Annotated in this window: 53 protein-coding genes and 1 tRNA gene (1 of these 54 cut by a window edge); 25 read left to right on the top strand and 29 right to left on the bottom strand. The window is 63.9% G+C overall.

Annotated features, from left to right (window positions below; translation table 11 throughout):
- The 3 genes from ABS769_RS02140 to ABS769_RS02130 all read right to left on the bottom strand — a co-directional run.
- Positions 1–1,571, bottom strand: partial view of a hypothetical protein gene (locus ABS769_RS02140; RefSeq protein WP_350498049.1) — the 5' portion only. It extends 754 nt beyond the left edge of the window; 1,571 of the gene's 2,325 nt are visible here — the first part of the coding sequence; it begins with the start codon at positions 1,569–1,571; its stop codon lies beyond the left edge, outside the window.
- 24 nt (positions 1,572–1,595) lie between these two features.
- Positions 1,596–3,467: an ATP-binding protein gene (locus ABS769_RS02135; protein WP_317060224.1), complete on the bottom strand. Its 1,872-nt coding sequence runs from the start codon at positions 3,465–3,467 to the stop codon at positions 1,596–1,598.
- Between the two features lie 217 nt (positions 3,468–3,684).
- A complete protein-coding gene (locus ABS769_RS02130; RefSeq protein WP_317060264.1) occupies positions 3,685–5,040 on the bottom strand; it encodes a helix-turn-helix transcriptional regulator in 1,356 nt (451 codons plus the stop codon).
- A gap of 922 nt (positions 5,041–5,962) precedes the next feature.
- Here ABS769_RS02130 and ABS769_RS02125 point away from each other — a divergent pair.
- Positions 5,963–6,748 (top strand): winged helix-turn-helix domain-containing protein, encoded by a 786-nt coding sequence (locus ABS769_RS02125; RefSeq protein ID WP_023903139.1) that lies wholly within the window; start codon positions 5,963–5,965, stop codon positions 6,746–6,748.
- A gap of 121 nt (positions 6,749–6,869) precedes the next feature.
- On the opposite strand, the gene ABS769_RS02120 is transcribed toward ABS769_RS02125, so the two are convergent.
- The 13 genes from ABS769_RS02120 to murJ all read right to left on the bottom strand — a co-directional run bounded on the left by ABS769_RS02120 (position 6,870) and on the right by murJ (position 23,685).
- Entirely contained in the window at positions 6,870–7,256 is a 387-nt protein-coding gene (locus tag ABS769_RS02120) for a DUF805 domain-containing protein (RefSeq protein ID WP_006450581.1), read from the bottom strand.
- A 462-nt stretch (positions 7,257–7,718) separates the two neighbouring features.
- Positions 7,719–9,110: a DNA repair protein RadA gene (gene radA, locus ABS769_RS02115; protein WP_023903137.1), complete on the bottom strand. Its 1,392-nt coding sequence runs from the start codon at positions 9,108–9,110 to the stop codon at positions 7,719–7,721.
- A gap of 391 nt (positions 9,111–9,501) precedes the next feature.
- Positions 9,502–11,382 carry a M61 family metallopeptidase gene (locus ABS769_RS02110; RefSeq protein ID WP_317060225.1) on the bottom strand — a complete coding sequence of 627 codons (1,881 nt, stop codon included), beginning with the start codon at positions 11,380–11,382 and terminating at the stop codon, positions 9,502–9,504.
- 171 nt (positions 11,383–11,553) lie between these two features.
- Complete coding sequence (gene cyoD, locus ABS769_RS02105; RefSeq protein ID WP_006450195.1) at positions 11,554–11,889, bottom strand: cytochrome o ubiquinol oxidase subunit IV; 336 nt, start codon at positions 11,887–11,889, stop codon at positions 11,554–11,556.
- On the bottom strand, positions 11,889–12,518 hold the full coding sequence (gene cyoC, locus ABS769_RS02100) for a cytochrome o ubiquinol oxidase subunit III (RefSeq protein WP_006450194.1): 630 nt from the start codon (positions 12,516–12,518) through the stop codon (positions 11,889–11,891). The genes cyoD and cyoC overlap by 1 nt, the downstream gene beginning before the upstream one ends.
- A complete protein-coding gene (gene cyoB, locus ABS769_RS02095; RefSeq protein WP_317060228.1) occupies positions 12,515–14,515 on the bottom strand; it encodes a cytochrome o ubiquinol oxidase subunit I in 2,001 nt (666 codons plus the stop codon). Before cyoB ends, cyoC begins: the two co-directional genes overlap by 4 nt.
- Positions 14,515–15,465: a ubiquinol oxidase subunit II gene (cyoA, locus tag ABS769_RS02090; RefSeq protein ID WP_104550311.1), complete on the bottom strand. Its 951-nt coding sequence runs from the start codon at positions 15,463–15,465 to the stop codon at positions 14,515–14,517. Before cyoA ends, cyoB begins: the two co-directional genes overlap by 1 nt.
- Positions 15,466–15,828: 363 nt before the next feature.
- Positions 15,829–15,904: transfer RNA gene (locus ABS769_RS02085), tRNA-Thr, on the bottom strand.
- Between the two features lie 230 nt (positions 15,905–16,134).
- The gene (gene ispH / locus ABS769_RS02080) at positions 16,135–17,085 is read right to left on the bottom strand and encodes a 4-hydroxy-3-methylbut-2-enyl diphosphate reductase (RefSeq protein ID WP_043908441.1); all 951 of its coding nucleotides are present in this window, start codon (positions 17,083–17,085) and stop codon (positions 16,135–16,137) included.
- A 79-nt stretch (positions 17,086–17,164) separates the two neighbouring features.
- Complete coding sequence (gene lspA / locus ABS769_RS02075) at positions 17,165–17,677, bottom strand: signal peptidase II (RefSeq protein WP_043889026.1); 513 nt, start codon at positions 17,675–17,677, stop codon at positions 17,165–17,167.
- 335 nt (positions 17,678–18,012) lie between these two features.
- Entirely contained in the window at positions 18,013–20,844 is a 2,832-nt protein-coding gene (gene ileS / locus ABS769_RS02070; protein ID WP_317060232.1) for an isoleucine--tRNA ligase, read from the bottom strand.
- Positions 20,845–20,850: 6 nt separating this feature from the next.
- Positions 20,851–21,885, bottom strand: coding sequence for a bifunctional riboflavin kinase/FAD synthetase (locus ABS769_RS02065; protein ID WP_317060234.1), 1,035 nt, complete (start codon positions 21,883–21,885; stop codon positions 20,851–20,853).
- A 207-nt stretch (positions 21,886–22,092) separates the two neighbouring features.
- Positions 22,093–23,685: a murein biosynthesis integral membrane protein MurJ gene (gene murJ / locus ABS769_RS02060; protein WP_317060265.1), complete on the bottom strand. Its 1,593-nt coding sequence runs from the start codon at positions 23,683–23,685 to the stop codon at positions 22,093–22,095.
- 116 nt (positions 23,686–23,801) lie between these two features.
- Between murJ and rpsT the strand changes: the two genes are divergently transcribed.
- A complete protein-coding gene (rpsT, locus tag ABS769_RS02055; RefSeq protein ID WP_002807888.1) occupies positions 23,802–24,071 on the top strand; it encodes a 30S ribosomal protein S20 in 270 nt (89 codons plus the stop codon).
- 91 nt (positions 24,072–24,162) lie between these two features.
- Here the strand turns inward: rpsT and obgE are convergent, their stop codons facing one another.
- From obgE to rplU, 3 genes are all read right to left on the bottom strand, one after another.
- Entirely contained in the window at positions 24,163–25,215 is a 1,053-nt protein-coding gene (gene obgE, locus ABS769_RS02050; protein WP_006449999.1) for a GTPase ObgE, read from the bottom strand.
- A 232-nt stretch (positions 25,216–25,447) separates the two neighbouring features.
- Positions 25,448–25,708 (bottom strand): 50S ribosomal protein L27, encoded by a 261-nt coding sequence (gene rpmA / locus ABS769_RS02045; RefSeq protein ID WP_006450000.1) that lies wholly within the window; start codon positions 25,706–25,708, stop codon positions 25,448–25,450.
- 12 nt (positions 25,709–25,720) lie between these two features.
- Positions 25,721–26,041: a 50S ribosomal protein L21 gene (gene rplU, locus ABS769_RS02040; protein ID WP_006450001.1), complete on the bottom strand. Its 321-nt coding sequence runs from the start codon at positions 26,039–26,041 to the stop codon at positions 25,721–25,723.
- Positions 26,042–26,367: 326 nt separating this feature from the next.
- On the opposite strand from rplU, the gene uvrA reads away from it, so the two are divergent.
- Positions 26,368–29,334: an excinuclease ABC subunit UvrA gene (gene uvrA / locus ABS769_RS02035; RefSeq protein WP_317060237.1), complete on the top strand. Its 2,967-nt coding sequence runs from the start codon at positions 26,368–26,370 to the stop codon at positions 29,332–29,334.
- Positions 29,334–29,741, top strand: a complete 408-nt coding sequence (locus ABS769_RS02030; protein WP_317060238.1) for an acyl-CoA thioesterase — start codon at positions 29,334–29,336, stop codon at positions 29,739–29,741. Before uvrA ends, ABS769_RS02030 begins: the two co-directional genes overlap by 1 nt.
- Positions 29,742–30,054: 313 nt before the next feature.
- Here ABS769_RS02030 and ABS769_RS02025 read toward each other — a convergent pair whose 3' ends face one another.
- Positions 30,055–30,483, bottom strand: coding sequence for a copper chaperone PCu(A)C (locus tag ABS769_RS02025; RefSeq protein WP_317060268.1), 429 nt, complete (start codon positions 30,481–30,483; stop codon positions 30,055–30,057).
- A gap of 65 nt (positions 30,484–30,548) precedes the next feature.
- On the opposite strand from ABS769_RS02025, the gene ABS769_RS02020 reads away from it, so the two are divergent.
- The 5 genes from ABS769_RS02020 to ABS769_RS02000 all read left to right on the top strand — a co-directional run bounded on the left by ABS769_RS02020 (position 30,549) and on the right by ABS769_RS02000 (position 35,155).
- Positions 30,549–31,319, top strand: coding sequence for an enoyl-CoA hydratase/isomerase family protein (locus ABS769_RS02020; RefSeq protein WP_317060240.1), 771 nt, complete (start codon positions 30,549–30,551; stop codon positions 31,317–31,319).
- A gap of 73 nt (positions 31,320–31,392) precedes the next feature.
- A complete protein-coding gene (gene tesB / locus ABS769_RS02015; protein WP_317060242.1) occupies positions 31,393–32,298 on the top strand; it encodes an acyl-CoA thioesterase II in 906 nt (301 codons plus the stop codon).
- Positions 32,299–32,455: 157 nt separating this feature from the next.
- Positions 32,456–32,959, top strand: coding sequence for a putative signal transducing protein (locus tag ABS769_RS02010; RefSeq protein WP_317060243.1), 504 nt, complete (start codon positions 32,456–32,458; stop codon positions 32,957–32,959).
- A gap of 96 nt (positions 32,960–33,055) precedes the next feature.
- Positions 33,056–34,249, top strand: coding sequence for an RNA polymerase sigma factor (locus ABS769_RS02005; RefSeq protein ID WP_317060244.1), 1,194 nt, complete (start codon positions 33,056–33,058; stop codon positions 34,247–34,249).
- A gap of 447 nt (positions 34,250–34,696) precedes the next feature.
- Positions 34,697–35,155, top strand: a complete 459-nt coding sequence (locus ABS769_RS02000; protein WP_183086879.1) for a hypothetical protein — start codon at positions 34,697–34,699, stop codon at positions 35,153–35,155.
- 353 nt (positions 35,156–35,508) lie between these two features.
- Here ABS769_RS02000 and ABS769_RS01995 read toward each other — a convergent pair whose 3' ends face one another.
- Positions 35,509–36,255 (bottom strand): EF-hand domain-containing protein, encoded by a 747-nt coding sequence (locus ABS769_RS01995; RefSeq protein ID WP_430544123.1) that lies wholly within the window; start codon positions 36,253–36,255, stop codon positions 35,509–35,511.
- On the opposite strand from ABS769_RS01995, the gene ABS769_RS01990 reads away from it, so the two are divergent.
- Together ABS769_RS01990 and ABS769_RS01985 are read left to right on the top strand one after the other, a co-directional pair.
- The gene (locus tag ABS769_RS01990) at positions 36,146–37,060 is read left to right on the top strand and encodes an arginyltransferase (protein WP_317060270.1); all 915 of its coding nucleotides are present in this window, start codon (positions 36,146–36,148) and stop codon (positions 37,058–37,060) included. The two genes, ABS769_RS01995 and ABS769_RS01990, sit on opposite strands and share 110 nt — an antisense overlap.
- A gap of 52 nt (positions 37,061–37,112) precedes the next feature.
- Positions 37,113–38,345 (top strand): endonuclease/exonuclease/phosphatase family protein, encoded by a 1,233-nt coding sequence (locus ABS769_RS01985; RefSeq protein WP_317060247.1) that lies wholly within the window; start codon positions 37,113–37,115, stop codon positions 38,343–38,345.
- A 271-nt stretch (positions 38,346–38,616) separates the two neighbouring features.
- On the opposite strand, the gene purT is transcribed toward ABS769_RS01985, so the two are convergent.
- A complete protein-coding gene (gene purT / locus ABS769_RS01980; RefSeq protein ID WP_317060248.1) occupies positions 38,617–39,819 on the bottom strand; it encodes a formate-dependent phosphoribosylglycinamide formyltransferase in 1,203 nt (400 codons plus the stop codon).
- Positions 39,820–39,946: 127 nt separating this feature from the next.
- Between purT and ABS769_RS01975 the strand changes: the two genes are divergently transcribed.
- From ABS769_RS01975 to ABS769_RS01955, 5 genes are all read left to right on the top strand, one after another.
- The gene (locus ABS769_RS01975; RefSeq protein WP_006450013.1) at positions 39,947–40,816 is read left to right on the top strand and encodes an SPFH domain-containing protein; all 870 of its coding nucleotides are present in this window, start codon (positions 39,947–39,949) and stop codon (positions 40,814–40,816) included.
- A 9-nt stretch (positions 40,817–40,825) separates the two neighbouring features.
- Positions 40,826–41,110, top strand: coding sequence for a hypothetical protein (locus ABS769_RS01970; protein WP_006450014.1), 285 nt, complete (start codon positions 40,826–40,828; stop codon positions 41,108–41,110).
- Positions 41,107–41,286: a hypothetical protein gene (locus tag ABS769_RS01965; RefSeq protein WP_006450015.1), complete on the top strand. Its 180-nt coding sequence runs from the start codon at positions 41,107–41,109 to the stop codon at positions 41,284–41,286. The genes ABS769_RS01970 and ABS769_RS01965 overlap by 4 nt, the downstream gene beginning before the upstream one ends.
- On the top strand, positions 41,283–41,462 hold the full coding sequence (locus ABS769_RS01960; protein WP_023903110.1) for a DUF4177 domain-containing protein: 180 nt from the start codon (positions 41,283–41,285) through the stop codon (positions 41,460–41,462). Before ABS769_RS01965 ends, ABS769_RS01960 begins: the two co-directional genes overlap by 4 nt.
- A gap of 172 nt (positions 41,463–41,634) precedes the next feature.
- Complete coding sequence (locus ABS769_RS01955; RefSeq protein ID WP_317060250.1) at positions 41,635–42,435, top strand: M15 family metallopeptidase; 801 nt, start codon at positions 41,635–41,637, stop codon at positions 42,433–42,435.
- Between the two features lie 75 nt (positions 42,436–42,510).
- Here the strand turns inward: ABS769_RS01955 and ABS769_RS01950 are convergent, their stop codons facing one another.
- From ABS769_RS01950 to ABS769_RS01930, 5 genes are all read right to left on the bottom strand, one after another.
- A complete protein-coding gene (locus tag ABS769_RS01950) occupies positions 42,511–43,185 on the bottom strand; it encodes a DNA-3-methyladenine glycosylase family protein (RefSeq protein ID WP_317060251.1) in 675 nt (224 codons plus the stop codon).
- A gap of 2 nt (positions 43,186–43,187) precedes the next feature.
- A complete protein-coding gene (locus ABS769_RS01945) occupies positions 43,188–43,574 on the bottom strand; it encodes a DUF423 domain-containing protein (protein ID WP_317060253.1) in 387 nt (128 codons plus the stop codon).
- Between the two features lie 81 nt (positions 43,575–43,655).
- Positions 43,656–44,831 (bottom strand): SRPBCC family protein, encoded by a 1,176-nt coding sequence (locus ABS769_RS01940; RefSeq protein ID WP_074056929.1) that lies wholly within the window; start codon positions 44,829–44,831, stop codon positions 43,656–43,658.
- Between the two features lie 397 nt (positions 44,832–45,228).
- Entirely contained in the window at positions 45,229–45,870 is a 642-nt protein-coding gene (locus tag ABS769_RS01935; protein ID WP_006450021.1) for a response regulator, read from the bottom strand.
- Positions 45,871–47,067, bottom strand: coding sequence for a sensor histidine kinase (locus ABS769_RS01930; RefSeq protein WP_006450022.1), 1,197 nt, complete (start codon positions 47,065–47,067; stop codon positions 45,871–45,873). It lies immediately after the preceding gene.
- A 219-nt stretch (positions 47,068–47,286) separates the two neighbouring features.
- Between ABS769_RS01930 and ABS769_RS01925 the strand changes: the two genes are divergently transcribed.
- The 5 genes from ABS769_RS01925 (at position 47,287) to ABS769_RS01905 (ending at position 50,379) form a co-directional block, all read left to right on the top strand.
- Positions 47,287–47,886 (top strand): GNAT family N-acetyltransferase, encoded by a 600-nt coding sequence (locus ABS769_RS01925; RefSeq protein ID WP_006450023.1) that lies wholly within the window; start codon positions 47,287–47,289, stop codon positions 47,884–47,886.
- Between the two features lie 3 nt (positions 47,887–47,889).
- Complete coding sequence (gene minC / locus ABS769_RS01920) at positions 47,890–48,636, top strand: septum site-determining protein MinC (RefSeq protein ID WP_168957960.1); 747 nt, start codon at positions 47,890–47,892, stop codon at positions 48,634–48,636.
- A gap of 36 nt (positions 48,637–48,672) precedes the next feature.
- On the top strand, positions 48,673–49,482 hold the full coding sequence (gene minD / locus ABS769_RS01915; protein WP_006450025.1) for a septum site-determining protein MinD: 810 nt from the start codon (positions 48,673–48,675) through the stop codon (positions 49,480–49,482).
- A gap of 2 nt (positions 49,483–49,484) precedes the next feature.
- The gene (gene minE, locus ABS769_RS01910; protein WP_005994583.1) at positions 49,485–49,742 is read left to right on the top strand and encodes a cell division topological specificity factor MinE; all 258 of its coding nucleotides are present in this window, start codon (positions 49,485–49,487) and stop codon (positions 49,740–49,742) included.
- A gap of 133 nt (positions 49,743–49,875) precedes the next feature.
- Complete coding sequence (locus ABS769_RS01905) at positions 49,876–50,379, top strand: hypothetical protein (protein WP_317060258.1); 504 nt, start codon at positions 49,876–49,878, stop codon at positions 50,377–50,379.
- A 170-nt stretch (positions 50,380–50,549) separates the two neighbouring features.
- Here the strand turns inward: ABS769_RS01905 and ABS769_RS01900 are convergent, their stop codons facing one another.
- Both ABS769_RS01900 and ABS769_RS01895 read right to left on the bottom strand, forming a co-directional pair.
- Positions 50,550–51,848 (bottom strand): sensor histidine kinase, encoded by a 1,299-nt coding sequence (locus tag ABS769_RS01900; RefSeq protein WP_074056926.1) that lies wholly within the window; start codon positions 51,846–51,848, stop codon positions 50,550–50,552.
- On the bottom strand, positions 51,841–52,557 hold the full coding sequence (locus tag ABS769_RS01895) for a response regulator transcription factor (RefSeq protein ID WP_317060260.1): 717 nt from the start codon (positions 52,555–52,557) through the stop codon (positions 51,841–51,843). The genes ABS769_RS01900 and ABS769_RS01895 overlap by 8 nt, the downstream gene beginning before the upstream one ends.
- Before the next feature lie 136 nt (positions 52,558–52,693).
- Between ABS769_RS01895 and ABS769_RS01890 the strand changes: the two genes are divergently transcribed.
- From ABS769_RS01890 to ABS769_RS01875, 4 genes are all read left to right on the top strand, one after another.
- The gene (locus tag ABS769_RS01890) at positions 52,694–54,427 is read left to right on the top strand and encodes an ArnT family glycosyltransferase (RefSeq protein WP_317060272.1); all 1,734 of its coding nucleotides are present in this window, start codon (positions 52,694–52,696) and stop codon (positions 54,425–54,427) included.
- Between the two features lie 98 nt (positions 54,428–54,525).
- On the top strand, positions 54,526–55,290 hold the full coding sequence (locus ABS769_RS01885) for a phosphatase PAP2 family protein (RefSeq protein ID WP_317060273.1): 765 nt from the start codon (positions 54,526–54,528) through the stop codon (positions 55,288–55,290).
- Positions 55,287–56,942, top strand: a complete 1,656-nt coding sequence (locus ABS769_RS01880) for a phosphoethanolamine transferase (protein WP_317060262.1) — start codon at positions 55,287–55,289, stop codon at positions 56,940–56,942. The genes ABS769_RS01885 and ABS769_RS01880 overlap by 4 nt, the downstream gene beginning before the upstream one ends.
- 141 nt (positions 56,943–57,083) lie before the next feature.
- A partial coding sequence (locus ABS769_RS01875) for a transposase (protein WP_350498048.1) occupies positions 57,084–57,376 on the top strand: 293 nt, incomplete at its 3' end.

Below are 57,376 nucleotides of genomic sequence, written 5' to 3'. Positions count from 1 at the left end.
GCCGCTTCGGCAAACCGCCCGGTGTTGAGATACATGCGCCCCAGCAAACCGCGTGCGCCATGCGAGCCGGGCGACAGTTCCAGCAACGCGGTACAGGCCTGTTCCAGCGCCGGCCAATCGGCCAGCCGCTGGGCCAGCTGCGCTTCGCACCACAGCGCCGCCACCGGCACCAGCGGGCGATACAGCTGCGCCAGCCGACGCATGCCGGCGTCGTCGCCACGGCCCAGCAGCAGATTCATCAGCCGGAAGGTCGGGCTGGTCTCGCGTTCGGCATGCCGCTGCACGAATGCCCACAGCAGCGCGATCGCCTCATCGTCGGCCGCGCACGCGCTCAATGCCGACGCAGTGGTGTCCACCAACTCGGCATCGTCGGGGCGCTCGGCTACTGCCTGCAGCAACCATTGCGCTTCGCGCTCGGGGTTGCGCACCACGTCTTCGGCTTGCGCCTCCAGCCATTCCAGCAGCTGCGCGGCAGGCACCGGCGGCGCCTCCCCCGCCGGTGCGGTCTCGATGCGCAGGGCCAAACGGTCCAGCAATTGCGTGGCGCCACGGTCCTGCCGCAACTTGGGCACATGCGCACGCGCAAGCGCCAGATGCCGGCGCGCGGTCCACACCGCACCGCGTTGCAACGCCAGCTCGATCGCCATCTCGGCCGCGTCGATCAGGATGCGATGCGCACCGACCTGCGCGTAATGATCCAGCATCACCTGCAAGCGGCTGCCCAGATCCCAGGTGTTGCGCTCCGGCGTGCGCGATACCAGCACCACCACCGCACGCAACCAGTGCATGCGATAGCGCGGCGCAACCTCGCGCCACGGCAGAAATGCCTCCAGCGCTTCATCGTCGCGATGCAACAGCGCCAATGCGCGCGCCTTTTGCAAACGCCGCGGCTGGCTGCAGTTGGCCCACTCTGCACCTTCGCGTGCGGCCTCGCGTTCGCGCTGTTCGATCAGCGCCAGTGCTTCTTCTGCACGGCCGAGCGAGAGCAGGATCGAGATGCGCATGTCCGGCACGCCGTCGTAGATCTGCCCGCCATGCGCAAGAATGGTCTGCGACTGCTCTTCCAGATAATGCAGTGCCGCCTCGCCGCGCCCATCGTCGAGCAATGCGTCGGCCTTCTCGCAGCTCAGGCACTGGTAGCACGACCAACTCGGGTCGATGCGGCCCAGCGTTTCCTCGCACACTTCGATGCGCTCCTCCACCCAGCCCGGCCCGTCGATATTGGCGTAGCACGCGGCCAGATCCTGGGTCACGCACACCGATTGCGGGCACTCCACCGCATCGGCGCGATGCGCGCGCTCGAACAGCGTCACCGCATCGCTCAGCGCACGCTCGCCTTCGCACAGGTTGCCGACCCGGTTGCGCATTTCCCAATGCCCGACGAACACCTCCAGCCACGGATTGGCCAGCGTCTTGCCCAGCGCACGCGCCTCGGGCAAGAGCGCTTCGGCGCGTTCGATCTGCAGGTCGCAGATATGGTCGGTCAGGCGCGTCAGCAGTTGCGCATTCTGCGGCTGACCGGCTTCGCCCAGATCGTCCTGCAGCTTTTCAACCCAGTTCCAGATTTCCATCCTGTTGCTCCTTCGATGCGGCGCTCAGCGCGCCAGCAGTTGGGTCACGGCCTCGGCAAGATCGCCGAAAGCCCGGTTCAAATCCGATCCGCCCGACGCGCTGGCACCCGGCTGCGGCTGGGTGCGCCCCTGCGCCGACACGATCACCTTGAGCGAGCGCAGCAGCCGCGCCGCCACCGCTGCCTGCGGATTGCCGGCGCGCTGCGCCGCCAGCAATGCCTGCAGCGCCGGGTTGTCGAGATTGAGATACAGCCGCTGGGTCTGACGTGCTTCGATCCCCGCAGTGAACTGCCGGGCCAGCCGCAACGCAGCGGTGGACACGCGCTTGTCGTTTTCGTCCTGCTCCAGGCGGCGTTTCAGTTCGGCCTCACGGTCGGGCACCACCACCAACGGCAATGCTTCGGGGCTGAAACGCGCCGGCACCAATGCTTCGCCATCGCCCAGATGCTGTTCCAGCCAGGCCAGTTCGTCGGCCGGCACGCTGTGGTCCAGTTGGAACAACTGCCGGTTGCCCTGCTCGGTGCCCAGCTCGACCAGCCGCACGCCCTTGGCCTGCGCCCAGCGACGCAGAAACGGCACCACCGCATAGCGATTTCCGTAGGCCACCGGCACGCCCATCGCGCGGAACAGCATCTCTTCGAAACCGCTATCGCTATCCAGGATCACATGCACTGCGCCACGCGCCGGCAACTGCTGCGCCGGCAGATCGCCTTGCGAGGTCGGCACCCGCACGTGTTCCATCAGCAACTCGAACAAGCGCTCGTCGCACAAGGCCGCGCCCAGCAAGGCCTCATTGTGGCGCAGCAGAATGCGCCGCCAGGCTTCCGGCTGCTGACGTGCCACATCGGCCAGACCTTGCACCAAGGCTTCGGACAGCGCGTGTTGCACTGCCGTGTAGGTGGAATCGCGCTGCAGATCTTCGCGGCTGGCAGTGGGCGTCAAGCGATTGGATTCGATCACCCCACCGATGAAGCCCGCCCACGGCGGCAGCAGCTCGCGCGCGTTGTCGTCCAGCAACATGCCGCGCAGGAACACCGACAGATTGCGGTTGTCGCTGGTGCCGTAGGTCGCCCCGTCCTGCACCCACAGCAAGCCGACCGCATCGCTGCCCTCCTCCGTGCGCACCGGCATGCAGCACAGCGGTTCGAAGTTGCGCTCGAAGCGCGCGGCGAATTCGCGTTGACGGCGCCAGGCCTGCACCGGATGCAAGGGCACCGCATCGTGCATGCGCCATGGCGGCGGCTCGGGGTTGATCGCCTGCGCATCGCCGCCGATCCAGATCGGCTCGCGCAACAGCGCGCAGTAGCGCGACAGGATCTCGCGCAGCCGTCCTTCCTGGGCCAACGACAGATAGTCCTCATGCAGTTCCAGCACAACTTCGGTACCGACCTGCGCGCGCGCAGGAATCGGGCTGACCGTGTATTGCTCGGCGTTGCTGGAGATGTAGCAATGCCCAAGCGTGGGCGTCTGATAGGAGGTGGTGCGCACGGTGACCCGGCGCGCCAGCACAAAGGCCGACAAGAAGCCCAGCCCGAACATGCCGATCAGGCCGCTGTCTTCGTGCCCGCCCTGACGCAGCCCACGGGTGTAGCCCACGCCCACGGTGGCCAGATAATCGTGAATTTCCTGCTGGGTCAGCCCGGCGCCGGTATCGATGATGCGCACGATGCCCTGGGCCGCATCGGCATGCACTTCAATGCGCGATTCGCCTTGCCAGTCGGGTTGTTCCAGGCGGCGGCGCAGGATCGAGTCGTGCGCGTTCTGCACCAGCTCGCGCAGCGCGACCACCGGTGTGGAATAGAGGTGCTTGCTGAGGACGGACATCAGTCCGTTGAGATCGACGCCTGCACGGCGGATCTGAGAGGCGTCCGTCGCCTCGGAGGTGTGATCTTGCATGATCGTTTGTCGTTTCCTTGGCGGCCACGCCCATCCTCGGACGCGCCTTCCTGGGTGGCAATGCGAGCCGGAAAGCATAGCCGCAAGCCACGCCGCACGCACGCACGTCTCAATTCGGATCCCTCCACCGCACTGCGACCGGACATCGCTGCTGCATCACCCACCGGAAACGGAGCGCCACGGCCTGCATGACTGCACGGCCGTGGCGCCAGACACATTATCGCTGCAAGGTTTCCATCGGTGCCTCATTGAAGTGCTGGCGGTAGCCCTTGGCCAGCGCCGAGCGGCTGCCCACGCCCCAACGGCTTGCCGCCTGCAGCACACTGCCGCAGCCGCCTTCGGCCAGCAGTTCGTCGCGGATGCTCTGCATCCGGTAACGGCGCAGCACCTGGGTCGGCGACAGCCCGGTGGCCGACTTGAACGCCTGCTGCAAGGCGCGCCCGGTCACCCCGATCTGCGCAGCCACTTCATTGATCGACAGATCTGAGCGATGCGCGTTGGTGATCATGTAGGTGTAGGCACGCCGGTACTTGGCCGGCAGACGCGCCGAGATGTCGTCGCTCACATGCGCCGGGGTACCGCTTTCCAGCAGGCGCGGCGCCTGCACCTCGCTGCGCAGGCATTGCACCGCACCCAGCGCATACCGGTTATAGAGCAACAACGCCTGCTCGGTCTTGCCCAACGCCTGGCTGATCTTGGCCTGGCAATACTCGAACTCCAGGTTCCAGCGCGGCGCATGGTGCCGGCCGGCACCGGCCAACGCACGCTCGGCCAGATCCGCACGCCCCACCGCCAACGCAGCCAGCGCCAGTTCCACCTGCGCGTCCTGGCGGGCGCACGGCGGGCAACCGGTGGCCGCAGCCGGCAACGCATCGATCTGCGCATCGAAGCCGAAGGTATCGCCACCGGCAATCCGCAGCAGGTTGCGCACATGCCGCATGCGCTGGGCGAGCACCGGCATGCTCTCGGCCAGATCGGCGATGCAGGCGCGCAGCTCGTTGGGCTCGAAGGCATGCGTCGCATCTTCCTGGCGCAGCGTGGCCTGCCAGAATACGTGGTCGCTCATGCGATCGGAGCGACGGATGCGCAGTTGCGCAATCATGTCCAGGCGCAGCGCGGTGGCGATCCGCAGCCAATCGCTCGCACCGGTCTCCAGTTCCGAAAGCACCTCGTTGGCGCGCTCCAGCGTCTGCAGCGCGAGCGTGCTCTGGCCCAGATGGAAGTGCGTCAACGCTTTACCCAACAGGCTCTCGCCGCACAGGCAGGACGGCGTCTCGCGGTCCATCGCCAGCTGCGCAAAACAGTTCAACGCGGCGCTGAGCCGGCGCTGGCTCAGCATCAACCAGGCGGTGTTACGGCACGACAACAGCCGCAACTGCCGTTGATGCCCACGCATGGCCTTCAATGCATGGCGATAGGCATCTTCGGCTTCTTCCTGATACTCCAGGATCAGCAGCGCGTCACCGCTGGCGCCGAGCAGGCTGACTTCATCGTCGCCGCCATCCGAGGCGGCCTGCCCGTCGCGGCGTTGTTGAAGGTGTTGCAGACCCTGCGGCCAAGCACCAACCAGCATCCTGCTTGTATAGGTAGGAAGACGGTCTGCGTACGACAACGCAGAGATCGCTGCGAGGTAGGTGGAAAGGATCATGCCAGGCTCTCTCTTAGGGGGATGAGCAAAAAACAACCAATTTCGCCGGTCTTTTGGCGCAATCGATTGTATGCAGCGGATCCAATGGAATTTCTCACTTTGGGGCACTAAGAAAATCAAAAATTCTCACTCTGTGTCGAACCGTGCCAGCCGCGCAGCGTGCAGAGCATGTGGGCATTTTTTGCACTCCAGGTCCGATGTCGTGCACAGGACATCGCACGACATGCGATTGCGTATTGAAGACATCGGCTCCTACAGCAAGACCCCGCCGGTGCCGAAACGTCTCCGAACACCTCGCTTCCACGCGCAGCTCGCGTTGTCGAAGCATGTCGTGGCAATGACTGCATGTCGGTTGCGTGTGGTAACGGACGCAGTCGCCGCGAATAGAAACTTCGGCGATCCGCCGCGTCGATAAACCGCCGACATATTCCACAAGCGCTATAACAGCGAATAAATTGCAATACCTTGGTCTATACCTGACCAATTGGTCTGGATGTCTGCGGGCCCATGCGTTTTTCTGGCGCTTCCGCAGCGCCATCCGCCGCAGCAATGTCGTAATTTTGTTATTTCCGGCGCATCCATGCCTAAATGTAAGAGCTCCGTTACGCTTATCTGAGCGCACGTTAAAGCCAACCCACGCAAAGCCGAAGAAAAGTACGCAGCAGTGAAACTTTCTGCCTCGCCAATGGTACATACCATTCGTCTGATCTCGGTCAGACCCTCCCTGGCAGCCGAAAGGTTTGGCGATGTACTTATCTATACACGTGGGTTTTGTATTGGCGCCGGCTGCCCGTCACAGGCACCCGACATACGACTGGTACGCATGCCGACATGGGAAGGCTGGCTGATGTACGCCAACGCTTCCGGCAAGCAAGGATCGGCTTTCCTGTTGACGCAGGATGCGCGTCTGGCCTCGCAGGTCAACGCGAGCCTCGCACCGCTCGCGCCGAGTTTTGCGGTCTTTTCCGACGAACTCGAACTTCTGCGCTCGCTGCGACATTCCCCTTGCGAGCTGCTGGTGTTCGATGCGACCTGCGTTGCCTCCGACGATAGTTCGCTGCTGGCCTGGCAGCGCTGCCATAGCGGCCATCCAACGCCATTGATCGTGCTGGGACGCTTCGATTGCCCCAACGACATCCTGGCCTGGTATCGCGCCGGTGCGCAGGACGTGCTGGCGCTGCCGTTCAATTCGCATGAGTTGCATGTCCGCGCGGCATTGGCGATCTCGCCGGTGGCGCAGGCATGCCCGGAAACGCAGCAGCTCAGCGTTGGGCCCTACCAGTTGATCCGCGACGAGAACACCGTGTATCTGCACGGCAAGCCGATCGTCCTCACCGCACGCGAGTTTTCGATTGCCTGGTTGCTGTTCTCCAGCCCCGGTGTGTGCTTCCGCCGCTGCCAGTTGGCCAAGGCGGTATGGGGCAGCCATACCGAGTTCACCGACCGCACCATGGAGCAGCACATCTACAAGCTGCGCAAGAAGTTGCAGCTGTGCAATCACAGTGGCGCGGTGCGTATCAGAACCGTGTATTCGCATGGCTACAAGCTGGAACTTGCACTGCATGACACAGATGCAGTGACCCCGGGCAAGCTCACACCCCAGAACGCGGCAAGCCACGCTGCGGCGTGCTGATCCAGACGCGTCTTGGCGTGGTGCGTGCCGACGCAAGGCTTGTTTCAAGCTAATAAGTTGCACAAACGACAACGGCGCAGGGACTCCCCTGCGCCGTTGTTCGATCGATCGGTGCGTCCGGTTACTGCTTGGGGCTTTCACCGTATTCGTTCGGGCCCGGGGTGCCGTCCATGCACATGAAGACCAGCAAGACGATCGCACCCACGTAAGGCACCAGGCTGATCAGATAGAACCAGCCGGACTTGCCCTGGTCATGCAGGCGACGCACGGTCACTGCAATGCCCGGCACGATCATTGCCAGGCCGACGATCATGATGATGGCAAACACCACCCACGCCAGCGGGCCGGGTCCGTTGTCGCCGCCGCCTATCGCTGCCGCGATGCCAAAAATGCCGCCCAGTACCAGCAGAACAATCATCTGCAGCAAGAAGAACATCCAGTATTCCTTGCGACGCGAGCGACCGGTGAAGTCGGCGTAGCGCTTGAGCGGCAACAACATCCATTCCATTGTGATTCTCCAGGTAAGAGCAGTCAGCGGTGTCTGTGATCCGGTGCACGGTGCAACGGGCCGCGCATGGTGCCATAGCCGCATTCTTTCTGAAAACGTTTTCTCGACAATCAAATGCAAATACAGCCGTCTATCCGACAGACGGTTTGCAGTGCTCAGTCGCAGCGGAGAGGCGCGGTCAACGCACCAACCAGACCGGCTGACGTTCTGCACCCGGCACCTCGCCGCCGCAGCTCGTGACGCCCACTGAAGGTTGCCAGGTTTTCAACAATGACTCTGGCCAAGCGTGCGCTCATGAGAGGCGATCGTCAGGGCGGCCGATCGCTCATAGCTCATAGACGGTCGGCTGGCGACGGTCGGGACGAGCGCAACATGCGGCTGCCTGACGTGGTCGAGGCGAGGCTGCCGCCACGTTCGACACTGCTCAGCTCAGCTCAGCGCCCGCCCCGCTCTGCGTGGACATCAGTCAGCCGCCGCTTCCAAGGCCTGGCTCAGCCGCTCCACCGCAATGATCTCCATGCCCTTGATGCTGGTGGTCTTCGGTGCATTGGCCTTGGGCACGATCGCGCGCTTGAAACCATGGGTGGCGGCTTCTTTCAGGCGGTCCTCGCCGTTGGGCACCGGCCGGATCTCGCCGGACAACCCCACCTCGCCAAAGGCGATCGTCTTCTCGGCCAATGGCCGGTCGCGCAACGAGGACAACACTGCAAGCAACACCGGCAGATCGGCCGCGGTTTCCTGCACGCGGATGCCGCCAACCACGTTGACGAATACGTCCTGATCGCCCACCACGATGCCGCCATGGCGATGCAGCACCGCCAGCAGCATCGCCAGCCGGTTCTGTTCCAACCCCACCGCCACCCGGCGTGGATTGGATAACGGCGAGGCATCTACCAGCGCCTGCACCTCCACCATCAGCGGCCGGGTGCCTTCGCGGGTGACCATCACGCAGCTGCCCGGTTGCTGGGTGCTGCCACCGGACAGGAAGATCGCCGACGGATTGGAGACCTCCTTGAGGCCCTTCTCGCCCATCGCAAACACGCCCAGCTCGTTGACCGCACCGAAGCGATTCTTGAACGCGCGCAACAGCCGGAACCGGCTGCCGCTCTCGCCTTCGAAGTACAGCACCGCATCGACCATATGCTCTAGCACGCGCGGGCCGGCGATGCCGCCTTCCTTGGTCACATGGCCGACCAGGAACACCGCGGTGCCGGTCTCCTTGGCATAGCGCACCAGCCGCGCCGCACTCTCGCGCACCTGGCTCACCGAGCCCGGCGCTGCGGTCAACGACTCGGTCCACAAGGTCTGTACCGAGTCGGCTACGATCAGCTTCGGTCGCGCCACGCTGGCGTGCTGCAGGATGTTTTCGATGCCGGTTTCGGCCAGGGCATTGAGGCCTTCCAGCGGCAGATCCAGACGCACCGCGCGTCCTGCGACCTGGGCCAGCGATTCTTCGCCGGTGACGTACAACACCGGCAGCGTACTTGCCATGCTGGCCAATGCCTGCAGCAACAACGTCGACTTGCCGATGCCGGGGTCGCCACCGATCAACACCACCGCGCCTTCGACCAGACCGCCGCCCAGCACCCGATCGAACTCGCCGATGCCGGTGGATACGCGCGACTGTTCGGATTGGCGCACGTCCTTGAGCGCGGTGATCTTGGGCGCCTCGGTCTTGCCCGACCAACCGGTGCGGCGCGAAGCTGCCGGAGATGCCTTGCCGCCGGGGGTTGCGCTTTCGAGCACGATTTCGCTGAGCGTATTCCACACCCCGCACTCGGTGCACTGCCCCTGCCACTTGTTGTATTCGGCGCCACACTCGCCGCAGACATAGGCTATTTTTGCCTTCGCCATCGTCAGTTAGCCAATCGTTTCTGGAGCGACAGCATAGTCGCCGCCGGTCTCAGGATGCGCGACGCTGGCGCTTGGTGCCGGGATTCGGGATTCGGGATTCGGGATTCGGGATTCGGGAATCGGGAATCGGGAATCGGGAATCGTCCAGGCTGACGCGCTGTTGGATTGCGTGCAACTGGACACTTCAACAATGGCGCTCTACGTGGAAGGCAGCGGCACTGTCTGCCACTTGGCTAGCGCGATGTCTTTTTATCGATCGATCGATCGGCATCAGCATCAGCATCAGCAGAAACGAGGATCACGCCGGAAGCTGCATGATCGGTCGCAGCCGACCATGTAGCTCCAGCTCCTGCCACTGCCCGCTCGAACAGCTCCGAGCGGGCAGCGCCCATCAACGCGCCTTGTACAACTCGCTCAAGCGATCCGGCTTGCCGGCGATGCGCTCCAGATGCGGATACAGCAGGCCGCCGTGGTAATCGATGCGCACGGTGTCGTAGCGATCCAGGCGCTTGACCAGCAGCTCGATCGGCGCGGTGGTGCCCTTGGCCGCCGTAATCGCGTCCTTGATCACCTCACTGCTGAAGGCGCGGCCGTTGACTGCCACGATCGTGTTGCCGGCGATCAGGCCGGCATTGAAGGCCGGGCCGTCCCACAGCACATCACCGATGTCGCCAGAGGCTTTCAAGGACACGCCAAGCGAATAGGCCAGATTGGCGTCCTTGTCGTCGCTCTCGTCGGCCTTGGTGGCCAGGTTCGGCTCCTCGTTGTAGACCAGCTTCCAGCCATTGGCTTCGATGCCGCCGTTCAACGACCCGTGCCCGTCCATGCGGCTGCGCAACAGGCTCGCCCAATCGTAGGCGGCCACACCGTTGAGCGTGGTCACGATGTCGTCGAAGGTGTACGGATTGACATCCCAATCGCCGTTCTTCATGCCGAAGAACGCCTTGCCGAAGTCGTCGATGGAGCGCTTGTTGTTGGTCAGCGCGCGCAGCTTGCTGTCCACTTCCAGCCACATCATCTGGCCGCCGGAATAGTAGTCCTCGCTCATCTGGTAGCTGCGGTACGCCTTCGGGCGGCGCATCGACATGGTCGGGTCGTTGGTGGTGTCCTGCACGGTGCGCCAGGCCATGCCGGGGCGGCCACGCTCGTAGCTTGCCGCCACGCCGGCCAGCATGTCGCGCGCCTGATCCTGCGTCCACAGGCCCGAGCGTGCGGCCATCACTTCGCCCCAGAACTGGGTCTGGCCTTCGTACAGCCACAGCAGGCTGTCGCCCATCGGCACGTTGAAATTGGGCGTGGCCAGATCCGCGCCGCGGCGATACTTGCCGTTCCAGGAATGGTTGAATTCGTGCGCGAGCAGGTCGCGCCCGGTCCAGCTCTTGTCCCACTCGGTGAAATACGTCGGCACGCCGCTGTTTTCGCTGGAACGGTGATGCTCCAGGCCGATGCCGCCCAGCTTCTTGGTCAGCGCGAGCAAAAATTCGTAATGGTCGAAATGGCGGGCGCCGTACAACTTGTCCATCTGCTGCACCAGCGCCGCATGCGCCTTGATCTGTTCGGGCTTGGCGTCCAGCGACTTGGCTTCGTCGGCAAAGACGTTGAGGTAGACCGGCTGCTTGCCGCCGCTCAGTTCCACGCGCTTGTAGTACTTGCCGGCGAACATCGGCGAGTCGACCAGGTCGTCGAAGTCGATCGGCTTGAAGGTCACCGTGTCGCCGACCCGGCTCTGGGTTTCCAGCGCGGTCGCGTAGTCCCAGCCCTTGGGCAAGGTCACACTGGCCTGCGTCTTGATGTTGCGTGCGAAGACACCGGCCGGATACAGCGCGGTGGTATTCCACTGCAGGTTGAGCATTTCCGGGGTCATCATCACCCGGCCCTGGTTGCTCGCTTGCGGAGAGAGAAACTTGAACTCGGCTACCAGCTCGGTGGCGCCCTGCGGCACATCGATCTTGAAGGCGTACACGTCGAACTGATCGCGCGTCCACGGCACCACCTTGCCATCGACCTTGATCACCAGGCCTGCGAGCTTGTCGATCGGCCCGGTCGGTGAGTGATTGCCGGGGATCCACTGCGGATACAGCAGCGTCATCGGGCCGGGCTTTGCCGGCATGGTGGTCCTGACCTTGAAGATGCGGTGGGCCAGATCGGTGGCATCGACATCGATCTTCAAGCTGCCTTCGAACGGCACGTCCTGCGGCGGCGCGGTTTGCGCGGCGGCGGGCAACGACAGCGCTGCCAGCAGCGACACGGACAACAGGGTGGGCATCTTCATCGCAACTCCGCAGGTGACCTGGAAACAGGCAAGCCCACGATGCTAAGCGCCTACCACGGCTTCCCCGTATGCCATTGGTCATGCCGCAGGCAAATTCATGCGCAAAAATAAGCCGCCAATCGCTGGCGGCTTTCTTCATAACAGCATGACGCGATCCGGCGTGGCGCCGTCTCAATGCATCATGTTGACGTTCATGTTGTGCAGCACCCACAGCGAACCGACGATCACGATGCCGATGATCAGCAGCGAGAACAGGCCCACCTGCACATTGGAACGCTGCTCGGGCGAGCGATCCATATGCAGGAAATACACCATGTGCACCAACATCTGGACGGCGGCCATCAGCGAGATCACGATGACCGTGACGCCCTTGGAGAACGCCCCGCTCATCACCATCGCAAACGGGATGACGGTCAGGATCACGGCCATCACAAAGCCGATCAGATAGGACTTCAGGCCGCCGGCATGTGCGTCGGCGGCGGTTTCATGCGCGTGGTGATTGGCCATTACAGCGCTCCCAGCAGATAGACGACGGTGAACACACCGATCCAGATGATGTCCAGGAAATGCCAGAACAGGCTCAGGCAGGCCAGACGCGTGCTGTTGCGCGGGGTCAGGCCGTTCTTGGAGATCTGGATCACCAGCACTGCCATCCACAACAGACCCGAGGCCACGTGCAGACCGTGCGTGCCCACCAGGGTGAAGAAGGCCGACAGGAACGCGCTGCGCCCCGGACCCGCACCTTCATGGATCAGGTGGTTGAACTCCCACACTTCCATGCACAGAAAGCCGATACCCAGCAGTGCGGTGACGCCCAGCCAGGCATATAGCCCGGTCATGCTGCGCTTGTGCGCGGAGATCATCGCAACGCCAAAGCTCAGGCTGCTGAACAACAGCAGGAAGGTTTCCACCAGCACGAACTTCAGATCGAACAGCTCCTTGGCGGTCGGTCCGTCCACCGTGGCGCCCGAGAGCACCGCATAGGTGGCGAACAGGCCGGCGAACAGCAGGCAGTCGCTCATCAGGTAGACCCAGAACCCGAAGACGGTGTTGCCACCGGCGTCGTGATGTTCGTGGTCGTCGTGGCCGCCCGCGTGGGCGGCGTGGTCAAGCGTGGTCGAGGAAGACATGGTCATACCACCTTCGCGGCCTGCGCCGCATGTTGCTGTTCGAGCAGGGCAAAGCGCGCGTTTTCGATGCGCTCCACTTCGTCGGCCGGCACCCAGTAATCGATGTCGTCATCGAAAGTACGTGCGATGAAGCTGCCAATCATGCCGACCAGGCCGATGATGGCCAGCCACCAGATGTGCCAGATCAACCCGAAGCCCATCAGCACGCTGAAGGCACCGATATACACGCCTGCCCCGGTGTTGCGCGGCATGTGGATCGCCTCGTACTTGGACGGACGCACCCAGCCCTTGCCGTTCTGCTTGTCGGCCCAGAACTGATCGCGGTCGTCGATGTGCGGCAGCACGGCGAAGTTGTAGAACGGCGGCGGCGAAGAGGTGGCCCACTCCAGCGTACGGCCATCCCACGGGTCGCCCGTGTGGTCCATGTGCTCCTTGCGCTTCCAGACGCTGTAGGCGAGCTGCACCAGATTCAGGAAGATACCAGTACCGATGATCGCTGCACCGCCCGCAGCCACGTAAAGCCACGGCGCCCACTCCGGATGGTTGTAGGTGCTCATGCGGCGGGTCATGCCCATGAAGCCGAGCACGTACAGCGGCATGAAGGCCACGAAAAAGCCGATGATCCAGCACCAGAATGAGGCCTTGCCGATCTTCTCGTTGAGCTTGAAGCCGAACGCCTTCGGGAACCAGTAGGTCAGACCTGCCAGGTAACCGAACACCACGCCGCCGATGATCACGTTATGGAAATGCGCGATCAGGAACAGGCTGTTGTGCAGCACGAAGTCCACCGCCGGAATCGCCAGCATCACGCCGGTCATGCCGCCGATGGTGAAGGTGATGATGAAGCCGATCGTCCACAGCACCGGAGAGGTCATGTGCACACGACCGCGGAACATGGTGAACAGCCAGTTGAAGATCTTCACGCCGGTCGGGATCGAGATGATCATCGTCGTGATGCCGAAGAAGGCATTGACGTTGGCACCCGAGCCCATGGTGAAGAAGTGGTGCAACCACACCACGAACGACAGCACGCCGATGCACGAGGTGGCGTAGACCATCGAGGTGTAGCCGAACAGCCGCTTGCGGCTGTAGGTCGCGATCAACTCGGAGAAGATGCCGAACGCCGGCAGGATCAGGATATAGACTTCCGGGTGGCCCCAGATCCAGATCAGGTTGACGTACATCATGGCGTTGCCGCCACCGTCGTTGGTGAAGAAGTGCGTGCCCAGGTAACGGTCGGCACCCAGCAACGCCAGCGCCACGGTCAGGATCGGGAACGCGGCGATGATCAGGATGTTGGTGATCAACGCGGTCCAGGTGAAGATCGGCATGCGCATCAGGGTCATGCCCGGCGCGCGCATCCGCATGATCGTCACGAAGAAGTTGATGCCGGTCAGCAACGTACCCAAGCCTGAGACCTGCAACGCCCAGATGTAGTAATCGACACCGACCCCTGGACTGTATTCCAGCCCCGACAGGGGCGGATACGCCAACCAGCCGGTCTGCGCGAATTCGCCGACGCCCAGCGAGATGTTGATCAGCGCCGCACCGGCCACGAACAGCCAGAAACTCAGCGAGTTCAGGAACGGGAACGCCACGTCGCGTGCGCCGATCTGCAGCGGCACGATCACGTTCAACAGGCCGGTCATGAACGGCATGGCCATGAAGAAGATCATGATCACGCCATGCGCGGTGAAGATCTGGTCGTAGTGATGCGGCGGAAAAGCACCTTCGCCGCCACTACCCGCCATGGCTTGCTGGGCACGCATCATCGCCGCATCGGCGAAGCCGCGCAGCAGCATGACCAGCGCCACAATGATGTACATCACACCGATGCGCTTGTGATCCACCGAGGTGAACCACTCCTTCCACAGGTAGCCCCACAGCTTGTACTTGGTGATGGCGCCCGCGATGAGCAGGCCGAGCAGGCCGGCGCCACCGAGAGCGACCATGATGATCGGCTCGTGGTACGGAACCGCCTCAAGCGTAAGTTTGCCTAGCATCACTTGTCTCCAGAAGTGCACATGGCAACCGGCTCTGCAGCCGATGCCTGATGGTCGCCGTGGCCTTCGCCATGGCCTTGCGGACCGTGACCCGGACCATTCATGTATTTGTCGACCAGCGAGCGGAACATGCCGTCCTGCACCGACGAGTAGTAGGTGACCGGATACTGTTCTTTATCGTTGCGATTGGCGGCCAGCACCTGGTACTCGGCGGCAGTAAGCGCCTTCGGCGATGCCTTGACCTTGGCCACCCATGCATCGAAGCCGGCCTGATCGACCGCATGCGCCTTGAAGCTCATCTTCGAAAAACCGTGACCGCTGTAATTGGTGGACAGGCCGAAGTATTCGCCCGGCTCGTTGGCTACCAGATGCAGCTTGGTTTCCATGCCGGCCATCGCGTAGATCATCGTGCCCAGGTGCGGGATGAAGAACGAATTCATCACCGTGTCGGAGGTGATCTTGAAGTTCAGCGGCGTGTGCACCGGGAAGGCGATTTCGTTGACCGTGGCGATGTTCTGATCCGGGTAGATGAACATCCACTTCCAGTCCAGCGAGACCGCTTCGATGGTGAGCGGCTTGACGTCCGAATCCAGCGGCCGGTACGGATCCAGCGCATGCGAGGAGCGCCAGGTCAGCACGGCCAGTACAAGGATGATCACGCACGGGATCGACCACACCACCACTTCGATCGCGGTGGAGTGCGACCAATCCGGCTCGTAGCGCGCCTTCGTGTTGGACGCGCGATATTTCCACGCGAACGCGATCGTCATCACGATCACCGGGATGACCACGATCAGCATCAGCACCACCGAGGTGATCAGCAGTTGCTTCTCGTCGTGGCCGATCTGGCCTTTCGGATTGAGGATGGCCGAGTTGCAGCCTGCCAACAGCAGGAACGGCAACATCAGGCCTGGACGAAGTACACGCCCGAGATGTTTCAACGGAATCATCGGTCGATCCAAGTGCGAAGGAACGCCAGCCTCATGCGTCGCATCCCCTTTCGGGACATGTCCGGCAGCGCTCTTCCTGAAGAAAGATGACCGCGCAGACCGAAGACACGGGTTAGCTTCCTAATTTTAAACTTTGCTGCACCTGCACGAAACCCATCGGCCATGATCTGCCGCAATTAATGCACGCAAATGTATGCGACATGTTGTCGCAGCGCTGCGCAGGGCAGAAACGATGCGATTGCGGACCTGCACAATCATGCCTGCGTGATGTGCAGCGTCTATTGCTGCACGTGCGCTGAGGTGAATGTGCATCTGCCCAAAACGCAACTGGGCCGACCAATGGCCGACCCAGTGTTGAAGCGATGGTGCCGGAAATAGGAATCGAACCTACGACCTACGCATTACGAATGCGCCGCTCTACCAACTGAGCTATTCCGGCGAGCCGTGAATTGTAGGAGCGGAGCCAGTGTGCGGTCAATCACCGCTATTGGAGGGCTGAGCATTGCGGCACCTGGCGTTGCGTCATGTCCTGCCGGCTTTCTGCCAGCGCGAGACATCCGTCAATCAATCGCTGCATCCAGTAGGCCGGTCAACTCGGCCTACTCAACAAAGGTAACGACCAACGCGAACGGTCGCCTGAAGACAACCCGGCAAACGGGTCAGCCGACTTCAGCTGACCAGACGCAACCGCAGCTCCTTGGGCAGCGCGAAGACCATCGATTCCGGCTCGCCTTCCAGCTCGGAGACGCCCTCGGCGCCCAGCTCGCGCAGCCGCGCCAGCACCCCATCCACCAGCACCTGCGGCGCGGAAGCGCCGGCGGTCAGGCCGATGTGCTGCTTGCCCACGATCCAGGCCGGATCGATCTCGCTGGCGTTGTCGATCAGGTAAGACTCCACCCCGTCGCGTCGTGCCAGCTCGCTGAGACGGTTGGAGTTGGAGCTATTGGGCGAACCGACCACCAGCACCAGATCGCATTGGCGCGCGAGATCGCGCACCGCATCCTGGCGGTTCTGGGTGGCGTAACAGATATCGTCGTGACGCGGCCCCTGCATCGCCGGGAAGCGCGCACGCAGGGCCTCGATGATGCCCATGGTGTCGTCCACCGACAGCGTGGTCTGGGTGGTGTAGGCAAGGTTTTCAGGCTGGCTGATCTGCAGCGTGGCCACCTGCTCGATGTCTTCGACCAGATAGATCGTGCCCGGGCCGCGCTCACGGCTCCACTGCCCCATCGTGCCTTCCACTTCCGGATGCCCGGCATGGCCGATCAGCACCACATCACGGCCGGCCCGGCAATGCCGCGCCACCTCAAAGTGCACCTTGGTCACCAGCGGGCAGGTCGCGTCGAACACTTTGAGCCCACGGCGCTCGGCCTCCAGGCGCACCGCTTGCGAGACGCCGTGTGCGCTGAAGATCACCGTGGCGTTATCGGGCACCTCGTCGAGTTCTTCGACGAAGACCGCGCCGCGCTGCTTGAGGTCGTCGACCACAAAACGGTTGTGCACCACTTCATGGCGCACATAGATCGGCGCGCCCAGCGTCTCGATCGCACGCTTGACGATCTCGATCGCACGGTCGACGCCGGCACAAAAACCACGGGGATTGGCGAGCAGGACTTCCATGGCGGGCATTCTACGGGAATGGGGAATGGGGAATCGGACCGGGCGGCGTGCGCCCGCAGGAACACTTCAGCCTCGATTGCTAATTTTTGATCCCTGACTCCCGTTTGCCGCCCTTGTCGAACAGACCGAATACCGCGATCCCGATAGCGCCGCCCACGATCGCCGAGTCGGCGATATTGAACGACGGCCAGGTATGGCTGCCGATGTACCACTGGATGAAATCGACCACGTGGCCATGCATCAGGCGGTCGATCACATTGCCGATCGCCCCGCCGATCACCAGCGCATACGGCAGCGCGCTACGCCACTCGCCGCGCGCGGTGCGCGACAGCCAGAACGCCAGCAGCCCGCTGATGCCCACCGCCAGCGCGGTGAAGAACCACAGCTGCCAGCCGCCGGCATCGCTCAGAAAGCTGAAGGCCGCCCCGGTGTTATAGGTGCGGTACCAGTTCCAGAAGCCGTCGATCACCGGCACGGCGGTGTACTCGGGCAGGCTGGACAGCACCCAGGCCTTGCTCCACTGGTCCAGCCCGACCACGAGCGCAGACAACAGCAACCAGATCAGGGCGGAAGGTTTGGGGCGTTGACTCATGTCGAGAGGTCGCAATTGGTTGTGATTTCTCCGACGCCGGAGAAGATGCCTGGATGGCGTTGGAGATGGCGAAAACTAAACAACGATGACCAAAGCTGGATGACAGGCAAGCGAGGATGGCATGGACGCTTCAGCCAGCTGCCCTGCCCCGCTTTACCGCAAGCGCGAGCTTCAGCAAGCGCCACAACGCATCAGGCGTAGCGGTCAGCGCCGCGTAAGCGTGTGGCAGTAGCCTGCAAATAAAGCAGCGGCACGTTCCAGCGCAGCACGTCCTACGAAAAACATCGGCAATGCGTTGCGGAATCTTCCGCGACGCATTGCCGTCGATGCCCGCATCAGAACCAGCGACGCGCCTCGCCCGGGCCTTCGAGATTGCTCACGCAGCGGCTGCACAGTTCCGGGTGACGCGGATCGCTGCCCACGCTGGCCTGGTGGTGCCAACAGCGCACGCACTTGGCCTTAGTGGTCGGCTGCGCGCTGACGAAGATGTCGTCGGTGCTGGCCGCGGTGACGGTGACATCGCCACTGATGAACAAAAAGCGCAGCTCCTCGGCCAGCGGCTGCCAGCGCGCGGCGGTCTGCGCATCGGCGGCCACGGTGATCTCCGCTTCCAGCGCCGCACCGATCGCGCCATTGGCACGCATCGGCTCCAGCACCTTGGCCACCTGCTCGCGCAAGGCCAGCAATTTGTCGAAGTCCCCACTGGTCAACGCGGCATCGGCCGGCAATGGCGCCAGCCCCTCGTACCAGGTGGCGAACAGCACGTTGTCGGTGTGCTTGCCCGGCAGATAACCCCACAGTTCTTCGGCGGTGAAGCTCAGCACCGGCGCGATCCAGCGCACGAACGCATCGGCCACGTGATACATCGCGCTCTGCGCCGAACGGCGGCCGCGTGCATCCTCGGCCATCGTGTACAAGCGGTCCTTGGTCACGTCCAGATACAGCGAGCCCAGATCCACGCTGCAGAAATTCAGCAGCGCCTGCACGATCTCGGCGAAGTCGTAGCGCGCATACGCAGCGACGATCTTTTCCTGCAGCTCGTGCGCGCGATGCACGATCCAGCGGTCCAGCAGCACCATGTCGTCCAGCGCCACCAGATGCTGCAGCGGATCGAATCCATGCAGATTGCCGAGCAGAAAGCGCGCGGTGTTGCGCAGGCGGCGATACGCATCGGCGTTGCGCTTGAGGATTTCCTGCGACAGCGACATCTCGTTGCTGTAGTCGGCCGAGGCGATCCACAGGCGCAGGATGTCCGCGCCCAGGGTCTTCATGATGTCCTGCGGCTCGATGCCGTTGCCCAGCGACTTGGACATCTTGCGGCCGTGCTCGTCCACGGTGAAGCCGTGGGTCAGGCACTGCTTGTACGGCGCCGCCTTATCCATCGCCACGCCGGTCAGCAGCGAGGACTGGAACCAGCCGCGGTGCTGATCGGAGCCTTCCAGATACAGGTCGGCCGGCTTGGGCAGGCCGCGGTCCACCAGCACTGTTTCGTGGGTCACGCCGGAGTCGAACCACACGTCCAGGATGTCGGTGATCTTGTCGTAATCGGCCGCCTCATCGCCCAGCAGCTCGGCCGCGTCCAGCGTGTACCACACGTCCACACCGCCCAGTTCCACGCGGTCGGCGACCTGGCGCAGCAACTCGGTGCTGCGCGGATGCGGCTCGCCGGTTTCCCGGTGCACGAACAAGGCGATCGGCACGCCCCAGGTGCGCTGGCGCGAAATCGTCCAGTCCGGACGCCCGTCGACCATGCCGGCGATACGCGCCTGGCCCCAGGACGGATACCAATGCACGTTTTCGATCGCCTTGAGCGCATCGGCGCGCAGGTTGGCCTGCTCCATCGAAATGAACCACTGCGGCGTGGCACGGAACGCGATCGGCGTCTTGTGGCGCCAGCAATGCGGATAGCTGTGCTCCATCTTGCTGGCGGCCAGCAGCACGCCGGTGTCGCGCAACGCATCGATGATGATGTCGTTGGCCTTCCAGATATGCAGCCCGGCCAGCACGGTGTCGCCCAGCGGCGGCGTCGACGGCAGATACACGCCGCGCCCATCCACCGGGTTGATCTGCGCAGCGCCGTAGCGCTCCAGCAACCCATACTGCTTGGAAACCTGATAGTCCTCCTGACCATGACCCGGTGCGGTATGTACAGCGCCGGTACCGTCTTCGGCGGACACGTGATCGCCCAGCAGCAGCGGAATCTCGCGCTCGGCATAGAACGGGTGGTTCAGCAGCATCTGCTCCAGCGCCGCGCCCTTGGCATGACCGTGCACCACCACCGTTTCCACGCCGTAACGCAGCAGTGCCTTGCCGGCCAACGCCTCGGCGATCACCAACCAACGCGGCTGGCCGCGATCGGTCGGGCCTTCGACCAGCACGTAATCCAGGTCCGCACCCAGGCTCACCGCCAGCGAAGCCGGCAGCGTCCACGGGGTGGTGGTCCAGATCGGCACCGCCACGCCCACGCCCGCCGGTAGCGTCGCGCCGAATGCGGCTGCGACAGCGCCCGGATCGCGCGCCGGATAGGCGATATCCACGGTCGGCGAGACCTTGTCGGCGTATTCGATCTCGGCCTCGGCCAAGGCCGAGCCGCAATCGAAGCACCAGTGCACCGGCTTGACGCCACGGGTCAGATGGCCATTGTCGACCACCTTGGCCAGCGCGCGGATCTCGTTGGCTTCGAAGCGGAAATCCAGCGTCTTGTACGGGTTGTCCCAATCGCCGATCACGCCCAGGCGCTTGAAATCGCGCCGCTGCAGATCGATCTGCTCGGTGGCGTATTCGCGGCACTTCTGGCGGAACTGCGCCGCATCCAGCTTCACGCCGACCTTGCCGTACTTCTTCTCGATCGCGATCTCGATCGGCAGGCCGTGGCAGTCCCAGCCGGGGATGTACGGCGCATCGAAGCCAGCCAGATACTTCGACTTGACGATGATGTCCTTGAGGATCTTGTTGACCGCATGACCCAGATGGATCTGGCCATTGGCATACGGCGGGCCGTCGTGCAGCACGAACAGCGGGCGCCCGGCCGCGTTGGCGCGCAGTTGCGCGTACAGCCCCTCGCGCTCCCAGCGCTCCAGCATCGCCGGCTCGCGCTTGGGCAGGTCGCCGCGCATCGGAAATTCCGTCGCGGGCAGATGGAGCGTGGCTTTGTAGTCGTGGGTCACAGGTCTCTACCGTTGCGCTGCGTTGTCTGAAGCGTCTGCACTTGCATGTGCAGACGTTTGCGAGGAGCTCGCATGTTTATTGTCCGCACATGGAGGTGCGGGTTCTTGAGAGGGACTCGCATTAAGTACCGCACGCGCCTGCTCGGCATCGCGATGCATCTGCACGGTCAACGCCTCCAGGCCATCGAACTTTTCTTCGTCGCGCAGCTTGGCGACGAATTCGACTTCGATATGGCGGCCGTACAAATCGTCCTGAAAATCGAACAGATGCGCTTCCAGCAACGGCTCCACACCGGCCACCGTGGGCCGCGTGCCAAAGCTCGAGACCGACGGCCACGGCTGATCGGCCACACCATGCACCCAGGTTGCGTAAATGCCCGACAACGCCGGCGTGCGCGGAAAGCGCAAGTTGGCAGTGGGGTAACCCAGCGTGCGCCCAAGCTGCTTGCCGCGCACCACCCGCCCGCCGATGGCATACGGGCGGCCAAGCAGTTCGCCGGCATGCGCAAACTCGCCCGTGCCCAGCAGCTCGCGAATGCGCGTGGCCGAAATGCGCTCGCCGCGCAGATGCACCGGGGCAATCTCGCCGGCCACGAACCCGTACTGCTCACCGAGCGCGCGCAGCAGGCCGATATCACCGCCACGCCGATGGCCGAAGCGGAACTCCGGGCCGATCCACACCTCTTTGGCGCACAACCGGCCAACCAATGCCAGCCGTACGAAATCCTCAGCGCTCATTGCCGCCAAGTGGCCGTCGAAACGGATCATGCCCACGCTGTCGGCGCCCAGGCCGTACAGCCCTTCGATCTTGGCGCGGGCCAGCGTCAACCGCGGCGGCGGCGCTGCCGGAGCAAAAAATTCGCGCGGCAACGGCTCGAAGCTCACTGCCACTGCCGGCACGCCCAGCGCGCGCGCGCGTTCGACCGCGTGCTGCACCAATGCCCGATGCCCCAGGTGCAGGCCATCGAAGGCGCCGATGCAGACCACGCTTCCGTGCGGGAACAGCGTCCCGCCCTCGACGTCTCTAAACAGCCTGCTCATTGCTCGATCCAAACAGATGCCGGCCTGCGGGCCGACCCTCACTGATACATAACCTGCAAGTATAGCCGTGCCTGTCAACCCGCATGGGCGCGCGCCGCGCAGTGAGCAACGCTTGGCCAGGCGCAATGAGTATTCCGGCTGCGCGACGTCAGAACTCCGCACAACACAGGCGGCTTCGCAGTGCGCTTGGCCGGTCCGCTAGGCTGCCTACCCTTCGCGCAGATGCCGCGGCCGCAGCCCCAATGCCAGCTGCGCCACCAGATAGGTCGCCCCACCGCTGCCGACCAGCACTGCCAGCCAGCCGATGCGATCCCACTTTTCCATCACGGTGAACGAGGGCAACCACCACAGCAGGCCCAACAGCACCACCACCATCGCCGCACAGGCCAGCAGCAGGCGTAGCGCATAGCCGCCCCAGCCGGGCCGCCGCTGGTACACGCCGGACTTGCCCAGCCAATACCACAGCAAGCCCAGATTGAGATAACTCGACAACGCACTGGCGATCCCCAGCGCCAGATGCAGGCCCGGCTGCTTGCCCAGCGCCTGCATCACGCCCTGCGCCTTGAGCTCGGGCGGCACCATGATCTGGTAGACCACCGCCAGCAGCGCGAAGTTGAACACCATGTTGGCAATCAGCGCCGCCACGCCCGCGCGCACCGGCGTGCGGGTGTCCTGACGGGCGTAAAACGCCGGCAGCACCACCTTGAGCATGGCGTAGGCCGGCAGGCCGAAGCTCAGGCCGTAGACCGACATCGCGGTCATGCGCGTATCGAAGGCGGTGAACTGGCGGTACTGAAACAACGTGGCCACCAGCGGCTCGGCCAGCAGCAGCAACCCGAGCATCGCCGGCATCGCGATCAGCAGCGTGGTACGAAACCCCCAGTCCAGCGCGCCGGAAAACGCGCTGCGGTCGGTCTTGACGTGATGGCGCGCCAGCGCCGGCAGGATCACCGTGCCCAGCGCCACCCCGAAAACACCCAACGGCAGTTCCAGAAACCGGTCGGCCAGCGACAGCCACGACTGCGAGCCGTCGGCCAACCGCGCGGCGATCACGGTATCCAGCATCAGGTTGATCTGCGCCACCGACGAACCGAACAGGGTCGGGATCATCAAGGTCAGTACCTTGCGCACGTCCGGGTGGGTCCAGCCCCAACGCGGCAACGTCAGCAGATCGATGCCCTTCAAGGCCGGCAGCTGGAACAGCAACTGCAGCGCACCGGCCACCAGCACCGCCCAGCCCAGCGCCAGGATCGGCACGTCCAGCCGCGGCGCCAGCCACAGGGCGCCGGCGATCATGCACAGATTGAGGATCACCGGCGTCAGCGCCGGAATCGCAAACCGCTGGAAGCTGTTGAGCGCTCCGCCCGCCAGCGCGGTCAACGACACAAACAACAGAAACGGAAAGGTCAGCCGCAACAGGTCGACCAGCAGGCCGTACTTGTCCGGATCGGTCGCCGCGCCATCGGAAAAGATCGACGCCAACTGCGGGGTGAAGATCAGCCCCAGCGCAGTAATCACCAGCAACATGCCACCCAGCGTGCCGGACACCCGCGACATCAGCTCGCGCAGATCGGCATGCGGCCGGGTTTCCTTGACCTCGGTGAACACCGGCACGAACGCAGTGGCGAACGAGCCTTCGGCAAACAGGCGGCGCAGAAAATTGGGAATGCGAAACGCCACCCAGAACGAATCGGTGACTGCGTTGGCACCGAAGGTGGTGGAGATCGCCTGATCGCGGATCAGCCCCAATACCCGCGACACCATGGTCATACTGCTGAACGAGAGCAGGCCTCTCAACATACCGGGCTTGCTCACGCAGCCTCCCTCTTGACATCTGACTTGACGTACATAACTAGGTCCATCATACTTTCGCGCTTGCTTTTTCCACCATACCGATTTTTCAGGAACCCACCACCGTGGCCAATATCAAGTCCGCCAAGAAGCGCGCCAAGCAGACCGTCGTGCGCAATGAGCGCAACACGGGCCAGCGTTCGATGCTGCGCACCGCCGTCAAGAAGGTGATCAAGGCCCTTGACGCCAACGATGCTGCAGGCGCCGAAGCTGCTTTCGCCGTTGCTCAGCCCATCCTCGACCGTTTCAGCGCCCGTGGCCTGATTCACAAGAACAAGGCTGCGCGTCACAAGAGCCGTCTGACCGCTCGCATCAAGGCCATCAAGGCCGCGTAAGCGATCGGTTTCGGCACTACCGGAAGCCTGGCTTTCGGTGGAACAGAAAAACCCGGCCTTGGCCGGGTTTTTTGTTTGGCTGCGATACCACTCAGCCGGCATTGCGCGCCTCGAGTTCGTCCTCGCGCTGACGGTCGAAGAACGCCATGATGTCCTTCATGATCGGGAAGGTGCCATCGCGGCCCAACGCCGAGACCAGATACCACGGCGAGGTCCAGCCAAGCTCGGCCACGATCGCCTCTGCCGCCGTACGCGCCTCGTCCTCGAACATCAGGTCGGCCTTGTTGAGCACCAGCCAACGCGGCTTGGCCAGCAACTCCGGATCGTGCCGCTCCAGCTCGCGCTCGAGGGTACGCACCTGGTCGGCCGGCGACACACCATCCACGCCACCCTCCATCGGCGAGATGTCTACGAGGTGCAGCAGCAAACGCGTGCGCTGCAGATGGCGCAGGAACTGCGTGCCCAGGCCGGCGCCATCGGCCGCACCTTCGATCAGACCCGGCACGTCGGCGATGACGAAGCTGCGATACGCCTCGACACTGACCACGCCCAGATTCGGATACAAGGTGGTGAACGGGTAATCGGCCACCTTCGGCGTTGCCGAAGACACCGCTCGGATCAGCGTGCTCTTGCCGGCATTGGGGAAGCCCAGCAGGCCGACGTCGGCCAGCAGCTTCAACTCCAGCTTGAGCAGACGCTCCTCGCCCTCTTCGCCGGTGGTGGACTGGCGCGGCGCACGATTGATCGAGCTCTTGAAATGCATGTTGCCCAGGCCGCCCTTGCCGCCCTTGGCCACCAGCAGACGATCGCCGTTCTGGGTCAGGTCGCCGATGATTTCATCGGTCTGCACGTTCATCACCACGGTGCCGACCGGCACCACGATGATGCGGTCTTCGCCGCCCTTGCCGTAGGCCTGACGACCCATGCCGTTCTCACCGCGCTGCGCCTTGAAGGTGCGCTCATGCCGGAAGTCGACCAGGGTGTTGACGTTTTCGTCGGCCACGATCCACACGCTGCCGCCGCTGCCGCCATCACCACCATCCGGCCCACCGAGCGGGATGAACTTCTCGCGGCGAAAGCCGACACAGCCATTGCCGCCATTGCCGGCACTGACCAGGATTTCTGCTTCGTCGACTAACTTCATGAGATTTGGGATTCGTAATTTGGGATTGGTAACACCACCGCAGGACGCCGCTTGGCGGCCGCGGAAACAGCAGGAAGCGACGGTATCGGGACCATCGAAATCCGCCGTTGCGAATCCCAACTCCCGAATCCCCACTCCCGGCCGTCAAACGAAAAACCCCGCAAAAGCGGGGCTTTCCGTCTCGTCCGTCAGGCATCGATACCTGGCGGACTGGCCTGCATGGAGCGGGCGATTACGCCTCGACAACCACGCTGACGGTACGACGCTTCTTCGCACCCTTGACCGAGAACTCCACCTTGCCGTTCACCAGGGCGAACAGGGTGTGGTCACGGCCGAGGCCAACGCCGCTACCCGGGTGGAACTGGGTGCCGCGCTGACGCACGATGATGTTGCCAGCATCGATGGCCTGGCCACCGAAGATCTTCACACCCAGGTACTTCGGGTTGGAATCGCGACCGTTGCGCGAGGAACCTACGCCTTTTTTATGTGCCATGACTGGTTCTCCTTACTTCTTATCGCCACCGGCAATGCCGGTGATCTCGATTTCGGTGTAGTACTGACGGTGCCCCTGACGCTTCATGTGGTGCTTGCGGCGACGGAACTTGATGATGCGCACCTTGTCGGCGCGGCCATGGGCCACAACCTTGGCGGTGACCGAAGCGCCCTTCAGCGCGTCGCCCAGCTTGATGCCATCGCTATCGCCCAACATCAGGACGGTGTCGAACTTGATCTCGTCGCCAGCTTCGACTTCGAGCTTTTCCACGCGGAGCGTTTCGCCCTGCGCGACGCGGTATTGCTTACCGCCGGTTACCAGAACTGCGTACATGACCAGGTTTTCCTCTGTAGTTATTATGGTCGCACTGACGTGCCCTAGGGCAGACAGGAGCGGGATTGTACTGGCCTATCGGGTTTTGGGTCAACCCGCAAGCCGGGCGCCGGCCGGTTTCCGATCGACGGCACGTCGACCTGCCGCAGGCGACATCGATCCGGCTCCATGCAACGCATCATCCGGCCGCCACAGCGCTCCGGTCAGACTGGCATTTCGGGCAATTGCCCTCACCTAGGTCGGCGGGTAGGCTGATCGACTGCCACTCATTCCTGCTGAGCACGCTCGCACCACCGCCGGTTCGCCGGCCCGACATCGGATCCCCCATGGCGATGGATTTCATCCGCATCCGCGGCGCGCGGACGCACAACCTCAAGAACATCGACCTCGACCTGCCTCGCGACAAATTGATCGTGATCACCGGCCTGTCCGGTTCGGGCAAGTCGTCGTTGGCGTTCGACACCATTTATGCGGAGGGCCAGCGCCGCTACGTCGAGTCGCTGTCGGCGTATGCGCGCCAGTTCCTCAGCGTGATGGAAAAGCCGGACCTGGACCATATCGAAGGTCTGTCCCCGGCGATTTCGATCGAACAGAAATCAACCTCGCACAACCCGCGCTCCACGGTCGGCACGATCACCGAGATCTACGACTACCTGCGCCTGCTGTACGCGCGCGTCGGTCAGCCGCGTTGCCCGGACCATGGGTTCCCGCTGGAGGCGCAGACGGTCAGCCAGATGGTCGACCACATGCTCAACCAGGACCAGGAGCAGCGCTACATGCTGCTGGCGCCGGTGATCCGCGACCGCAAGGGCGAGCATGCGCAGGTGTTCGAGCAACTGCGTGCGCAGGGCTTCGTGCGCGTGCGCGTGGACGGCGAGTTGTACGAGATCGATGCGGTGCCGGCCTTGGCGCTGCGCCAGAAGCACACCATCGAAGCGGTGATCGACCGTTTTCGTCCGCGCGAAGACATCAAACAGCGGCTGGCGGAAAGTTTCGAGACCGCACTCAAACTCGGCGAAGGCATGGTGTCGGTGCAGTCGCTGGACGATGCGGCCGCCGCGCCGCACCTGTTCTCGTCCAAGTACAGCTGCCCGGTCTGCGATTACTCGCTGCCCGAGCTTGAACCGCGGCTATTTTCGTTCAACGCACCGGTGGGCGCCTGCCCGAGCTGCGATGGCCTGGGCGTGGCCGAGTTCTTCGACCCCGATCGTGTCGTGGTGCATCCGGAGCTGTCGCTGTCGGCCGGTGCGGTGCGTGGTTGGGATCGGCGCAATGCCTATTATTTCCAGCTGATCGCCTCGCTCGCCAAGCACTACAAGTTCGATGTGGACGCAGTGTGGAACTCCCTGCCGGCCAAGGTGCGCCAGGCGGTGCTGTTCGGCAGCGGCGATGAGGTGATCAGCTTCACCTACTTCACCGATGCGGGCGGACGCACCACGCGCAAGCACCGTTTCGAAGGCATTTTGCCCAACCTGGAACGGCGCTACCGCGAGACCGAATCGCCGGCTGTGCGCGAAGAGCTGACCAAGTACGTCAGCCAGCAGCCCTGCCCTGCGTGTAATGGCACGCGTCTGAATCGTGCTGCGCGCAATGTGTTCGTGGCCGACCGCCCGCTGCCCGAACTGGTGGTGCTGCCGGTCAACGAGGCGCTGAGCTTTTTCCGTGGTTTGTCGTTGCCGGGTTGGCGCGGCGAGATCGCCAGCAAGATCGTCAAGGAGATCGGCGAGCGGCTGGGCTTCCTGGTCGATGTGGGCCTGGATTACCTGACCCTGGAGCGCAAGGCTGACACCTTGTCCGGTGGCGAGGCGCAACGCATTCGTCTGGCCAGCCAGATCGGCGCCGGCCTGGTCGGGGTGATGTACGTGCTGGACGAGCCCTCGATCGGCCTGCACCAGCGCGACAACGAACGTCTGCTCGGCACGCTGACGCGGCTGCGCGATCTGGGCAACACCGTCATTGTCGTCGAGCACGACGAGGACGCGATCCGCCTGGCCGATTACGTGCTGGACATCGGCCCCGGCGCCGGCGTGCACGGCGGCGAAATCTGCGCGCAAGGCACGCTGCAGGACATTCTGGATGCGCCGCGCTCACTGACGGGTCAATACCTGTCGGGCAAGCGCCGCATCGAGATTCCCAAGCAGCGCCACAAGCCCAACCCGAAGATGATGCTGCACCTGCGCGGGGCGACCGGCAACAACCTGAAAAATGTCGATCTGGACATTCCGGCCGGCCTGCTGACGTGTATCACCGGCGTGTCCGGCTCGGGCAAGTCCACGCTGATCAACGACACGCTGTTTTCGCTGGCGGCCAACGAGATCAACGGCGCGTCGCATCCGGTGGCGGCGCATCGCGAGGTGGAGAATCTGGACCTGTTCGACAAGGTCGTGGATATCGACCAGTCGCCGATCGGGCGTACGCCGCGCTCCAATCCGGCCACCTACACCGGCATGTTCACGCCGTTGCGCGAGTTGTTCGCGCAGGTGCCGGAATCGCGCGCGCGCGGTTATTCGCCTGGGCGTTTCAGTTTCAACGTGCGTGGCGGCCGCTGCGAAGCCTGCCAGGGCGATGGCCTGATCAAGGTGGAGATGCACTTCCTGCCCGACGTCTATGTGCCCTGCGATGTCTGCCACGGCAAGCGCTACAACCGCGAGACGCTGGAGATCCGCTACAAGGGCTACAACATCAGCGACGTGCTGCAGATGACCGTGGAAGACGCGTTGCGGCTGTTCGAGCCGGTGCCGTCGATCGCGCGCAAGCTGGAAACGCTGGTCGATGTCGGCCTGAGCTACATCAAGCTGGGGCAGAGCGCGACCACGCTGTCCGGCGGTGAAGCGCAGCGGGTCAAATTGTCGAAGGAGCTGTCGCGTCGCGATACCGGACGCACCTTGTACATCCTCGACGAGCCGACCACCGGCCTGCACTTCCACGACATCGAAGCGCTGCTCGGCGTGCTGCACAAGCTGCGTGACGAGGGCAATACGGTGGTGGTGATCGAACACAATCTGGACGTAATCAAGACCGCCGACTGGATCGTGGACCTGGGCCCGGAAGGCGGCCACCGCGGTGGCAGCATCCTGGTCTCCGGCACGCCGGAAGAGGTGGCTGCACACAAGGCGTCCTACACCGGGCAATTCCTGGCAAAGATGCTGCCGTCGGTGAAGGCGCGAGAGACGCGTCCGGCGGCACTGGCCAACAAGCCCGATGCGCGCCCGCCGCGCAAGATCAAGCCGGAGAAGGTCGCGAAAGTCGCCAAATCCGCCACCAAGAAAACCGCGAAGAAGAAGGCAAGCTGATGAGCGAAGAGCACAAGGTGTTGGTACGCATCCCGATCAGCGTGCGCTGGCGCGACATGGACAGCATGGGCCATGTCAACAACGCCAAGTACATTTCCTATCTGGAAGAAGCGCGTGTGCGCTGGATGCTGGGCGTTGACGGCGTGTCGATGACCGATCGCATCGCGCCAGTGGTCGCAGCCACCAACGTCAACTACAAGCGCCCGCTGGTGTGGCCGAACGACATCCTGGTGGAACTGTTCGTCGAGCGCCTGGGCAGCAGCAGCATCACCATCGGCCATCGCATCCTCGACCAGAAGGACGAGGGCGTGCTGTATTCGGATGGCAACGTGGTCGTGGTGTGGATCGATACCCAGACCGGCAAAAGCGCGTCGCTGCCGGATGCGGTGCGCGCTGCCAGCAACTGAGATTTTATCGGCCCGGTTGCCGAGTTTTCTCAGAGCTAAAGATCGGCGGCGGCTCTTTCGGGAGCCGCCGTTTTCGTTTTCGAATGGCGGTGTGATGACGTTACTTCGTACTACCGCACGTTTGCAGCATGCAGTGACTGTGCTGCCGCAGCGGCTTCATGCCTGCAGCGTGGTGAGCTGGCACCGCAGCCTGATTAAGCAGCGCCTTCTACGCGCCGTTCGAATGCTTTGCCGAAATCATTGGATCAAGCAGCGCTGCTGCCAACGGCAGCATCCATGCTGCCGTCTTCGCTCTACAGCCAGCTGCGCTCCCTCACGAACCCGGCGCGCGCTTGCGTGCTTCCAGCGTGGTCTTGATCTCGCGGCCATCCTGCAAGGTAAAGGTCACCGGCACCTGCGCGCCTTCCTGCAGCGGCGCACGCGCTTCCATCAGCATCAGATGCAGGCCGCCCGGCGCAAGCGGCACCGACCTGCCGGCTGGCAGCGGCAACTCGGGCACCGCACGCATGCGACTGACGCCGTTGGTTTGCGTGGTCTCGTGAATGGACACATCGGCAAACGCACTGCTCTTGGCCGCGGTGACCTTCAGCGGCTGCGCGCAGCCGTTATGGAACTGCCCGAACCCCGCCGCCATGCCCATGCCACCGGGCGGTGGAATGCGGACCCAGCCACCCTTGAATTCAGGCAGGCACTGCGCGCAGACGCCTGCACTTGCCAACACCGCCAACGCACCGAGCAGCACGCGTGCATACATGCGCTGCCTGCTTCGACTGCCGTCTATCATGACCCGACCTCCAGGAGCCCCGAATGAGCATCCAGATCTTAGACCATGGCCGTCTTCGCGAAATCCGTCTGGCCCGCCCGCCGGTCAATGCACTGGACAGCGCGCTGTGCCAAGCCTTGAGCGTTGCGGTGCAGCAGGCCGGCGATGAGACCGATGGTATCGTGCTGTCGGGCAGCGAGCGGATCTTTTCCGGTGGCATGGATGTGCCGCACCTGCTGGCGCACGGCACCGACCGCGCTGCATTGCTGGCCAGCTGGACGGCCTTCTTCGAGGCCGCGCAAGCGCTGGCCAACAGCCGCGTGCCGGTGGTGGCGGCCATCGGCGGGCATGCGCCGGCCGGCGGCTGCGTGTTGGCGCTGTGCTGCGACTACCGGGTGATGGCGCGCAGTGCCGACACCGCCAAACCCTATGCGATCGGCTTGAACGAGGTGCAGGTGGGCCTGGCCGCACCCGAAGGCATCCAGCGCCTGTTGCGCCGCGTGGTCGGTGCGCACCGCGCTGAGCGCCTGCTGATCTCCGGCCAGCTGCTGCCGGCCGAACAGGCGGTCACGATCGGCCTGGTCGACGAGCTGGCCGATGGCGAGCTGGTCACCGCGCGCGCGGTTGCCTGGCTGCAGGATCTGCAGCGACTGCCGCGCCAGCCCATGCTGACCACGCGCGCCATCGCCCGCGCCGATCTGCGCGCCGCACTGGCACCCGAGCTGATCCAGCTGGAGCGTTTCATCGACGGCTGGTACGCACCGGATGCGCAGGCGGCGCTGCATGGCCTGGTCGCGCGCCTGCAAAAGACCTGAGCACGCGCCTTGCGCATGGTGGCGACGGGGCCGCCGGTATAATCGCGGTCCGTCGCACGCCCAGGCCAGCCCTTTGTCCGCCACTGCCGAACCCGTCGTCTCCGAACTGATCAACCTGCTGTCGCTGGAGCGCCTGGAAGACAACCTGTTTCGCGGCCAAAGCCGCGATATCGGCACCAAGTACGTGTTCGGTGGGCAGGTGCTGGGGCAGGCGCTGGCCGCCGCGCAGGCCACGGTGGAAAACGGCCGCCAGGCGCACTCGTTGCATGCCTATTTTCTGCGCGCCGGGGATATCGATCACCCGATCGTCTACGACGTCGATCGCACCCGTGATGGCGGCAGTTTCTCGGTACGACGGGTCACCGCGATCCAGCATGGCAAGGTGATCTTTTTCTGCGCAGCGTCGTTTCAGGAACACGAAGACGGCGCCGAGCATCAGTCGGTGATGCCGGTGGTACCGCCGCCGGAAGACATCGAACCCACCGCGCCGCTGGCACCGGAAGTGCTGGCGAAACTGCCGGCCAAGGTGCAGCGCTGGCTCTCGCGTGGCGGCCCGTTCGAATTCCGCCACGTCTTTCCGCGCGACGAACTCAGCCCACCCAAGCGCCCGCCGTTCCAGCAAATGTGGCTACGCCTGAGCGACCCGGTCGGCGACGATGTCGGCCTGCATCGCGCCTTGTTGGCGTATGCCTCGGATTTTCAGCTGCTGGGCACCTCGACGTTTCCGCACGGCATCAGTTATTACACGCCGAACGTGCAGATGGCCTCGCTCGACCATGCGCTGTGGTTCCACCGCCCGTTCCGTACCGACGACTGGCTGCTGTACTCGCTCGACAGCCCCACCGCGCAGGGCTCGCGCGGCCTGGCGCGTGGGCAGTTTTTCACCCGCGATGGCGTGCTGGTCGCAAGCACCACGCAGGAAGGCTTGATCCGCGTGGTGCCCGATGGCAGTGCAATTGCCGTGCCGGCGAAGGACTAGCCGTGCCCGTGCTTGAACAACAACTTTCGCTGAGCGCAGACAGGCCTGCTGTAGCCTTTTTCGGTTGTGGACCGACGTCCACGCCACTTTTCTTCCATGTCTCGAACACGCGCACCCGCAGCGCGATGCGTTCGGCAATCGCTGGCACACCTTAAGCATGCGCAAGATCTTCAGCAGTCAACGTATCGAAACCGCCGAAGGCGTCGCCAACCTGTTGCGCGATGCCGGCATCGATGTGCGCATGAGCAATGGCCGCTCCTACGAAAGCAAGCGCACCGGCCAGTTCAGCTATCTCGAACACAGCAACGCACAGACCTATCCCACCGTATGGATCGTGCATGCCGACGACCAGCCACGCGCGCGCGAGTTGCTGCGCGACGCGCGCCTGCTCGACACCACCCGCCGCGACCTGCCGAACGTGGAATACACCTTTCGCGAAGGCGAGAACGGTTCAAGCTCCAGCGCGCGCAGCTGGGCCTGGCGTATCCGTCTGGTGCTGCTGTTGGTGATCGGCGCGGTTGCAATGTTCGTGGTGCTGCGCCATCGCAGCGCGCCTGCGCCGGTGGCTCAGCCGGCATCGCAGCAAGCGGTGCCTGCCAACGCGACACCACCGGCGGCAGAGGATGAAGAAGTGCGCGTGCGGATCCAGCCGGCGCGCTGAGCGCCGCTGACGTCAGCACCTGCATCAACCGGCATCGCATCGGTCACATCTGCCGCTCCCATGCGTCATGCTGGGACCAGGACATGGATTGCGCCGATGCACACCGACACGCTGGACCTGATGTTGCAACGCGAACTGCCGCATGCCGCGGCCGGCTGCCAGCAGGCCTATGGCCGCATCGTGCGTGCCTGCCAGAACACGGTGACCGCCATCGCGCTGGCGATCACCCGCGATATCGCCGCCAGCGAAGACATCGCCCAGGAGGCCTTTCTGCGCGCCTGGCAGCGGTTGGCACAACTCAGCCAACCGGCCAGCTTCCTGCCATGGCTGCGCCAGATCACCCGCAACCTGGCGCGCGACTGGCTGCGCGCCAACCGGCATCGCGCGCTCAGTGGCGAAGCAGCCGACCTCGCCATCGCGATGGCAGCCGACCCCGCACCCTCGCCCGCCGAGCACCTGCTGCAGGTGGAAGAAGAAATTGCCGCGCTCGACATCATTTCCGCACTGCCCGAAGAAAGCCGCGAGACGCTGCTGCTGTATTACCGCGAAGGCCAGAGTTCGCAGCAGGTGGCCTCGCTGCTCGGCCTCAGCGATGCCGCCGTGCGCAAGCGCTTGTCGCGCGCACGTGCCAGCGTGCGCGAGGAGCTGCTGCGCCGGTTCGGCGCGTTCGCGCGTGGCAGCGCACCCAGTGTGGCTTTTGCCACTGCGGTGACCTCGGCAACGATGCTGGCAACTCCGGGAACCGCGAGCGCGGCCATTGTGTTGGGCGGCATCGGGGGCGCGGGCAAGCTGGGCATGGGCGGTTTGACCGGCTCCGCCGTTGGCGGTGGCGGCGCAGCCGGTGCGTTGAGCGTCTGGTTCGGCATGCCGGCGCTGTTTGCTGCAGGCAGCGTGCTGGTCGCAGCACTGGGAACTTACTGGTCGGGCTGGTATCTGCTGCGCTTTGCCGAGACAGCTCGCGAAACCGCAGGTATCCACCGCTTCATGCTCACAAGCACCCTGACGTCGGTGACCGTGTGCGGCAGCACGTTGCTACTGAATCGACTCAGCAACCAACCCTGGTCGGCCTTGCTGGTGCTGTGCGCAGGCATGGTCGTGATCAACTATCAAACGCTGCGCGTGCTGCCCCGGGTGATGCGCCCCATGCTGGAACGCGATGCACAACGGCGCGGCACCACGCAGGCACCATTGCTTTACCGCTGCATGTTCAGTCCGAGCGCAATGCTCGTGAGCACGCTGGCGGTCCTGCTGCCAATCCTGCATCACTCCATCAAGTCGGGGATGCCATGACGCACTCGAAAGCCAGGATCGGCCTGCGCGATGGTCGAGCGAGAAAGGCAGCGATCCAGCATCCTCGCATCACGCTTGCAACCGGCATGCGCCATGTTTTCACGAAACACGCAGCTGCGCTCTACGTAAGGCCTCCCGCTTGCCGGAAGGCATCGCAACTAATAGCCCTGCCGATACACCCACCGCCTGCAGCAAAGAATGAGAAGGTGCGCGTGCGGATCCGGCAGGCGCGCTGAGCGCCGGCGAATATCCGCGTTGTGAACGGCACGGCCCCATCACAGCGTGGCTGAGCCGCATTTTTTGACTGTATCCCAATGAATTTCATTGCCACTGCTTCTCTGCGAGTATTCCAGCGGCTGTGCGACTGCAACAGTGCAGTTTCGGCACACGGCGCTTGAAAAAGACCAGGAGAGCAATGCAGTGAAAAAGATCGTGACCGCAGGCCTGATGCTGCTGAGCAGCGCTGGCGCGCACGCGGAAGGACTGACAACCTCGCCCGACGGCCAGACGCTGACCGTGAGCTTTGGAGAACCCACCGTCAAACAGGTGCTCCACTATCGCAAGATGTACGAGAAAAAGCCGTTTCCCGATGCGGAGATTTATTACTACGGCAACGGCATGTACAAGATCATTTCGCAGGGCGAGAACCACTATGGCGTCTACGTCCTGCAAGGCAGTTTCGACGACGAGACCTGCACGGTGAAGTTCATCTCACTCCCCTCTCCAGACTGGGGCAACAAAACCGCCTTCCACCAGCTGACCTTCATCCGCAGCGGCAAGGAAAACGTCTTCATTCAAAACGCCATCGTCGAGACGGGTGAAGCCATTGCGCAGCAGAACGGAACCTACACGCAGGAAAAGAACACGCTCGCCAATCCTGTCCACAAGGAGTGGCACAGCAAATGACAACCTGCGCTGGCGTCACGGTAATGCCGAGCGCCCGAATCGGCACTGGTCTTTTCGCAGGAGAGTATTCCAACGCTGCCGGGACCTGACGGCAGACCGCAGTGCTGCACCGGCCGGAACACACTGGCACATCGCGCTGCCGGTACCCGTGCGAGTTGCCATTACGGCATGAGCTCGCCTTTTCCAGCAACCGCCGAGGTGACCGCAGCGCATCCGGCAGCCCCGTGAAAAAAGCCTCCCTTGCGGGAGGCCATGGGTCGATCGGCGCCTTGTTGCATCATCCGTGTGACTGACGTCCTTACCGCTAAAGTTGACGCGGCACGTGTTCAGCCACGTGCCGCGTCAACACGTGCTCAGTTGGCCGCAGCGGGCTTGGCCGGCATCGGACGCTTGCCGTGATCACCACGCTCGCCATGCTCGCCCGGACCACGCGGACCGTGCTCGCCGCGCTGCTTGGAGGCCGCATCGAACTCGGCCTTGCTCAACTTGCCGTCCTTGTCGGTGTCGGCCTTGGCAAACCACGCATCGCGATGCTGCTGCATGCGCAACGCACGGTCGGCGCGATCGACAAAGCCGTCCTTGTTGACGTCCATCTCATCGAAACGCGCAGCGAACTTGGGCTCGGCCTTGGCTTCTTCGCGGCTGATGCGACCATCCTTGTTGGTATCGAGCTTGCTCATCCATTCACCGCGTCCACCACGCCCCGGGCCCCGATGATGCGGACGCTCATCGCGCGCCAGCTTGCCGTCCTTGTTGGTGTCCAGCGTATCGAACTGCGCAGCCAGCTTCGGATCGGCCGCCGCTTCGCTGCGGTCGATCACGCCATCGCCGTTCTTGTCGAGCTTGGCAGGACGCGGCGCATCGCCAGCGGCAGGCGGAGCGGCGAACACCGCGCCGGTGGACAGGGCGGCCAGCACGGCCAATGCGAGAAACGGTTTGCGAGACGTCATGAGAAACTCCTGGGATGTGAGAACCACACGCGGCACCTGCATGGGCCGCATCGCGTGGGTGGCGCATCCGGATCCACCGTGCGCTGCCACCAACACCCACATCAACGAGCGATCGGCACGCGCGTTGACCCGGCCACCGGCCGTATTCATCCGGCGGACAGTCGCCGCTGTTGCGACACGCAGGCGCTATCCTGCGTCCATGGCCATTCACGCCGACACCCACGACGACCTGCGCCTGTTCCAGACCGGCGAGCATGCCTGCGGCTACTGGCCGGATCGGCGTGCGCGCGACCTGGTACTGGACCCGCACGATCCGCGTCTGGGCGCAATTTATCCGCAGGCATTGGCGTGGGGATTTCGGCGTTCCGGCGATCTGGTCTACAGGCCGCATTGCGAACGTTGCCGCGCCTGCGTGCCGGTGCGCATTGCCGTGGATGCGTTCCGGCACGATCGCAGTCAGCGCCGTTGCCTGGCGCGCAACCAGGACCTGGTGGTGCGCGTGGTCGCCGCCGAGCGCACCGACGAACAACTTGCGTTGTACCGGCAGTATCTCAAGCACCGCCACCCCGGCGGCGGCATGGACGAACATGGCGCCACCGAATTCGACCAGTTCCTGATCGGCGGCTGGTCGCATGGGCGCTTTCTTGAGATACGCGAACCGGCGGTGGCGCACGCGCCAGGGCGATTGCTCGCCGTTGCGGTCACCGATGTCACCGAGCACGCGTTGTCGGCGGTCTATACGTTCTACGCGCCGGATGCCGCCGCGCGCAGTCTGGGCACTTTCGCGATCCTGCAGCAGATCCAGTGGGCGCAACGCGAGCGGCGCGCGCATGTGTATCTGGGCTACTGGATCGACGGCCACGCGAAGATGAATTACAAGCGCCACTTCAGCGCGCTGGAAGCTTACGACGGCCGTCAGTGGCGCGGGCTCCCCGCCCCTGCACCGGCAGGTTGAACCACCGGACGACGACATCGGCCTGTCGTCTCCCGCATGCGAGAATGTCGCGATGATCAAACCCATCCTGCTGCTTGCGCTGACCATGCTCTGCGCTGCTTGCGCGCATCGCGCGCCCTCCTCCGATACCGCGCCCGGCGCTTCCGCTGCCGCGCCTGAACCTGCCCGCTTGCGCATCGCGACCTACAACACCTCGCTGTATTCCGACGAGGCCGGCGGCCTGGTGCGCGAACTGCAGGGCGACAGCGCGCATGCGCGCAAGATCGCCGCCGTGCTGCAACGGGTGCGCCCGGATCTGGTGCTGCTCAACGAGTTCGATTTCGACCCCGAGCATCGCGCCGCCGATCTGTTTCAGCAGCGCTATCTGCAGGTCGCCCAGCCGGGCGGCGGCGAAGCGCTGCGCTATCCATATCGCTACCTGGCACCAGTGAATACCGGCGTGCCGAGTGGGCTGGATCTGGACAACAACGGCACTGTCGGTGGCGATGGCCGTTCGCGCGGCAACGATGCCTGGGGGTATGGGTTGCACCCTGGCCAGTACGGCATGCTGGTGCTGTCGCGCTATCCGATCGATGCACAGGCGGTGCGCAGTTTCCAGCTGCTGAAATGGAGCGCGTTGCCGGGTGCGTTGCGCCCGACCGATCCGTCCAGCAAGAAATCGTTTTATCGCGATGCGATCTGGGCGCAACTGCGGCTGTCGTCCAAATCGCATTGGGACGTGCCGGTGCGCACGCCGCTGGGCGTGGTGCACGCGCTGGTGTCGCATCCCACACCGCCGGTGTTCGACGGTGCCGAGAAGCGCAACGCCGCCCGCAATCACGACGAACTGCGGCTATGGCGCGAGTATCTGGATAACCCAAAAGACGCCGCATGGCTGTGCGACGACCAGGGCCGCTGCGGTGGTCTGCCGGCCGACGCACGCTTTGTGATCCTCGGCGATCTCAATAACGACCCGGTCGATGGCGCCGGCCGCCACGATGCGATCCGCGCACTGATCACGCATCCGCGCGTGCTGCAGTACCCCACCCCGCACAGCGACGGCGGCCCGGAAAAAACCGCCGAATACGCCGCGCTAGGCATCGCGCATAGCGGCGACCCGCAGCAGGTCACCGGCGACTTCGGCCCGCAGGCCGGCACGATGCGTCTGGACTACGTGCTGCCATCGCGCCAGTTCACCCTGATCGGCAGCGGCATCTTCTGGCCCGCGAGCAGCACGCCGGAAGCGGCGATTGCCGATGGCAGCGACCATCATGCGGTGTGGGTGGATGTGGCTGAGAAGCCGTGATTGGGGGATTCGGGATTGGGGATTCGGGATTCGAAGCATCTGGCTCTGAGCTGACTCAGGCTTCTCCTGCGGACGATCCGTTGAACAGCGGCAGCTACGGCAGGAGCACGGGGTGCTCGTGCCGCGGTATGTTGAAGACGTGCCGGGATGCGGTCGGCGCTCGTCAATGCCGGGCTAGCGCGGTCGGTGACGAGAGCGCCCACCCGAGTCGCCAGAGCAGGGAGCGGTTCTTTGCTACCGCTACAACCCCTGCCCCGACACGCATTGCGCCTCAGGCGTCCAGCCGGATCGCCAGCGCCTCAGCCGCCACACGTGCCTTCTCACGCGCAGCATCGATGCTGTCGGCACGCGCCAGCGTGACACCGACGCGGCGATGACCATCTACGCGCGGCTTGCCGAACAAACGGAGTGCGGTATCCGGGTCGCGCAGTGCATCGGCAACGTTATCGAAGGCCGGCACGCCGTGGCCGTGTGCGAGCAGTGCACACGAGGCCGATGGCCCGCTCTGACGGATCACGCCACCGTTGTCGGCACCGACCGGCAGGCCGAGAATGGCGCGCGCGTGCAGCGCGAATTCACTTAACTCCTGCGATACCAGCGTGACCAGGCCGGTGTCGTGCGGGCGCGGCGAGACTTCGCTGAACCAGACTTCGTCGCCCTTCACGAACAGCTCCACACCGAACAACCCCCAGCCGCCAAGGTCATCGGTGATCGCCTGCGCGATCTGCTGCGAGCGCTGCAGCGCGGCCGGCGACATCGGCTGCGGCTGCCAGCTTTCGCGGTAGTCGCCATCTTTCTGCCAATGCCCGATCGGATCGCAGAACGAAGTACCGCCGGCATGCCGCACGGTCAACAAGGTGATCTCGTAATCGAAGTCGATGAAGCCTTCGACGATGCAGCGACCGGCACCGGCACGCCCGCCGGTTTGCGCGTACTCCCACGCCGCATCGATGTCCGCTTCGCTGCGCAGGGTGCTCTGGCCCTTGCCCGAGGACGACATCACCGGCTTGACCACGCACGGCAGGCCGACAGCGGCGATGGCGTCGCGGTACTCGGCAGCCGTGTCGACGAAACGATACGGCGAGGTCGGCAGGCCCAGGGTTTCGGCCGCCAGACGACGGATGCCTTCGCGGTCCATGGTCAGGCGTGCGGCGCGCGCAGTCGGAATGACCTTCTGCCCTTGCTCGCGCTCCAGCGCGACCAGCGTTTCGGTATGGATGGCCTCGATCTCCGGCACGATCAGATGCGGCTGCTCTTTGGCGATCAGCGCGCGCAGTGCCTGCGGGTCGAGCATGTCCAGCACGTGCGAACGATGCGCCACCTGCATCGCCGGCGCATTGGCGTAACGGTCGGCAGCGATCACTTCCACCCCGAAGCGCTGCAATTCGATCGCCACCTCCTTGCCCAGCTCGCCCGCGCCGAGCAACAGCACGCGGGTGGCGGAAGGCGACAACGGCGTGCCGAGAGTAGTCATGAACGCGGTCCAGATCGGAAGGGGGCCGCCATTCTAACGGGCCGCCACCCAGACCGCCGGTCAGAGCCCTTGCGTCGACTGATATCAATTTGATATCTTTTTTCCACTCCCCAAGGACACCTGACTCATGAAAGAGAAGCCGATCAGCTCACTGCCGGGCATTCCCGTCATCCTCGCCGCCGGCGCGGCGTTCGCAGGCGCGGCGTGGTTCATCCTCACCTCGATGGCTGCCACCACCACAACGCCGGGCGGGTTTCTCACTTCGCTGCTGGTGGTGGCGGTGGGCATCTTCATGCTGGCCGGCCTGTACACGCTGGAGCCGAATCAGGCCGCAGTGCTGAGCCTGTTCGGCAAGTACGTCGGCACGGTCAAGGACCCGGGGCTGCGCTGGAACAACCCCTTCTATGCCAAGCGCCGCGTCAGCCAACGCGTGCGCAATTTCGAAAGCGGCCGGCTCAAGGTCAACGAACTGGACGGCAGCCCGATCGAGATTGCCGCCGTGATCGTGTGGCAGGTGCTGGACGCATCCGAAGCGGTCTACAACGTGGACGATTACGAAAGCTTCGTGCATATCCAGTCCGAAGCGGCGCTGCGCGCAATGGCCACCAGCTATCCCTACGACCAGCACGAAGACGATCAGATCTCGCTGCGCAGCCACCCGGCTGAAATCAGCGAGCAACTCAAGCGCCATCTGGACGAGCGCCTGACCCAGGCCGGCGTGGATGTGATCGAAGCGCGCATCAGCCACCTCGCCTACGCACCGGAAATCGCCCAGGCCATGCTGCAGCGGCAGCAGGCCAATGCGGTGATCGCCGCACGCACGCGCATCGTCGCCGGTGCGGTGGGCATGGTCGAAATGGCGCTGTCCGAACTGCAGAAAAATGGCGTGGTACAGCTGGACGAAGAGCGCAAGGCGCACATGGTCAGCAACCTGCTCACGGTGTTGTGTTCTGATCGTGGCACCCAACCGGTGGTCAACGCCGGCTCGCTGTATTGAGGTGATGCGATGAATGTCATGGTGCCGTTGGTGGTCGCGCTCTCCGGCTTGCCCGCGCTGGCAATCGCCGCGTCGATCGGAGCGGACGAGGACGACCGTGCGCGTGGCCTGGGCCTGCGCTGGGCGCTGATCGGCCTGGTGATCCTGATCGGTGCCGCATGCCTGTACTGGGCTGGCGACAACCGCGCCGGCATCTACGCGGTGGTGATCGGCATGCTCGTCGGCGTGAACGTGTTGATCGTCTCGATGGTGATGCACCTGCGCCGCCACAGCGGCCGCGGGGAGCGCGAGTGAACGAAAAGAAGGCCTATCCGCTGCGCATCAACGCCGACGTCCTGGCCGCCGTGCAGCGCTGGTCAGACGACGAACTGCGCAGCCTCAATGCACAGATCGAATACGTGTTGCGCGATGCGCTGCGCAAGGCCGGCCGGCTGCCGAAGCCGCGCGACGACAAGGAACCACAAGCATGAGCAAACGCTGGAACTATCTGACCATCGAGTTGAAGCCGTCGTTTATCGGCACGATCAAGAGCGAGGACATCCAGGCCGAACTGGTCAAGCAGGGCAACCTCGGCTGGGAGCTGGTCAACATCCTCATGCATATGCCGCTTGGCACAGCGCTGCTGGTGTTCAAGAAGGAACTCTGACATCGGCGCACCAGCGCGCCTCGGCAGCTGGCGCGCAGTGGCCGCTCGTGCGCTGCGTTGATGACGGACGTGGCCGCGGTGGTCGCCGAGCTCTCGCAGCCACGGCTACCCGCCGCTGTACCAGGATTTGCCTTCGCTGGCCGCGCTGGCCACTTCGGCCTACCCTGTGCCGATGCCGATACGTCCCGTGCCGACCCTGCTGCTCAATACCCGCTCTATCGAACTGGTGCCAGCCGCCCTTCTGCACGCGCGCAGCAATGCCGACGCGCGCGTGCTGGCGCAGGCCGACTGGCTGCTAAGGCGCAAGCGCGATGGGCGCTATCTGGCCGCGCAACTGGCGCAAGGGCTGATGCCGCTGATGCCGCGGCTGGCACGCGAGCCCGGCCTGGATGAGGCGCTGGATCAGTTGGATGCCGGCACGCCCCGCCTGCCGCCCCGCGCCACCACGCTCCCGATCGACGGCCTGCAACGCCGTCTGGCGCAGCTGGGCATCGCTCACGACGATTACGTCAGCCAGACCGGCCTGACGCTGATCGCCGAACCGGCCGTGCTGCAGCATGCCGGCCGCGACCGCTTCGGTCGGCCGCTCTGGCTCAGCCACGGCGCGGCCCGCGCCTGGCACCGCATGCGCATCGATGCGGCACGCACGGGCGTCCTGCTCGATGCGATCTCGGGCTATCGCAGTCACGACTATCAACTGGGCATTTTCGAACGCAAGTTCGCGCGCGGCCTCACGCTTGCCCAGATTCTGGCCGTCAACGCAGCGCCAGGCTTCAGCGAACACCATAGCGGCGATGCACTGGATATCGGCACGCCAGGCGAGCCGCCGGCCGAAGACGCCTTCGAAGCGACGCCGGCATTTGCGTGGTTGCGTACGCATGCCGCGCAGTTCGGCTTTCGCCTGAGTTATCCGCGCGACAACCCGCATGGCATCGTCTACGAGCCGTGGCACTGGCGTTGGTCGGCGACGTAAGCCGGCCGCGCGTCATGCCTCACGCGACGCAGCGCGACACGACCGCCCAGCTTGTCTGCCACCCCTGCGCGCGAGCTACTCCTGCGAGCGCGGCGTCGGCACCTTGGTCGCCACGCTGAAGTCGGCGATCTTACACAGATAGAACGCGGCGTAGCTGCGATACGGGCCCCAGCGTTCGCCGCGTGCGGCCAGTTCCTTCGGTGTCGGCATCAGCTCCTGCTTGTCCACGCGCTGCGCGCCTTTGCGCACGCCCAGGTCGTCGATCGGCAGCAGATCCGGGCGACCCAGGCGAAACATCAGCATCATTTCCACCGTCCAGCGGCCGATGCCGCGCACCGGTATCAGCGCCTGGACAATCGCCTCGTCGTCCATGAAAGCGAGCTTGCGTAACGACGGAATCTCGCCTTCCCGTTCGCGCCGCGCCAGATCGCGCAATGCCAGCGCCTTGTTGCCGGACACGCCGCAGGCGCGCAATGCCGCATCGTCGATACGAGCGAGCGTATCTACATGCAACCGCTGCGCACCGATCGCCACTTCCACCCGCGCCACGATCGTGGAGGCCGCCTTGCCGCTGAGTTGCTGGAACAGGATCGCGCGCGCCAATGCATCCACCGGATCGAACGGCTTGCGCCAGCCCGGCTGTGGCGCGATCGGGCCAATGCGCTTCATCCACGCACCCAGCGCGCGGTCGCGCCGGGTCAAGTGCGCGAACGCAGCTTCCACATCGAATCCGCGGGCATGGCGCGGCATGCTCAGCGCCTCAACGCGCCGATCGCCAGCACCACCCAGCCCAGCATCAGGCTGACCCCGCCAACCGGCGCCAGGCTGGTGGGCCACTGCAGCAGCGCACCGCCGACCAGGCTACCGGCAAACAGCAGCGTGCCGATCAACAGCAGATACAGACCGATCCGACCCAGCGCGCGCGCTTCGGTGGTGCCAAGCACGGCCAGAACCGCGCCATGCCCGAATGCGTACAGCGACGCCAGTTGCAGCCGCGATTGCAGCACTGCATCGGCCACGCCATGCGAGGCATAGGCCGACAACCCCACCGCGATGGCGGCCAGCAACGCGCCGCAGAACGCCAGCAGCGAGGGATGTTTCTTACGACGTTCGAGCAGGGACATGAGGGCAGGCTCCATTGCAGCGCCGTGGCGCAAAAAAAAACGCGCCGCAAGGCTGCGGCGCGTTTTCGTCTGGATCAACTCATCGTGGTGAAACGATTACTTGATGGCCCAGTAAACATCGTAGACACCTTCCGGCGTAAACGACTTGTCCACGCCTGCCTTCCACGACTCGTACGGACGCTCGGTCACGTCGTTGCCGTTGGTGGCAGACCAGGCACGCAGCGAGCTACGCACTGCATCCAGACCGGCCATGTGGCCTGCGTAGGTTGCATAGGCAGAGCGATGCGCCTTGGTGCGCTCGTACTTCACCGGTGCTTCGGTCGGGATATTGACCTTCAGCTCTTCGCCAGTGGCGGCGACCGGGGTTGCATCGACCGGAGCAGCGGCAGCGGCGTCGTCCTTCTTGGCAGCGTCCTTGTCCTTGGCCGCATCCGGCTTGGGAGCCGCACCGGCACGCTTGCGCACCGGCTGCACGACGTCGAAGGCGTACTTGTCGGACGCGAAGTCGGTGGTGACGATGCGCACCGGACCCGCAGCCTCAAGGCCGTTGGAATCCATCACACGCTTGATCCACTCCTGGTTGTCCTTGATCGACTTCTTGATCGTCTCGTTGTCACGATCGATGTTGCCTGCGGTGACGACCAACAGGTCCTCGGCCGGCACATCGACGATCTTGAGATCGCTCAACACCGGCTTGCCATCCAGCTCGGCGCGGTAGTCGAAATTGGGAACGGTGGCCAGTGCGGTCGCCAGGCGCGACAGACCCAGTTTCAGGTCGTCACCCACGTGGCGGCTGACATACAAGCCGGCATAACGACCGAACAGGTTCCAGCCGTACTTGACGCTGTAGTCCTGCGTGATCTTGACGTTCTTGTTGTTCTTGCCGGTCGGCACCAGAGTGAAATTGGTGACCTTGTCGTAGCCCTTGGTGGGATCGTCGATCGAAATCTCAACGCGCTCGTTCTTGACGCTGTTGGTGATCTCCCAGCTGCCCTTGCCGATGTAACCTTCGGTGGAGCTGTACTCGATACGTGCACCCTTGCCCTCTTCAGGGCCGGCCAGCTTCAGCTGGAGCTTGGGGTCACGCAGCACGAGCGGGTTCCAATCCTTGAAACGACGGAAGCTGTTCACGGTGTCGTAAACAATCGTCATTCTGCGGTTGGTCTCAACACTCTCGGACATCTGCCGCTCCGAGGGCAACACCAGGCCCACTACGACAAACAGGCCAGCCACGATCCCCAAGGCGATCAGGAACTCGATAATACGGGTCATTCAGGAGGTCTCCGGGGCCGATCCCACGGCCGGGTTGAGTGAAGCGAAGCCGCCATCCTAGCAGGCTTCGAGAAAGATGTTCAGTTGTGCGACGGGTAGCGCGGTCTTGCGGTGTCATCCAGCGCAAGACACGCCGTTGCACAGCGACGCAATCCTAATCCAGGCAGGGGTTTGGACGGATTGCGCGCCGCTATCATGCACATCGCGCGATGCCTGTGTGTGATGCAGCGATGGCATGGCGCATTCGCCCTGCTCGTCAGCCTGTTGCCATGCAGATGCACAGCAACGCGCCACGGTGAATCGCACCGCAGTGAATCAGGCACGCCCGCAGGGTGAAACGCGCCGGGCGCCGTGCCCCTCAGCGCCGACGGGGATTGGGCGCCGCCGGGCGATGCCGTCAGACCAACTGCAGCTCGAAGGCCTTCAATACCGCGCGGGTGCGATCGCGCACGCCGAGCTTGGACAGAATGTTGGAGACGTGATTCTTGATGGTGCCCTCGGCCACGCCCAGCGAATTGGCGATCTCCTTGTTGGAAAACCCGCTGGCCATCAGCCGCAGGATCTCGGTCTCGCGGTCGGTGAGCGGATCGGGGCGGTCCAGGCTGACGAACTCGTTGCGCATGTGTTCCAGGCCCGACAGCAGGCGCTGGGTCACCGCCGGCTGCACCAGCGATCCGCCACCGGCCACGGTGCGGATCGCGCCGACCAGCTGTTCCAGCGAGACGTCCTTGAGGAGATAGCCCTTGGCGCCGGCCTTGAGCCCGGCCAGTACCAGTTGGTCGTCGTCGAAGGTGGTCAGGATGATCGTCGGCGGCAGCGTGCCGTTGCGCGAGAGCATCTGCAGCGCCTCCAGCCCGGACATCACCGGCATGCGCATGTCCATCAGCACCACATCGGGCTGAATCTGCGGAATCTGCTCGACCGCCTGCTTGCCATCGGAGGCCTCGGCGACCACTTCGATGCCGTTGTCCAGCGCCAGCAGCGAGCGGATGCCCTGGCGTACCAGGGTTTGGTCGTCGACCAGGCACACACGGATCATCTAGAACACTCCTTGGGTCACGGCCGCAGGCATCAGTGCCGGCGCGCCTGGAACGGAGATGCGCAGGCCGAAGCCGTCACCCCGCCGGGTTTGAATCTCGAGCTGGCCACCATACTGGTTCAGGCGTTCGCGCATGCCGCGCAACCCGTTGCCGGGCGCCACGGTGTCGGCGCCGTGGCCGTCGTCGCGGGCGTCGATCAGCACGGTGTCGGCATCGCGGCGCACCTGGATCCACAGGTTGCGCGCACCGGCATGGCGCACCGCATTGGTGATGATTTCCTGGGTACAGCGCAGCAGCACGTGGGCGCGCTCGGGGTCGTCCAGGGTCAGCGGCTGGGCGATGTCCAGATGGATGTCCAGCGAGGGCACCTGGGTCACCAGCGGGCGCAAGGCCGCTTCCAGATCGATGGCGCCGCTGTCGCGCAGGTGGCTGACCGCTTCGCGCACGTCGGTGAGCAGCAGTTTGGCCAGCGTATGCGCCTGGCGCACGTGTTCCTGGGCCTGGCCCTCGGTGATGTGGCCGGCCACCTCCAGATTCAGGCTCAGCGCGGTGAGGTGGTGGCCGAGCAGGTCGTGCAGCTCGCGCGAGATGCGGGTGCGCTCGTTGATGCGGGCGCTTTCGGCCAGCAAGGCCCGGGTGGCACGCAATTCGGCATTGAGCCGGCGCTGTTCTTCGCGCGCATCGGTCTGCTGGCGCGCGACCAGGCTGGTCACGAAGATGAACATTGAAAAGCCGCCGTACAACAGCGACTGCATCAGCGCGGCGAACAGGGTGAAGTCCGGGCGCAGGTAATAGAACACCGGCAGCACCGCCAGCTGGCTGAGCACCAGCCAGGCCACGCCGATGCGCAGCGGCAGCAGCCACGGGATCACCCCGGCCGCCACCATCATCAGAATGCTGCCCAGCCCGGTTCCGCTCAGATAGCTGACCGCCAGCGCGAAGATGGTGAGCAGCAGCAGAATCAGCCGGTCGTACCAGTGCGCGTGGCCGCCGCTGTTCAAACCGCGGGTCAACCAGAAGTAGCTGGCGCCGAAACCGACGAAGAACCCCGACATCAGCAGGGCTTCGGCCACGCTGCGGTGGTCGCCCTCTTCGGCAACCGGCCAGTAGGTGTACACCAAGGGCATGGCGATCATCGCCCAGGTGAACAGGCCGGCGAAGCGCAGGACGCGCGTATGACTGAGGTATCCCAACATGTACGCATCTTAGGCGTAACGCGCGGCCCTGCCCTCTTGCCGGAAGTCATGCATCGGCGCGTTGGCAACAAGTTGCACTCCGACATCGGCACGCCGCTGCCGCCTCCTCGTCCGCATGCCCAGCGCAGAGCGCATGCCGGGTCGCCGCTTCAGGCCACGCATGTAATAATCCGACGCAGATCCGATTTCGGGTCGAGAGCGTTACCCCACGGAGTCCCAATGTCGATCGTTATCCGCGACGTGCGCGAGCACGAGCTCGATTCCGTCCTGGCCCTGAACAACAATGCCGGACTGGCAATCCTGCCGCTGGATCCAAACAAGCTGCAGCGCTTCTACGAGCAGGCCGAATATTTTCGCGTCGCCGAGCGCGACGGCAACCTGGCCGGGTTTCTGGTCGGGTTCGGTAGCGGCAGTGCGCATGACAGCAGCAATTTCGCCTGGTTCCGGGACCGTCATCCGGAATTTTTCTACATCGACCGCATCGTGGTCGCCAGCCGCCGTCGCGGTGGTGGCGTCGGGCGTGCGTTCTATGCCGATGTGCAGAGCTACACCGAGTTGCGCTACCCGCAACTGGCCTGCGAGGTGTTCCTGGACCATGGCGCCGATGCGGCGTTGTTGTTCCATGGCAGCTTCGGCTTCCGCGAGGTCGGCCAGAACACCATGGCCGATGTGGAAGTGCGCGCCAGCATGCTGATGAAAGACATGTGCAGCTATCCCTGGGTCAAGGAGACCTATGGCGGCAAGTTGCCCGAGCAGTTGCCGTGGGTCGGCCGGCCGCGTCACGCCGCTGCCACCGACAACGCATCGACGGGGAGCTGAGGCGTGGCGAGTGTGAATGTGGATTTTGAACAAGCCGGCGAACTGAAGATCGGCCAGGTGGGTATCGCCAATTTGCGCGTGCGCACGCTGGATGTGCCGCGCCTGCTGCGCGAGATGCAGGAACGGGTGACCCGCGCGCCCAAGTTGTTCGGGCGTGCGGCGGTGATCCTGGATTTTGGTGGGCTGTCGCAATTGCCCGACGTGACCACCGCCAAGGCGCTGCTGGATGGTCTGCGTGCGGCCGGCGTGCTGCCGGTTGCATTGGCCTACGGCACCAGCGAGATCGATCTGCTGTCGCAACAGCTCGGCGTGCCGCTGCTGGCCAAGTTCCGTGCGCAGTACGAACCCACTGCAGTGAGCCCACCGCCGCCACCGCCGCCACCTGCACGCGCCGAACCCGCCGCGCCTGTCGTGCGCCCGGCACCTGGCCGCATGCAACGCAACGCGGTGCGTTCGGGACAGCAGCTGTATGCGGAGAACTGCGACCTGACCGTACTCAGTACGGTGGGTGCCGGCGCCGAGGTGATCGCCGACGGCAGCATCCATATCTACGGTACCCTGCGCGGCCGCGCGTTGGCCGGTGCGCAAGGCAATACCGACGCGCGCATCTTCTGCCGCGATTTCCACGCCGAACTGGTCGCCATCGCTGGCCACTACAAGGTGCTGGACGATGTCCCCATGGAACTGCGTGGCAAGGCCGTCCAGGTCTGGCTGGAGCAGGATCAGATCAAGATCGCTGCGCTGGACTGACGCAGCCCAACCACTGAAATATTTCGGAGAAATCCTTTGGCTGAAATCATCGTAGTCACCTCCGGCAAGGGCGGCGTCGGCAAGACCACCACCAGCGCGAGCCTGGCCTGCGGGCTGGCAAAGCGCGGCAAGAAGGTCGCCGTCATCGACTTCGACGTCGGTCTGCGCAACCTGGACCTGATCATGGGCTGCGAGCGGCGCGTGGTGTACGACTTCGTCAACGTCGTGCATGGCGAAGCCACGCTCAAGCAGTCGCTGATCAAGGACAAGCGCTTCGACAACCTGTACGTGCTGGCTGCCTCGCAGACCCGCGACAAGGATGCACTCACCCAGGAAGGCGTGGAGAAGGTGCTCAAGGATCTGGTTGCCGACGGCTTCGAGTACATCGTCTGCGACTCGCCGGCCGGCATCGAAAAAGGCGCGTTCCTGGCGATGTATTTTGCCGACCGCGCGGTGGTGGTGGTCAACCCGGAAGTGTCTTCGGTGCGCGACTCCGACCGCATCATCGGCCTGCTCGATTCCAAGACCCGCAAGGCCGAGGAAGGCAAGACCGTTCCTGCGTTCCTGCTGCTGACCCGCTACAGCCCGGGCCGCGTGGAAGGCGGCGAAATGCTCAGCATCACCGACGTGGAAGAAGTGCTCGGCCTCAAGGCCATCGGCATCATTCCCGAATCCGGCGATGTGCTCAACGCTTCCAACAAGGGCGAGCCGGTGATCCTGGATGCCGAGTCGCCGGCCGGCATGGCGTACGACGACGCGGTCGCCCGCATCATGGGCGAAGACCGCCCGATGCGATTCACATCCGTGGAGAAGAAAGGCTTCTTCAGCAAGCTGTTCGGAGGGTAAGCATGGGCCTGCTCGATTTTCTCAAGAGCAAGAAGAACACCGCCGAGACGGCCAAAAACCGCCTGCAGATCATCATTGCGCAGGAGCGCAACCATCGCGGAGGTCCGGACTACCTGCCGCTGCTGCAGCGCGAATTGCTGGAAGTGATCAAGAAGTACGTCAACATCGATGCCGATGCGGTACGGGTTGATCTGGTCAAGGACGGCGAACACGATGTGCTGGATATCTCGGTCGCGTTGCCGGAAGACGGCGACAAGTAAGAGTGGCTGGCAAAACGACTGCGATCACCGCCAGGCTGCTCGCGACGTTGTGTTGGCCACTCCACATCCTCTGGACGGCACCGTGTTTGCACGGTGCCGTTTTAATGTGTGACCCGACCGCGAGCTCTCCCGCGTGACCATCGATTCTTCTTCCGCATTCGACTCCGAATCCGAATCTGCCACTGTGTTGTGCGTGGCCGATATCGGCCTGGACGCACCCGCCGCGCTGCTCGCACGTTATGGCCTGCGCCTGCATCGCGTGGATGCGGGCGCGCCGATACCGGGCAGTTTCTGGGGCGAGCCGGAAGCCGGCATCATCGGTTGCGATGTCTACGTGCGCGACGACACGCCAGTGCATTCGCTGCTGCATGAGGCCGGGCATCTGATCGTGTTGCCGGCAGACAAGCGTGCCGCCGTGCATACCGATGCCACCGACTCGGTGGATGAAGAAGACGCGACCTGTTATCTGCAGATCCTGCTGGCCGAGCAGTTACCCGGCGTGGGCAGCGCGCGCCTGATGACCGACATGGATACCTGGGGCTATACGTACCGGCTGGGATCCACGCGTGCATGGTTCGAGCAGGATGCGGAGAATGCGCGTCGCTGGTTGAGTGAGCGCGGGTTGTTGCCGGCTTAAGTGCTGCGCGGTCTTGATAAAACTGCGGATTCGCGATTCACGCTACTGACGTAGTCGGCGATGCAGCGTGGTTCGTCTTGCAGTTTTTTTCTTGATCGAGAGGCACTCAGCAGCTCGCGCACGGCCGCCGATGCGATGAGCGCTACGCGCACAACACGCATCGCGACTATTTATCCCTGCAGCCCGGTCGCAATCGTCGAGCCGGACAGATCCAGCGTCGCCACCGTGCCCTGCCCTGCGCTGGAATCCAGATGCAGATGCCAGCCCAGGTGCTCGCATAGGCGCCCGATCAACTCCAGCCCGATGCCGTTGCCCTGGCGTGCATTGCCGCGTGCCAGCCGCGCATAGATGGCACTGATTTCTTCCGGCGTCATGCCATGGCCCGGGTCGGCGATGCGCACCACGCCTGGTGGAGAGAGCGAGACGCGGATGATGCCGCGGTCGCTGTTCTCGATCGCGTTGCGCAGCAGGTTGCCGATGGCGGTCTGCACGATGGCTACCGGCGCGGTCAGGCTGCACGCCGGCAATGGGTCGATGAGCACCTGCAGATCCTTGTCGGCACATAGATGCGCGTGGTCGGCGACGATCTCCGGCAATAGCTGATCCAGGCGCAGCGTGTCGTTGCCGCAGCTCAGCCGTCCGGGGTCCTTGGCCAGCACCAGCAACAAGGTGATCAGCTGTTCCACCGCACCGCTGGTATGCGCGATGCGCTCGAGCTGATGACGCACCGCAGGCGGTGTACCGGGCTGTTCCAGCGCCAGTTCGGCGGCGTTGCCGATCACCGCAATCGGGGTGCGCAACTCATGGCTGGCGCTGTCGATGAAGGCGCGTTCGCGCTCCACGAACTGGCCGTTGCGCTCGAGATAATCGTTGAGCGCATCGGCGATGACGTACAGCTCGGCACTGCCCTGCGGGCCCACGGCGATACGTTGCGCGCGCCGCTCCGGGCGCAGCGCGCCGATATCGCGTGCCAGCTCGACCAACGGCCGCACCAGCCGCGCCATCGCATAGGTGCCCATCACCAACGTGACGCTGATCAGCGCGATGCCCGCGGCGAGCATCCAGCGGGTGAGAAATTTTTCCAGCGCTTCGAAATCGGTGATGTCCAGCACCAGCGCCAGGCGACCGGCCTGCGCGGTGTCGCGCACCATCACCGCACTCTGGCGGCCGGCGATTTCCAGTTCGTCGTGCAGGCCAGGATGCAAAGTGCGCAACACCGGCGGCAGCGCCGCACTGTCATCGACGCGGTACAGCCGCAAGGTGTCCGAATCCTGCCAGCGGTAACCCGGATCCTGCGCGCTGCGGTCCAGAATGCTGTCCAGTTCGGAGTTGAGCAGCGAGCGCCACACGCCGTGTTCGGCGCGCTCGTGCAGATACTGCGCGGTGCCGAACACCGCCAGCGTCATCAACAACGTGTAACCGAACAACCACACCAACACGCGGCGGCCCAACGGTCGCTGCTTAGCCATCGATGGATTCGCCTGTGGCAAGCGCGCTGGCGCCATCCAGCACCGCCAGCCGGTAGCCGAGCCGCGGCAAGGTGTGGATCAACTTCTGCGCAAACGGGCCGTCCACGCTGCGGCGCAATTCGTAGATATGCGAGCGCAGCATGTCGCCATCGGGTGGGTCGTCGGCCCACAACGATTGCTCCAACCGTTGCCGGGTGACGGCGGCGGGGCTGGCCTGCATCAGCACTTCCAGCAATTTGCGGCAGGCCGGATACAGATGCAGCACCTGGCCGGCGCGGGTGGCTTCCAACGTGGACAGATCCAGCCGCAGGTCGGCCACCTGCAGCAGCTTGCCGCGACGACGGCCGTGCGCGCGCGCCAGCAAGGCCTCGATGCGCACTTCCAGTTCGGGCAGCGCGAAGGGCTTGGTCAGGTAGTCGTCGGCTCCGGCGCGGAACCCGGCGATCTTGTCGGGCAGCTCGTCGCGCGCGGTGAGCATGATCACCGGTAACTCGGACTGATGCTGCTCGCGCAGGCGGCGCAGCACTTCTGGGCCGTCCATGCGCGGCATCATCCAGTCCAGCACCAGCACGTCGTAATGCTGGGTGGTGGCCAGGTGCAGCCCGGTGACGCCGTCCGGCGCGGCGTCCAGGGTGTGCCCGCGCGCTTCGAAATACTCGAACAGATTGGCAACCATGTTGCGGTTGTCTTCGATGACCAGCAGCCGCATGAGCAGGTTTCCAGGGCGGCCCGGCAGGGGCGATTTGCGCATCCTAACCGAGCCTGGCCAAACGCAACCGTTACCGGTGCTTCCGACAGAATTCCGACCTGCTTGCCGGATAGTGTTCCGCCACTTTTATCAGAGCGTGCGCGTGCCGCCTGTCATTTCTGCCGCTGTGTCCCGTCAACGCATGCTGCTGGTTGCGCTGGCGCTGATCGTTGTCAGTCTGCTGGCCGGCCTTGGCTTACGTCAGCCCAATCCGCCGGACGAGCCGCGCTTTGTGCTGGCCGCACGCGGCATGGTCGAGACCGGGCAGTGGCTGCTGCCGCATCGCGGTAGCGAGCTGTATGCCGAAAAACCACCGGTGTTCATGTGGTTGCAGGCCGCCAGTTATCAGTTGGTGCCGCACTGGCCGGTCGCCTTCTTGCTGCCTTCGCTGCTGGCGGCACTGGCCACGCTGTGGCTGACCTGGGACCTGACGCGGCGGTTATGGAATGGGCGCGTGGCGCGCCATGCGGTGCTGGCCTTGTTTGCGGTGCTGCAGTTCGGCCTGATGGCCAAGCGTGCGCAGATCGACATGGTGCTGGTGGCGCTGACCACGCTGTCGTTGTGGGGGATGCTGCGGCATCTGCTGCGCGGGCCGGACTGGCGCGCGTGGACGCTGGGAGTATTCGCGGCCGGCGTGGGAACGGTGACCAAGGGCGTGGGCTTTTTGCCACTGCTGCTGTTGCTGCCGTGGATGGCGCTGCCGCGCAAGCACTGGAGTGTGTTGCCGGCACGTGCGCAGGCAGGGCGCAGCGGGTTGTTGGTACTGCCGGCGTTTCTGGCCGGCACTGCGGTGTGGCTGGGGCCGCTTTGCATCGCGCTACTGCAGAGCAACGACCCGGTGCTGCATGCGTACGCGCATGAGTTGTTGTTCAAGCAGACCGGCACCCGTTACGCACACGCGTGGCATCACGTAAAGCCGGTCTGGTACTACCTGCAGGTGATCGCCACGCTGTGGTTGCCCGGCTGCCTGTTGTTGCCGTGGCTGCTGCCGGCGTGGTGGCGACGACTACGGCGCGGCGATCCGCGCTATGTGCTGTTGCTTGCCTGGAGCGTGTTGGTGCTGGTGTTCTTCAGCGCCAGCCCGGGCAAGCGTGAGGTGTATATCTTTCCGATGCTGCCGGCGTTGTGTATTGCCGCCGCACCGCTATTGGCCGGGCTGCTGCGCAAGCGCGGTATCCGCGTGCTGCTGAGCGGCTATGTACTGCTGCTTGCAGTGGCCGCACTGGCATTGGGTGTCGGGATCGCATTGCATCTGCATTGGGCGGAAAACACGGCGCTCAAGCGCGGAATGGATCTGGCCTCGATGCAATCGGTGGGTGTCTGGTTAATCGCCCTGGGCGTGATCGGCCTGGCAGCGATCGCATGGTCGCGCGGCAAACGCGCCGGCACTGCGGTGGTGGTGGTGACCGCAGCACTGTGGATCGTATACGGCCTAGGTTTGATGCCGGCATTGGATCCCTATAGCTCGGCCGCGCGATTGATGCAGCGTGTCGGTCAACGCATCGGCCCGGATGCCGAGCTCGGCATGCTGGCCTGGCGCGAGCAGAACATGCTGCAGGCGGATCGGGCAGTGACCGACTTCGGCTTCAAGGCATCTTGGCAACAGCAATGGGACAAGGCCGGTCCGTGGCTTGCACGCGCGCCGGAGAAACGTTGGTTATTCGTGCTCAAGCAGGCTGTACCGGCGTGTATCGCTCCGGCGCAGCGCATCGATATCGGCGAATCCAATCGCAATCAATGGCAACTGGTGCCGGGCACCGCGTGGCACGCCGGTTGCATCGCCACTGCGTCCGACACCGAACAAACCGGTAGCGATGGCGATACAGACTGAATGCTCGGTGTCGATTAACGGCTGAGCAACTCCGGTCCGACCGCTCTCCGACATCCGGGTTTCGAAGATGCCGGGCAATGACACAGACCGACATGCCGATGAGCACGCTTCCCGTCCATGCGCCAGTTCTGGTGCGCATCGCCCCTGATGTGCGGGCGCGTTTTTTTGTTCGCCATCTATGGATGCCGCTGATGGGTGTGCTGTTGCTCAGCGCACTGCTGATGGGCGCCGGTGGCGACCAGTGGATTGCCGATGTGCTGTATCGCCTGGAAGGCGGGCAATGGCTGCTCAAGGAGCATTGGTTTACCAGCGGCGTTATGCATCGCGCCGGCAAATGGTTGAGCACAACTGCAGGAGTCTGCGTGTTACTGCTGGCTGTGGCCGCTTGGTTTACTCCACGCAGGCGTGCATTGCGTTGGCCACTGACGTATCTCGCTGCATCGATCGCACTGTCGACCTCGCTGGTGTCGCTCCTTAAATCATGGACAGCGATGGATTGCCCCTGGGATTTGAGCCGTTATGGCGGTACGCAGGCAATGATCGGTTTATTTGAATCACGCCATGGCATTGCTGCGTCCGGGTGTTTTCCCGCCGGCCATGCAAGCGCCGGTTATGCGTGGGTGGCCCTGTATTTTTGCGCGCTGTCTCTACGTCCTGCATGGCGCTTTACGGGTTTGTTTACAGGTCTAGCAGCAGGTCTCATTTTCGGTATTGCACAACAACTGCGCGGCGCGCATTTTCTCTCGCACGACCTATGGTCGTTGGCGGTGTGTTGGGTGAGCGCACTGGCACTTTACTGCGTGATGCTGGCTCGGCCGCATCGCGCGCGCGGTTTGATGTTGCAATCGGGGGATGCAGCATGAGTACCTGGCTACCGGAGCCGCAAGGGCAAGCGCGCCCGCGTGCGCTGACCTGGAGTACCCGGCCGACCGTATCGACCGAGACACTGGTCTTGCTGTCGAGCCTGTTTTTCGCCTTGGTGTGCAACCAGCTGTTCTGGCGCACGGCGATGGCGACGCATCCAGGCAGCATTGGATTTGCCATCTCGTTGATGGCGTTGTTGCTGGCCGTGCATGCCCTGCTGTTGGGCTTGCTGGTCTGGCGCTGGAATGCGAAACCGCTACTGACGGTGCTGCTGTTCACCACCGCATTGGCTGCGCATTACATGGACAGCTACAACGTCTATCTGGATGCGGACATGCTGCGCAACGTGCTGCATACCGACCACAAGGAATCGCGCGAACTGCTCACCCCTGGCTTGATCCTGCCGCTGGTGTGCTACTTCCTGATCCCGACAACGCTGTTGTGGCGCAGCCGCTTACGCGCACGCAGCACCGGCAGGTCGCTGGCGATTCGCGCCGGCTTTCTGCTGCTGGTGGCAGTGATGGGCGCGGCGGGCACCATGCTGTCGTTCCAGGATATTTCCGCGTTGATGCGCAATCACCGCGAGGTGCGTTACCTGGCCACGCCAATTAACTATATCGTTGCGTTGCGACAGAACCTCAAATCCGATTCGCCGATCAAGCACGCACCCAAACAGCCGATCGAGCACGATGCAATGGCCACGCCACGCACAGCCGGCAGTCGCCCGCGTTTGCTGCTGGTGGTCCTGGGCGAAACCGCACGTGCGCAGAACTGGGGCCTCAATGGTTACGCACGCCAGACCACGCCGGAGCTGGCGCAGGCCGGGGTGATCAACTTCCCCGACATGCATTCGTGCGGCACCAGCACCGAAGTCTCGGTGCCCTGCATGTTCTCGCCGTTTGGCCGGCGCGATTACAACGAAGACATGATCCGCGGCCATCAGTCGCTGCTGCATGTCCTCGATCACGCCGGCATTTCCACGCTGTGGCGCGACAACCAGTCTGGCTGCAAGGGCGTATGCGATGGCCTGGAGCTTCAGAAGCTGGACGATGCCACCACACCGGGATTATGTGCCGACGGCCGCTGCATGGACGAGATTCTACTCAGCGACCTTGCCGCGCAGGTGCGCGCCAAGCCCGGCGATCGCGTCGTGGTGCTGCATCAACTGGGCAGCCATGGACCGAGTTACTTCGAACGCTACCCGGCGCATTTCGAACGCTTCAAACCTGTGTGTAAAACCGCCGATCTGGGCAGCTGCAGCCGCCAGGACATCGTCAATGCCTACGACAATTCCATCGGCTATACCGACCATTTTCTCAATCAGGCCATCCACGCGCTGCGCGGTTTGCAGGACTACGACACCGCGATGATCTACGTCTCCGATCACGGCGAATCACTCGGCGAAAAAGGCCTGTATCTGCATGGCGTGCCATATGCGATCGCGCCCAAGGAGCAGACCCACGTGCCGATGGTGATGTGGTTCTCGCCGGAGTTCGCGCGCGATCGCGGCCTGGATGAAACCTGCCTGCGTCACCGCGCCGGTCAGTACACCGATCACGATGCCTTGTTCCCCTCGATCCTGGGTCTGATGCAGGTCAAAACCAGTGTCTACGCACGCGAGCGCGATCTGTTTGCACAATGCGCAGGATGAACGCAGTTTGGATATTTCAAAGTCGGAACCGGTGAGAAGATCACGCCTGCCGCGTTAGTTCGCGTACGGATGGACGAGTCCAGAGCAAAAAGCAATTAGGGCCTGTTAACACTAATGGCCCGAGCGATTAAACTATCGTGCATGGAGATCACGCCAGCACAATTTTCTCTGATCGAACACTGCCTGCCGGCGCAGCGCGGCAATGTCAGCATGACCAACCTGCAAGTGGTCAACGCCATCCTTTACGTTGCCGAGCATGGCTGCAAATGGCGCGGCCTACCCAAGCGCTTTGGCAACTGGCATACGGTCTACACGCGCATGAACCGTTGGGCCAAGGCGGGTGTGCTGGACCGGATGTTCGCCCAATTGCAGAAATCCCAGATCGTGCGCATCAAAATCGAAGCAGTCTCGCTGGACTCCACCAGCGTCAAGGT

The sequence above is a fragment of the Xanthomonas hortorum genome (assembly GCF_040279205.1).
In the GTDB taxonomy this organism is placed as follows: domain Bacteria; phylum Pseudomonadota; class Gammaproteobacteria; order Xanthomonadales; family Xanthomonadaceae; genus Xanthomonas; species Xanthomonas hortorum_F.
The sequence above is the reverse complement of the archived record's forward strand: the minus strand, read 5'-3'. Positions and strand labels throughout refer to the sequence as shown.

Excerpts from the sequence above, each read along its gene's own strand:
- ABS769_RS02135 (WP_317060224.1), bottom strand. The coding sequence starts at position 3,467 with ATGCAAGATCACACCTCCGAGGCGACGGACGCCTCTCAGATCCGCCGT.
- ABS769_RS02130 (WP_317060264.1), bottom strand. The coding sequence starts at position 5,040 with ATGCTGGTTGGTGCTTGGCCGCAGGGTCTGCAACACCTTCAACAACGC.
- ABS769_RS02125 (WP_023903139.1), top strand. The coding sequence starts at position 5,963 with ATGTACGCCAACGCTTCCGGCAAGCAAGGATCGGCTTTCCTGTTGACG.
- ABS769_RS02120 (WP_006450581.1), bottom strand. The coding sequence starts at position 7,256 with ATGGAATGGATGTTGTTGCCGCTCAAGCGCTACGCCGACTTCACCGGT.
- radA (WP_023903137.1), bottom strand. The coding sequence starts at position 9,110 with ATGGCGAAGGCAAAAATAGCCTATGTCTGCGGCGAGTGTGGCGCCGAA.
- ABS769_RS02110 (WP_317060225.1), bottom strand. The coding sequence starts at position 11,382 with ATGAAGATGCCCACCCTGTTGTCCGTGTCGCTGCTGGCAGCGCTGTCG.
- cyoD (WP_006450195.1), bottom strand. The coding sequence starts at position 11,889 with ATGGCCAATCACCACGCGCATGAAACCGCCGCCGACGCACATGCCGGC.
- cyoC (WP_006450194.1), bottom strand. The coding sequence starts at position 12,518 with ATGACCATGTCTTCCTCGACCACGCTTGACCACGCCGCCCACGCGGGC.
- cyoB (WP_317060228.1), bottom strand. The coding sequence starts at position 14,515 with ATGCTAGGCAAACTTACGCTTGAGGCGGTTCCGTACCACGAGCCGATC.
- cyoA (WP_104550311.1), bottom strand. The coding sequence starts at position 15,465 with ATGATTCCGTTGAAACATCTCGGGCGTGTACTTCGTCCAGGCCTGATG.
- ispH (WP_043908441.1), bottom strand. The coding sequence starts at position 17,085 with ATGGAAGTCCTGCTCGCCAATCCCCGTGGTTTTTGTGCCGGCGTCGAC.
- lspA (WP_043889026.1), bottom strand. The coding sequence starts at position 17,677 with ATGAGTCAACGCCCCAAACCTTCCGCCCTGATCTGGTTGCTGTTGTCT.
- ABS769_RS02065 (WP_317060234.1), bottom strand. The coding sequence starts at position 21,885 with ATGAGCAGGCTGTTTAGAGACGTCGAGGGCGGGACGCTGTTCCCGCAC.
- murJ (WP_317060265.1), bottom strand. The coding sequence starts at position 23,685 with ATGTTGAGAGGCCTGCTCTCGTTCAGCAGTATGACCATGGTGTCGCGG.
- obgE (WP_006449999.1), bottom strand. The coding sequence starts at position 25,215 with ATGAAGTTAGTCGACGAAGCAGAAATCCTGGTCAGTGCCGGCAATGGC.
- rpmA (WP_006450000.1), bottom strand. The coding sequence starts at position 25,708 with ATGGCACATAAAAAAGGCGTAGGTTCCTCGCGCAACGGTCGCGATTCC.
- rplU (WP_006450001.1), bottom strand. The coding sequence starts at position 26,041 with ATGTACGCAGTTCTGGTAACCGGCGGTAAGCAATACCGCGTCGCGCAG.
- uvrA (WP_317060237.1), top strand. The coding sequence starts at position 26,368 with ATGGCGATGGATTTCATCCGCATCCGCGGCGCGCGGACGCACAACCTC.
- ABS769_RS02030 (WP_317060238.1), top strand. The coding sequence starts at position 29,334 with ATGAGCGAAGAGCACAAGGTGTTGGTACGCATCCCGATCAGCGTGCGC.
- ABS769_RS02020 (WP_317060240.1), top strand. The coding sequence starts at position 30,549 with ATGAGCATCCAGATCTTAGACCATGGCCGTCTTCGCGAAATCCGTCTG.
- ABS769_RS02010 (WP_317060243.1), top strand. The coding sequence starts at position 32,456 with ATGCGCAAGATCTTCAGCAGTCAACGTATCGAAACCGCCGAAGGCGTC.
- ABS769_RS02005 (WP_317060244.1), top strand. The coding sequence starts at position 33,056 with ATGCACACCGACACGCTGGACCTGATGTTGCAACGCGAACTGCCGCAT.
- ABS769_RS02000 (WP_183086879.1), top strand. The coding sequence starts at position 34,697 with ATGCTGCTGAGCAGCGCTGGCGCGCACGCGGAAGGACTGACAACCTCG.
- ABS769_RS01990 (WP_317060270.1), top strand. The coding sequence starts at position 36,146 with ATGGGCCGCATCGCGTGGGTGGCGCATCCGGATCCACCGTGCGCTGCC.
- ABS769_RS01995 (WP_430544123.1), bottom strand. The coding sequence starts at position 36,255 with ATGAATACGGCCGGTGGCCGGGTCAACGCGCGTGCCGATCGCTCGTTG.
- ABS769_RS01985 (WP_317060247.1), top strand. The coding sequence starts at position 37,113 with ATGATCAAACCCATCCTGCTGCTTGCGCTGACCATGCTCTGCGCTGCT.
- purT (WP_317060248.1), bottom strand. The coding sequence starts at position 39,819 with ATGACTACTCTCGGCACGCCGTTGTCGCCTTCCGCCACCCGCGTGCTG.
- ABS769_RS01975 (WP_006450013.1), top strand. The coding sequence starts at position 39,947 with ATGAAAGAGAAGCCGATCAGCTCACTGCCGGGCATTCCCGTCATCCTC.
- ABS769_RS01970 (WP_006450014.1), top strand. The coding sequence starts at position 40,826 with ATGAATGTCATGGTGCCGTTGGTGGTCGCGCTCTCCGGCTTGCCCGCG.
- ABS769_RS01960 (WP_023903110.1), top strand. The coding sequence starts at position 41,283 with ATGAGCAAACGCTGGAACTATCTGACCATCGAGTTGAAGCCGTCGTTT.
- ABS769_RS01955 (WP_317060250.1), top strand. The coding sequence starts at position 41,635 with ATGCCGATACGTCCCGTGCCGACCCTGCTGCTCAATACCCGCTCTATC.
- ABS769_RS01950 (WP_317060251.1), bottom strand. The coding sequence starts at position 43,185 with ATGCCGCGCCATGCCCGCGGATTCGATGTGGAAGCTGCGTTCGCGCAC.
- ABS769_RS01945 (WP_317060253.1), bottom strand. The coding sequence starts at position 43,574 with ATGGAGCCTGCCCTCATGTCCCTGCTCGAACGTCGTAAGAAACATCCC.
- ABS769_RS01940 (WP_074056929.1), bottom strand. The coding sequence starts at position 44,831 with ATGACCCGTATTATCGAGTTCCTGATCGCCTTGGGGATCGTGGCTGGC.
- ABS769_RS01935 (WP_006450021.1), bottom strand. The coding sequence starts at position 45,870 with ATGATCCGTGTGTGCCTGGTCGACGACCAAACCCTGGTACGCCAGGGC.
- ABS769_RS01930 (WP_006450022.1), bottom strand. The coding sequence starts at position 47,067 with ATGTTGGGATACCTCAGTCATACGCGCGTCCTGCGCTTCGCCGGCCTG.
- ABS769_RS01925 (WP_006450023.1), top strand. The coding sequence starts at position 47,287 with ATGTCGATCGTTATCCGCGACGTGCGCGAGCACGAGCTCGATTCCGTC.
- minE (WP_005994583.1), top strand. The coding sequence starts at position 49,485 with ATGGGCCTGCTCGATTTTCTCAAGAGCAAGAAGAACACCGCCGAGACG.
- ABS769_RS01900 (WP_074056926.1), bottom strand. The coding sequence starts at position 51,848 with ATGGCTAAGCAGCGACCGTTGGGCCGCCGCGTGTTGGTGTGGTTGTTC.
- ABS769_RS01895 (WP_317060260.1), bottom strand. The coding sequence starts at position 52,557 with ATGCGGCTGCTGGTCATCGAAGACAACCGCAACATGGTTGCCAATCTG.
- ABS769_RS01885 (WP_317060273.1), top strand. The coding sequence starts at position 54,526 with ATGAGCACGCTTCCCGTCCATGCGCCAGTTCTGGTGCGCATCGCCCCT.
- ABS769_RS01880 (WP_317060262.1), top strand. The coding sequence starts at position 55,287 with ATGAGTACCTGGCTACCGGAGCCGCAAGGGCAAGCGCGCCCGCGTGCG.